Genomic DNA, 55,329 nt, shown 5'->3' with positions numbered 1-55,329 from the left:
GGCGCCAACTGCGCCCGCGCCGCATACAACGCCGCGGTATACCCAGCAGGACCCGAACCAATAATGATCACGTCATGGACGTCGGAGGAGCTCATAAGCGGCCACACTACTGCGACTCCGAATAGGGTCGCGGCCAATCCCGCTGGCCGGCAAGGCAAAGACGTGAAGCGGCGCACACAACGCACAGTTGTGCCTTCACAACATATGACCTCTACTGACGCCCCGTTCGGTGGTGCACCATGGAAATCGCGACTCGTGGATCCAACGACGAAGCTACGGGCGCCCCCAGACCCAACATCAGCGCGACGCCGCGGCCGACAGCCAGCCAGCCTTGCGGCCGCATAACGGCCCGATCCGCGTCGCTGCCAGGAATGAGAACGCATATGACCACCGCACGTCCCGTCAAGACCCGCAATGAGGGTCAGTGGGCGTTGGGGGATCGCGAACCCCTCAACGACACCGAGAAGTTCAAGAACGATGATGGGCCGCTGAACGTCCGCGACCGCATCATCAACGTCTACTCCAAACAGGGTTTCGACAGCATCGACAAGTCCGATCTGCGCGGGCGGTTCCGCTGGATGGGCCTCTACACCCAGCGCGAGCAGGGCTACGACGGCAGCTGGACCGGCGACGAGAACACCGACAAGATCGAAGCCAAGTACTTCATGATGCGGGTCCGTTCCGACGGCAAGGCGATGACCGCGCACACGATGCGCACGCTGGGCCAGATTTCGACCGAATTCGCCCGCGACACCGCCGACATCAGCGACCGGGAAAACTTGCAACTGCATTGGGTCCGCATCGAGGACGTCCCCGAGATCTGGCGCCGGCTCGACGCCGTCGGCCTGCAGACCACCGAGGCGTGCGGTGACTGCCCGCGCGGCATCCACGGTTCGCCGCTGGCCGGCGACTCGCTCGACGAGGTGCTCGACCCGTCGGCCGCGGTCGACGAAATCGTCCGCCGCTCACTGAACAACCCCGAGTACGCCAACCTGCCGCGCAAGTACAAGACCGCGGTCTCCGGATTGCAGGACGTCTCCCACGAGACGCACGACATCGCGTTCGTCGGCGTCGACCACCCCGAACACGGCCCCGGCCTGGACCTGTGGGTGGGCGGCGGCCTGTCGACCAACCCGATGCTGGCCCAGCGGCTCGGCGCGTGGGTTCCGCTGGCCGAGGTGCCCGACGTCTGGGAGGCCGTCACCCAGCTGTTCCGCGACTACGGCTACCGGCGTCTGCGCGCCAAGGCCCGGCTGAAGTTCCTGGTCAAGGACTGGGGCGTGGAAAAATTCCGTGAAGTTCTCGAAGAGGAATACCTCAACCGTCGGCTCATCGACGGCCCGGCGCCCACGCCGGTCAAGCACACCATCGACCATGTCGGCGTGCAGCGAATCAAGAACGGCCTCAACGCCATCGGCGTCGCCCCGATCGCCGGGCGCGTCTCGGGCAGCACCCTGTCGGCCGTGGCCGACCTGATGGAGAAGGCCGGCTCGGACCGGGCGCGGTGGACCCCGTTCCAAAAGCTGGTCATCCTCGACGTGGCCGACGACAAGGTCGACGAACTGGTCGCGGGCCTGGACGCGCTAGGGCTGCCGTCGCGGCCGTCGTCGTGGCGCAAGAACACCATGGCGTGCACCGGAATCGAGTACTGCAAGCTGTCGTTCGCCGAAACCCGGGTTCGCACCCAGACCTTGGTGCCCGAGCTCGAGCAGCGCCTGGCCGACGTCGAGTCCCGGCTGGACGCGCCGATCAGCGTGCATCTCAACGGCTGCCCGAACTCATGCGCCCGAATCCAGGTCGCCGACATCGGGTTCAAGGGCCAGTGGATCGACGACGGCGACGGCAATTCGGTCGAGGGCTTCCAGGTGCATCTGGGCGGCGGCCTGGGCGAGCAGAGCGGCTTCGGCCGAAAACTGCGCCAGCACAAGGTCACCAGCGACGAACTCGGCGACTACATCGACCGGGTAACCCGCAAGTACCTCGAAAAGCGCGACAGCGGTGAGGCTTTCGCATCCTGGGCGCTGCGCGCCGAGGAGGACGACCTGCGGTGAGCACCCTGGTCCTCACCGCGCACGGCAGCCGCGACCCCCGGTCGGGCGCCAACGCCGCAGCCGTGGCCGACCGCCTGAGGGGCATGCGGCCGGACCTCGACGTGCGGCTGGCCTTCCTCGAGCTCGACGCCCCGAACTTCGTCGACGTGCTGGCCGGGCTGCCGGACAGCCGCCGCGCCGTCGTCGCCCCGCTGCTGCTGGCCAGCGCGTATCACGCGCGCCTGGACATCCCCGAGCAGATCACCCGCGCCGGCGCCCACGGCATCCGGCAGGCCGACGTGCTCGGCGAGGACGACCGGCTGGTCACCGTCCTGCGCGAGCGGCTCGCCGAGGTCGGGGTTTCCCCGCTCGACGACGATCTCGGCGTGATGGTGGTCGCGATCGGCTCGTCGAACCTGGCAGCCAACGGGCGCACCGCGAAGGTGGCATCCCGCCTGGCCGTCGGCACCGGATGGGCCGGCGCCACAACGGCGTTCGCTACCCGGCCTGAGGCGTCGGTGGCCCGGGCCGCCGAGCAGTTGCGCCGCCGCGGCGCGCGCCGGCTGGTGATCGCGCCGTGGTTCTTGGCGCCGGGATTCATCACCGACGGCGTGTCAACCTTCGCCCGCGACAACGACATTCGGATGGCCGAACCGCTGGGTGCGCATCGGCTGGTGGCCGAGACGGTGCTCGACCGCTACGACGAGGTGCTGGCCGTCGACGCCGCGGCCTGACCCCCCGAACGTCCTACGCCGTTGTGCGGCTGATGATGTGACTCAACAGGTCGCGGATCGCCCCCGCCGGCGGGGTGCGCCCGCCGACCCAGATGGCCCGAAACTTGCGCCGTAGGTCCAATTTGGGGATGTGGGCCGCGTGCAGACGCCCGACCGCCAGGTCGTCGGCCACCGCCAGCCGGCTCATGGCCGCCGGCCCCGCGCCGGCGAGGACGGCGGCGCGCATCGCCGCCGACGACGTCAACTCCAGCACCGGTGCGGCTTGCTGCATGTCCTCCCCGAGCACCCGGCGCAGCGCCACCGCCAGCGAATCGCGGATGCCCGAATGGAGTTCACGGGACACCAACGGCGTCTGCGCGAGTTCGCGCGCCGTCACGACCCGCGAGCGTCGAGCCCACTTGTGGTCCGGCGGGACGACGATCACCAGCTCGTCCTCACCTACCACGCAGGTACCTAAACCCTTTGGCGTACCGGGGTTTTCGATGAACCCGAGATCGGCGGTGCCGTCGCGGACCGACGCGATGGCGTGGTCGCTGTTGGTGGCGGTCAAAATCACCTGCGGCGCGGTATCGCCGCGCCGCGCCGCATCGGCCTGCAGGGACAGCAGCCACTGCGGCATCAGTTGTTCGGAGATCGTTTGGCTGGCCGACACCCGGATGCGTTCGCGGCCTTCTTTGCGCAGCGAGCCCAGCCCGGCGTCGACCTCCTGGGCGACCTCGAGCAGGCGGGTCGCCCAATCCGCGACGATCAGGCCCGCGGGCGTCAGTTGGGAGCCGCGCGTTGTCCGGACGGCCAGGGTGACGCCGATCTGGGCCTCCATGGTGGCCAGCCGCCGGGATATCGCCTGCTGGGTCAGCCCCAGTTCGCGCGCGGCCCGGCCGAGGCTGCCCGTCTCGGCGATCGCCAAAAATGCCTCGAACGCGGCCAGTTCGGGCAGCCGGGGGCTCAGTGGCATGGTCGACAGCTCACAATCAAATCGTGTGACACAACTATAGCTTGTGACTCCACAACGCCAAACCTCTACTCACGCCCCGCCCGGACCGGAAGCATTGTGGCTATTGCCGCCCGAAACGGCCGGTGAGCCGCGCGGACGCCGCCGCGCTAAATTAGCCAGCCTGACCGAGTTGCTGCGCCCCGCAGCCGGCCGACCCCGCCAGCCAGACGGAAGGACAACATTCGTGGCCTACGTGATCGCCGAACCGTGCGTCGACATCAAAGACAAGGCATGCATCGAGGAATGCCCCGTCGATTGCATCTACGAGGGCGCCCGGATGCTCTACATCCACCCCGACGAATGCGTGGACTGCGGCGCCTGCGAGCCGGTGTGCCCGGTCGAATCGATCTTCTACGAAGACGACCTGCCCGACGAGCACAGCGGATACCTGCAGATCAACGCCGACTTCTTCGCCGAGCTCGGCTCACCCGGCGGGGCGGCGAAGGTGGGGCTGACCGAGAACGACCCCGCCCCGGTGAAGAGCCTCGAGAGCCGGGCAGAGGCGTCGTCGTAGCCGCTGATCCCCTCCGAGTGCCCCACACACGTTTCGTAAGGTGAGGCAATGCGGACAGCTCGAATCATCCACCTCATCCGGCAATTAGGGTCGCTGGCGGTCACCGCGGTGACCGCGGCGTCCACGCTCAACGCCTACCGGCCGCTGGCGCGCGGCGGATACCCGTCGCTGTATTCCTGGATGTTCGGGCTCGTCGTCAGCGAGTTGCCCCTGCAGACGCTGGTCAGCCAGCTCGGTGGGCTGGCTCTGACGGCGCGCCGCCTCACCCGGCCCGTGCGCATCGCGGCGTGGGTGGTCGCCTTGCTCTCGGCGGTCGGCCTCCTGAACCTGTCCCGCGCCGGCCATCGCGCCAACGTGCCGCTGACCGAGGCGTTGGACAGCGGGCTGGGAGACGATCGGCTCACCGAGTCGGCCAGCCTGTGGCGTCAGCCGGCCGGCAGCGGCACCGCGAAGACGCCCGGGCTACTGAGGATGCTGCGGATCTACCGCGATTACGCCCACGACTCCAACATCAGCTATGGCGAATTCGGCGGCGCCAACCACCTGGACATCTGGCGGCGCCCCGATCTCGATCCGGCCGGCAGGGCGCCGGTGCTGTTCCAGATCCCCGGCGGCGCCTGGACGACGGGAAACAAACGCGGACAAGCGCATCCGTTGATGAGCCACCTCGCCGAACTCGGCTGGATCTGCGTCGCGATCAACTACCGGCACAGCCCACGCAACACCTGGCCCGACCACATCGTCGACGTCAAGCGCGCCCTCGCCTGGGTCAAACAACACATCGCCGAGTACGGCGGCGATCCCGACTTCATCGCCATCACCGGCGGTTCGGCCGGCGGCCACCTGTCGTCGCTGGCCGCGCTCACGCCTAATGACCCGCAATTCCAGCCGGGCTTCGAGGACGTCGACACCCGCGTGCAGGCGGCCGTGCCGTTCTATGGCATCTACGACTTCACCCGATTCGACAAGACGCTGCATCCGATGATGCCGGGGCTGCTGATCAAGTCGATCATCAAACAAAAGCCCTCGACCCACCTGCAGACCTTCGAGGCCGCGTCACCGGTCAACCATGTCCACGCCGACGCTCCCCCCTTCTTCGTCCTGCACGGAAGCAACGACTCGCTGGCCTACGTCGAACAGGCCCGCACGTTCGTCGAAAAGCTGCGCCAAGCCAGCGCGCAGCCGGTGCTCTACGCCGAATTACCGTTCACCCAACACGCTTTCGACATCTTCGGCTCGGTCCGCGCCGCGCACACCGCGGTGGCCGTCGAGCAATTCCTGGCCGAGGTCTACGCGCGACAACGCCAGGTCGCCGTCGCGTAACGGCAACCGCCACAAGGACTTATCGCACGGTCACGGTGAGGGTGTAGACGCACCCCGGTTTGGCATCTTTTTCCACAATGCTCGTGTAGGTGGCGCCGACGGTGGTGGTCCCCGGTCGCATGGCCACGAACGTCCACGTCTCGGTGCCCGGCGCCCCCAGCGCGTCGGAGGCCGGCGGCACGAACTCGTGACTGAGCTGCCTGATGATCGCCGAATCGCCGATCTTGGTGTCAGGCGTCCACCGATAGGGCGTCGTGTAGTTCGAACCCAACTCCACGACCAACGTGTTGCCGACGTCCAAGGTGATGTTCTGGGTGATCTCGCTCTGCGTCAGCACTTCGGTCATGGGGACCCGGAGGGTTTTGGTCGACGGCGGATTCCTGGACGCAAAGTGGCAGCCCACCACCGACGACAACATGAGCACGGCGACTGTTGCCAGCAGCCTCAGCTTCACCAGATCCCCCTTCGATTCCGCTCCGGAGCCTAATAGGTCTGATCCAGACCGAAGATAGGCGCTGAGGGTCCAAGCCGCGCAAGCCGCCGGGGTCCGGCAGGATGGGCTGGTGTTTGGCCTCGAACTGATCGTCGCCCTGGTCTCCACCGTCATCGTGGGGACGTTCATCGGCCGGCGCTATCGCGTGGGCCCCCCGGTGCTGCTCATCTTGATGGGCGTGTTGCTGGGTCTGGTCCCCCATTTCGGTCACGTGCGGGTCAACGGCGAGATCGTGCTGCTGCTGTTTCTTCCGGCGATCCTGTACTGGGAGGGCCTGAACACCAGCTTCCGCGAAATCCGGGCCAACGCGCGCATCATCGTGTTCCTCAGCATCGTCCTGGTGATCGCCACCGCGGTGGCGGTGTCGTGGACCGCGCGGGCGCTGGGCATGAATCCGCACGCGGCGGGCGTCCTGGGCGCGGTGCTGTCGCCCACCGACGCGGCCGCGGTGGCCGGTCTCGCGAAGAAACTGCCACGACGGTCGCTGACCGTGCTGAAGGCCGAGAGTCTCATCAACGACGGCACCGCCCTGGTCCTGTTCGCCGTCAGCGTCCACGTCGCGATCGGTGGGGCGGCGATCAGCCCACCCGAGGTGACCGCCCGGTTCGTCGGCTCCTACCTCGGCGGGATCGCCGCCGGGCTGCTGGTCGGCGGGGCGGTGACGCTGCTGCGCAAGCGAATCGACGCGCCCCAGGAGGAGGGAGCGTTGAGCCTGGTGACGCCGTTCGCGGCGTTCTTGCTCGCGCAATCGATGGAGTGCAGCGGAGTGGTCGCGGTGATGGTGTCGGCCCTGGTGCTGGCCTACGCCGGGCCCCTGGTGATCCGGGCCCGGTCCCGGCTGCAGGCCTATGCCTTCTGGGACACCGCGACGTTCCTGCTCAACGGCTCGCTGTGGGTGTTCGTCGGCGTCCAGATGCCGGGTGCGCTGCGGGGCATCGCGGGCGTCGACGGGGGAATCCGCCACGCCCTGTTCGTCGCCCTGGTGATCACCGGCGTGGTGATCGCGTCGCGCATCTTCTGGGGCGAAATCACCACACTGCTGATCCGGCTCATCGACCGCCGGCAAGTCCAACGCGAACGCCGGGTCACCTGGCGGCAGCGCTTCGTCACCGCCTGGGCGGGATTCCGCGGGGCCGTATCGCTCGCCGCGGCGGTCGCCGTGCCCATGACGACGCTCAGCGGCGCGCCGTTCCCGGACCGCAACCTGCTGATCTTCATCGTGACCGTCGTCATCCTGGTGACCGTCCTGGTCCAGGGCAGCACGCTGCCCGCCGTGGTTCGCTGGGCCCACATGCCCGAAGACGCCACCCACGCCGAGGAACTGCAACTGGCTCGTTGCCGCGGGGCTCAGGCCGCGCTCGCCGCCCTGCCCGGGGTCGCCGACGAGGTCGGCATCAGCGACGACCTGCGCCGGCGGCTGCAATCCGAATACGAGGAAAAGGCCGCGCTGGTCCTGGCCACCGAGGACGGTTCGGCCGACCACCGCATCCTCAAGGGCCGGGAGAAGGTCCGGCAGGTGCGCCTGGGTGTGCTCGAGTGCAAGCGCCGGGAAATCACGTCTCTGCGCAACCAGAACCTGATCGACGACATCGTGTTGCGCGAGTTGCAGAACGAGATGGATCTCGAGGAAGTGCAACTCCTCGCCGCCGCAGCCGACGAGCGTGAGGACGGGGACGAATAGGGGTCCGTCGGTGGCCGACCGTACAGTCGGCCCATGCTGCAGACCGTCGCGATCCGCGGATATCGCTCGCTGCGCGAGGTGATCCTGCCGCTGGGCCGGCTGTCGGTGATCACCGGCGCCAACGGATCCGGCAAGTCGTCGCTGTACCGCGCGCTGCGGCTGCTGGCCGACTGCGGGCGCGGCGAGGTGATCGGGTCGCTCGCCCGCGAGGGCGGTCTGCAGTCGGTGTTGTGGGCCGGCCCCGAGCAGGTGGCCGGGGCTCGACGCACCGGCAAGGCCGAGGGCACCGTGCGCACCCGGCCGGTATCACTCGAAATGGGCTTCGCCGCAGACGATTTCGGCTACCTGGTGGATCTGGGTATCCCGCAGTCCGCCGGGAAGTCGGTGTTCGCCCGCGATCCGGAGATCAAGCGGGAAGTGTTGTTCGCCGGCCCGGTGCTGCGGCCCAGCACAACGCTGGTGCGCCGGTCTCGGGTATTCGCCGAGGCCAGCGCCGACTCCGGCGGCGGGTTCGACGAACTGTCCCGGTCGCTGCCGTCGTATCACAGCGTGCTGGCCGAATACGCTCACCCGCACGCGCTTCCCGAGCTCGCGGCCGTGCGAGAACGCCTGCGCGGGTGGCGGTTTTATGACGGCTTCCGGGTCGATGCGGGGGCGCCCGCGCGGCATCCGCAGGTCGGCACCCGCACGCCGGTGCTCTCCGACGACGGCAGTGACCTCGCCGCCGCCATCCAGACGATCCTGGAAGCGGGGCTCGACGATCTCGGCCGCGCCGTCGCCGAGGCCTTCGACGGCGCCACCATCTCGGTGGCCATCCACGACGGGTTGTTCGACCTTCAGCTGCGCCAGCGCGGCATGCTGCGCGCATTGCGCTCGGCCGAATTATCCGATGGCACACTGCGTTTCCTGCTGTGGGCCGCCGCGCTGCTGAGCCCGCAGCCGCCCTCACTGATGGTGCTCAACGAGCCGGAGACCTCGCTGCATCCGGACCTGGTGGCCCCGCTGGCCTCGCTGATCCGTGCCACCGCCGCCCAGACCCAGGTCGTGGTCGTGACGCATTCACGCGCGCTGCTGGAATTCCTAGACGCTGTTCCGCTGCGCGAAGCGCCTGACGGAGCCCTGGAGATCGAGCTCTACAAGGACTGGGGCGAAACGCGTATCAGCGGCCAGACTCTGTTGACGACGCCGCGGTGGGACTGGGGCGCGCGCTAGGGGCTCTGGCCGTCGCGGCGAGTGTGAATCCTGGGCGTTGCGAGTGAACCCTGGGCGCTCCGGCTCGGCGTGTCGCCGCCGTGGCTTCACTCTGAAAGCCCTCACTGCACACTCAACGCCCGTGACGGGTTCAGTGGCGCGGCGCGTCGGCCAACCCAAATCTTGCCTGTCGGGCAATATTGCCTACCGGGCACGTTTTGCGTAGGGTGGCACCCATGACCGGACTGCGGGAGCGCAAAAAAGCCGACACCCGGCGCGCGCTCAGTGATGCCGCGCTGCGTCTGGCGTTCGAGCGCGGGCTGGAAAACGTGACGCGCGAAGACGTCGCAAACCTGGCCGGCGTTTCACTGCGCACGTTCAACAACTACTTCAGCGGCAAATATGAGGCGCTGGCTTACCGCCAGGCCGAACGCGTGCGCCGCAGCGTCGCGCTACTGCGGGAGCGTCCCGCCGACGAGCCGCTGTGGATGGCGATCACCCATGCCGTGCTGGAGCCGCTGGAGGCCGACTTCGGCGACGTGTACGGCGACGAGAACCAAGCGCCCAGCCGCCAGGAACTCGTCGAGGTGCGCAAGTTGCTCATGCAACCGCAAGTGCGAAACTCGGTGCCGCAGGACCATTTCGACGAATTCCTCCACGTGATCGCCGACCGCACCGGCACCGACGCCGAGCGCGATCTCTACCCGCGACTGGTGATGGCCGTCGTGCGGGCCGTGGGCGATGCGGCGGCGGACGCCTACGCGCGGGCCGATCCGCCGGTGGCCATCACCGCGTTGATCCGCTCGGGCTTCGCCGGCGTCGAGGCGGGCCTACCCGAACCCACCAGAAAGAAGGCAGCTCGTGGCTGACGAACAAGCCGACGTCGTCATCGCCGGCGCGGGCCCCAACGGGCTGCTGCTGGCATGCGAGCTGGCACTGGCCGGCCTCAGGCCCGTCGTGCTCGACCCTCTGCCCGGCCCCAGCTCCGAGCCGAAGGCCAACGGCCTTGTCGGGCAGGTCGTTCGGATGCTGGACATGCGCGGCCTGTATCAGGCCTTCACCGGCGACGACGGGCCACCCCAGCCCAGCCCGGGCTGGATGTTCGCGGCCATGCCGCTGATCTTCTCCGACGTACCCGACAACCCGATGTACGCGATGCTCATGCCGCAGCCACGACTGGTGCGGCTGCTGGAGAAGCGGGCCCGCGACCTCGGGGTGGACCTGCGCTGGAGCCACGAACTCGTCGGCATCGCGGCGGCGCCGGAATCCGTTGCGCTGAGGGTCTCGTCACCCGAACGCGACTACACCATCACCGCCGGCTACGCCGTCGGCGCCGACGGCGGACGCAGCCTGGTTCGCAAGTCCCTGGGCATCGACTTCCCCGGCACCACCTCACCGATGGTCAGCCGCCTTGCGCACGTGCACATCCCCGACGAGTACCGGCGCCCGGACATCGCCGGCATCGAGATTCCGGGATTCGGCCCGCTTCGCTTCGGGCACAGCCGCTTTGACCGAGGCGGGATCATCTACGCCGAATTCGAGCCGGGTCGGGCGCTGCTGGGGACCATCGAATTCGGCCCACCGGTCGCCGAGGTGCCGATGACCCTGGAAGAGCTGCGCGAGAGCGCCCGCCGCGTGCTGGGCGCCGACATCCCGTTCGAGGAGCCGAAAGACGCCGGGCCCCATGCCCTTCGGCGGATCAACGGACAGAACACCCGACACGCCGAGCGCTACCGCAAGGGCCGGGTCCTGCTGCTCGGCGACGCCGCACACGTGCACAGCGCGATGGGCGGCCCGGGCCTGAACCTGGGCCTGCAGGACACCATCAACCTGGGCTGGAAGCTGGCCGCCGAGATCAACGGCACGGCGCCGGCCGGACTGCTCGACACCTACCAGTCCGAGCGCCACCCGGTCGGTCAGCGCGTCATGATGCACTCGCTATCCCAGATCGCGCTCATGGCACCGGGGCCCGAAGTCGCCGCGCTACGAACACTGTTGGGCGAGCTCTTCACCTTCCCGGACGCGCAACAGCACATGGCGGCGCTGCTCGCCGGATCCGACGTGCGCTACGACGTGGGCGACGACCACCGGCTGTCAGGCCACCTCGTGCCCGACCTGACCCTCGACGACGGCCGGCGGGTGGCCCAACTGCTCCACGACGCCCGCCCGGTCCTGCTCGATCTCGGCGGCGGCGTCGCCGACGCGGCGCGCGGCTGGGACGATCGTGTCGACGTCGTCACCGCGAGCGCCGCCGGGCGCCCCGCCGCGGCGCTGCTGATCCGGCCGGACGGCTATGTGGCATGGGCCGCCGACGAATTCGGGTCGACTCAAGAAGCGACCCTGCGCGCCGCATTGCAGCGCTGGTTCGGGCCGCCGACGAACGGATAGCGGCGCCCGACACGGCAGCGCATCGGGCCGCGACCGGCATGCTGGCGATCCTGGCTAGTCTCGATGGAGACGCTGAGGAGGAGCCGGTGCAAGCACGCGATCGGGTATTGATCACCGCCGCCGAGTTGGCCGGCATCATTGGGGCGGGCGATCCGGTGAGCATCCTGGACGTGCGGTGGAGGATCGACGAGCCCGACGGGCGCGCGGCCTACCTGAAGGGACACATCCCGGGCGCGGTGTATGTCTCGCTCGACGAGGACCTCAGCGACCACTCGATGTCCGGACGGGGTCGTCATCCCCTGCCGTCGGGACGCGGCATCGAGGCCGCCGCGCGGAAATGGGGAGTCCGGCAGGACGCACCGGTGGTGGCCTACGACGACTGGAATCGCGCGGGCTCGGCACGCGCATGGTGGGTGCTGACCGCGGCGGGACTGGACAACGTCCGCATTCTCGACGGTGGTTTGGGCGCGTGGCGATCGGCCGGCTACGGTCTCGAGTCCGGGCCCGTCGAACCGGCGACGGGGAATGTGGTTGTGCCGCACGGTGATTTGTATGCCGGACGCCGCCCGACGCTGACGGCCGAACGGGTGGCCGACGGCACCGTGTCGCTGCTCGATGCGCGAGCGCCGGAGCGCTACCGCGGCGACGTGGAGCCGCTCGATCCGGTTGGCGGCCACATCCCCGGCGCAAAGAATCTTCCCAGCGTCGCCGTCCTGGGGGGCGATGGCACCTTTCAGGCCGACGACGCGATCGCGCAACTGTTGTCCGATCGCGGGATCGAACGGCACGACGCGGTGGCCGGCTACTGCGGTTCCGGTGTGACCGCCACGGTGGTGATCGCCGCGCTCGCCGCGATGGGCCGCGACGCAGCGCTGTATCCGGGGTCATGGTCGGAGTGGAGTTCGGATCCGTCCCGTCCCGTGGAGCGCGGCGAGCCGCGACCGACTCACTGAATCACGTTGTGCACGGCAGCCTTTTGATGCCGTGGAAGAACGAGGAGCGCAGCCGGTCGGGCGGTCCGGTGACGGCCAGGCCGGGCACGTTCGGGTAGAGCTCTTCGAGCATGACGCGCAGTTCGAGCCGGGCCAATTGCGCACCGAGGCAGAAGTGCACTCCCCCGCCCCCGAAGGCGGCGTGGCCGGCGTCGGGGCGGGTGATGTCGAACTGGTCCGGCCCGTCGAAGACGTCCTCGTCGCGGTTGGCGGACAGGTAGTGCATCAGCACCCAGTCGCCGGACGGGATTCGTTGCCCGCGGATCTCGACGTCACGGGTCACGGTGCGCCGGAAGTGCATCACCGGGGTCGCCCAGCGCAACAGCTCCTCCACCGCGGGCCTGATCGCCGCGGGGTCCCGGGCGAGCAGGGCCTGTTGCTCGGGGTGCTCGGAGAGCGCCAAAATGCCGTGGCTCAACGTGTTACGGGTCGTTTCGTTACCGGCGATCGCCAGCAACAGAAAAAACTCGTTGAGCTGGTCGCGGTTGAGCTTTTCGCCGTCCACCTCGGCCGCGAGCAGCGCCGACAAGATATCGTCGGTGAGGCCGTGCTTGCGCCGATGTTCCACCAATTCCCCGCAGTAGGAAAACATTTCGGCCGCGGCCTGGCCCAGCGCCTCCGGCGTGGGGGCGTAGTCGGGATCTTCGATGCCCAGGCTTCCGATGGCGTTGCTCCAGCGGAACACGTCCATCCGGTCCTCGGCGGGCACCCCGAGGACGTCGGCGATCACCTGCAGCGACATCTCGGCGGAAATGTCTGTCACCGCGTCGAATTCGCCCTTGTCGGTGATGCCGGCCACGATGTCGCGCGCCACTTGCCGCATCCGCGGTTCCAGCCGCTGCACGTTGCGGACGGTGAAGCCCTGGTTGATCAGCTTGCGGAAGTGAACGTGGCGCGGCGGATCGATGCCGGGCAGCATCGCCGAGTCGGGCCCGGCCTCGGCCTCCACCAGGGTGTTGCCCTTGCTGCTGCTGAAGGTATCGGTGTCGCGGCTGACCAGGCGCACGTCGGCGTGCTTGGTCAACAGCCACGCCCTGGGTAGCCCGGGCAGCTGTACGGGGTGCACCGGTGAGTTGGCCCGCAGCCTCGTCATCGCGTCGTAGGGGGCGCCGCTGACAAAGGTGTCGGGATCCAGCACCGCCGCCGCGTCGCGGTCGGCCGCGGTGTCCAGGTTCTCCGGGACCAGGGATTTCACCAGCGTGGGCTTGGCAATGCTCAAGACGACACCGTTCCTTCCTGTCGCGAGGCCCTGATCCCGGCGATGATCACCTCGAGGCCCGCGCGAAAGTGGTTGGCGGCCTGGCGCTTGCCGGGTTGCGCCGGGCGTGCCTCCTGCAGGCTGACCGAGCCCAGCAGGTAGGTGTACAACACCGAATGGGCCGCCGCTGCAACCGGTTTGGTGAGGCCGGCCTCGGCGAGCAGCGACCGGCTGAGTGTGTCGAGCCGATGGGCGGATTCACCGCCGCCGTTGGCTTGCAGGACGCCCGCAATGCCGGGCACCGAAAGGATGACTTCGCGGGCCGCGCAGTAGAGATTTTTCAGCCGGGTGTCCCACGCCCCCGTCTCGACGACCGGAATGTCGGCCAGCACCGATTCGGCCAGCAGGTCCAGGGCGGCCCGCTTGCCCGGTACGTGGTAGTACACCGAGGGCACCGCGGCGCCGAGCCCAGCCGCCAACTCGCGCATCGTCACGCCCTGCACACCGACGCGGCGGGCCAACTCACGCAGGGCGGCCACCACCCGGACCCGGTCGAGTTCGCCATAGGGCCGGCGCACCGCGGCTGTCACCGCGACACCCCCCTACTCGCGGCGGCCGATCGACTCGGGCCAGATTCGAGCACTGTTAGAATCTACCCTGACATGAATCAGTCTGGGAAGACCACGTTATGACCGGCCGGCTCGACGGCAAGGTCGCGATCATCACCGGGGCCAGCACCGGCCTGGGGCCCGTGCTGGGCGCGTTATTCGTGCGTGAGGGCGCCCAGGTGCTGCTGGCGGCGCGGCGCGAAGAGCTGGTCCGCGCGGCCGCGCGGGCAGCCGGCCCCGGGGCCATCGCCATGCGCGCCGACGTGACCGACGAGAACGACGTCGCGGCCATGGTGGCGCGGGCGGTCGAAGAGTTCGGCCAGGTCGACATCCTGTGCAACAACGCCGCCGCTCCCGGCCAGGACCGGTGGATCTGGGAACAGACGCTGGACAACTGGAACGACACCATCGCCATCGACGTCACCGCCGCGATGCTGTGCACCCGCGAGGTGCTCAACCAGTCGATGTTGCAGCGCCGCCGCGGCGTCATCCTGAATTTCTCCTCCACAGTCAGTTATTCCGGCATGGTGCGCAAGACGCACTACGTCACCGCCAAGGCGTCACTGCGGGCGTTCACCAAGGCCGTCGCCCTCGAGGTCGGCCCGCACGGCATCCGGTGCAACTGCATCGTGCCCGGCGCCATCGACACCGACCTGTGGCGCAAGTGGGTGCAACGCACCGCCGACGAGCAAGGCGCCGACGTCGAAACTGTACGCGCAAGACAACTCAAAGGCGTTGCGCTGCAGGATATCTCCTCGCCGGAGGACATCGCGAACCTGGCGTTGTTCTTGGCGAGCGACGAAAGCCGCACCATCACCGGTCAATCGATTCCCGTCGACGCCGGGGGATACATGCAGGGATGAGTGCCAAACTGTCCGTGGCCACCCCGGTGGTGACGATGTTCCCCCGGAGCAGCGGCGACTGGGAGAAGCACGCCACCATCGAGGACCTGGCACAGATCGCCGAGGCCGCCGATCGGCTCGGGTATCACCACCTGACCTGCAGCGAGCACGTTGCGCTGCCCGCGGCCGAGCGGGGCCGCCGCGGCACCCGCTATTGGGATCCGCTGGCGACCTTCGGCTACCTGGCCGCGCGCACCCGACGAATTCGGTTGGCCACCAACGTGCTGGTGCTCGGCTACCACCATCCGCTCGAGATCGCCAAACGCTACGGCACCCTGGACCAGGTCAGCGGCGGCAGGCTGATCCTGGGGGTTGGCGTCGGCAGCCTCAAAGACGAGTTCGATCTGCTCGGCGAGCCCTTCGACGACCGCGGCCGGCGCGCCGACGACGCGCTGCGGGCACTGCGCGCCTCGCTGTCGGTGCCCGAACCCGCCTACCGGGGCGAGTTCTATTCCTTCGGCGGCATGGTCGTCGATCCCTGCGCGGTCCAAGACCACGTCCCCATCTGGATCGGTGGGCGAACGCTGCGATCGCTGCGGCGCGCCGCGACACTGGCCGACGGCTGGGCGCCCTTCAACGTGAGCCTGGACCAGGCGCGAGACTGGCTCAGCCGCTTCGAGTTTGGTCCCGGATTCGACGTCGTCCTGCCCCCTCCCGCACTGCTGGACCCGATCGGCGAGCCGGAGCGGACCCGGGACCTGCTCGGCGAGACCGCCGCGCACGGCGCGACCATCGTCAGCGCCGCGTTCCGCCACGCCTCGCTGCCGCATTACCTGGAAAATCTGCAGGCGCTTGCCGAACTCCATCCCCCGACCGGCGATTCCCCGTAATGCGCGTCAAGGCAGGCATTTTCAGCCTCACCGCCGCCGCACCGCCCGATGACGATGGTGAGTATCTTCGCTGGCACCTGCTGGATCACATGCCCGAGCAATACCAGCTGCCGGGCATCGTGCACGGGTTGCGCTGGGTCGCCGACGGCGATTACGCCGACCACCGCCTCGCCGCCCACGGTCCGCTGGGCGAAATCGGCAACGCGGTGCACTATTTGGTCGCCGACCCGGTCGAAGAGACCTTCGACGACTTCGTCACCCTCGGGCGCGCGTTGCGCGACAACGGCCGCTTTCCCGTCGTGCGGCCGTCGCTGCAAGTGGCCGGCCTGCGCCTGCTGCAGTGGCGGTCCTCGCCGCACGCGTTGATCTCGCCGGAGGTGGTGCCGTTTCGGCCGCACCGCGGCATCGTGCTGATCGTCGAGGAGCCCACCGACGGTCGCCCGGACGACTGGCTGCAATGGCTGCACGCCCAGCACTATCCGGCGCTGCTCGCGACACCGGGCACGGCCGGCGCGTGGACATTCGGGTCCAGCGCCGGGTGGAGCCACCTGCCGCGAGGGTGGCGAACCGACCACCAGTACATCAGCGTCGTCTACCTCGACGAGGATCCGCTGGCCACCATCGACGCGCTGGCTCCCCTCATCGAAGAGCGTTGGCGTTCAACGGCCGTGCGGCCCGTGTTCGCCGGGCCGCTGCGCAGCATGATCAGCTGGGAAGCGTGGCCGTAACGGGCAGGTTTATAGTCCTCATGACCGTCTAGCGGAGGACCGATATGACAAACCTTCAGCGGGGCATCGTTCGTGTGGCCGCCGCGCTCGGCGTAGTGGCGCTGGGGGCGAGTCTGCCGGCCTGTTCCGGCAAGGAAAGTCACCCGGCGGCCCCCACGAGTTCGACTCCTGCTTTGACGAGCACGACCGTGATGATCGATGGGAACAAGCACACGATGATCGCCGCAGTCGACTGCATCAGCTCGGCGGCCCAGCCGAATGCGTCGCCGCCGGAATCGGGAGACCTCACCACCCGTATCACCGTGCGCGATGATGCGGCGTCGGTGTCGGTGGCCGTGTCGGACGAACGCCCGCCCACCGTCGACGGCTTCGCGATTTCGCTCAAGCTCGACAACGGCCAGTATCAGCTGCCCTATCAGGGGACCAATTCGCCGACTCAGGTCCAGGCGACCAAGGATGGCAAGAGCTACACGATCACCGGAACGGGCCAGGCGACCACACCGGGTCAAAGCGGTGCGCGCGAGGTCAGATTCGGAATCCACGTGACATGCCCGTAGGCGTCGTGGTTGTCTGCCGCTCCCTCCTCTGAAAGGCTGACAGCTTGGACATCTTCGCGCAGTGGCAAGAGGGCGGCACGGAACTTCGTTGGCGGTCGTCCACCGCGGCCAACGATGCCCGAGAAGTCGCGGTGTTCAGTCGCCGTTGCGGCACTCCCGGCGCGCCCGCGCTGGTGCTGGTGCACGGCTTTCCGACGTCGAGCATCGACTACTTCGCCCTGACCGCCGAGCTGGGCGCGGAGTTCGACATCTACCTGCTGGACTTTCCCGGCTACGGGCTCTCCGACAAACCGCCCGAGCCCTATGTGTACTCGCTCTACGACGACGCGCGTCTGCTGGTCTACGCCATCACCGAGGTGTGGCAGCTCACCGACTACCGCATGCTCACCCACGACCGCGGCAGCAGCGTCGGCATGATCGCGCTGGGCATGCTGGCCGCCCTGGATCCGCCGGCCGTGCCCGCCGACCTGATCGTGACGAATGCCAATATCTACCTTCCGCTTTCGAATCTCACCGCGTTCCAGGCCGCGCTGCTTGATCCCGCGACCGCGCGGGCCACCGCCGCGGCGGTGACGCCGGAGATGCTGGCAGCCGGCATGGGCGCCAGCATCTTCATGCCGCGGCGGACATTGGACGATCCGGAGATCGCTGCGCTGGCCAAATGCTTCGCCCACAACGACGGAATCCGGGTACTGCCCGACACGATTCAATACCTCCACGAGCGCGCCGCCGACGAAACCAGTTGGCTGGAGGCGCTTTCCGAGAGCGACGTCAACACCACCGTGGTGTGGGGCCTGCACGACAACGTGGCACCGTTGCGGGTCCCCAACCACGTCTGGCAGACGTATCTGAAGAACAAGCCAGGCCGCAACCGCTACTGGGTGGTTCCGGGCGCCGACCACTATCTGCAGTGCGACGCCCCGGCGCAACTGGCCCAGATCGTGCGCCTCACCGCCCAGGGCGAGGACATCCCACTGCAGACGCTAGGAAACCAGCCCGACGGCGCGGTGTTGGTGGACCAGAGCGAGTCGAGCGCGTCCTAGCCACGCCGAGCGTGACGCAGTAGTCACATTCGACGCCGAGCGTGACGCTGTAGTCACGTTCGCGGCCGCAAACTCACCGAGTGACCACCGGCAGGCGTGCCCATCCGCGCACGCTCGCGGTGTGCGCGCGCTCGGCGTTGGCGTAGTCGACGTCCCAGTCCGGCCAACGCTTCAGCACCTCTTCGAAGGCCACCCGCCCTTCCATCCGGGCCAGTGCCGAGCCCAGGCAGAAGTGCAGGCCCTGCCCAAAGCTGAGGTGGCCGCCCGCCTGCCGGTGGATGTCGTAGCGGTCCGGATCGGCAAACCGACGCGGGTCGCGGTTGGCGGAACCGTTGAGCAGCAACATGAATGACCCCTCGGGGACCACGCGGCCATACTGCTCGGCGTCCTGCGCCACATAGCGTGCCTGGACCGGCGACGGGGGTTCGAAGCGCAGCGTCTCCTCGATCGCGCCGGGGATCAGGGACGGGTCGGCGACGAGTTCGCGGCGCTGTTCGGGGTGATCCGACAGCAGCTGTCCCATGAACCCGATGAGCCGGGCGGTCGTCTCGTTCCCGGCGCCGGCGATCATGGCGGTGTAGGCCAGGACCTCGGTGCGCGACAGCGGGCGCCGGGTCCCGTCGGGTTCGTCGATCTCGGCCCGCAACAGCTCGGTCATCAGGTCGTCGGATGGATGACTGGCCCGCCATTCGATGTACTCGGCGAACAGGGCAATGGAATTCGCGAAGATGTTCGCATCGACCGCGGCGGGGTCGCTGTCCTTGGACAATTCGATGTTGGCGACGCTGCGGTCCCGGATCTTCTCTTGATCGGCCTCCGGGATGCCCAACAGGTAGCCGATGGTCCGCATCGGCATCATGGCCCCGAGATCGGCGATGAAGTCGAAGCCGTCGGCGCCGACCAGCGGGTCAAGCTCGCGGACGCAGAAGCCGCGCACCAGATCCTCCACGGCCAGCATGCGCCGCGGGGTGAAAACGCGCGACAGCAACCGGCGATGCAGATCGTGCAACGGAGGATCCTCGAACAGCAAAATGCCGGGCGGCACTTCGATATTGGCGAACAGGATGTCGGCGGTGGTCCCCCGGCCGGACCGGTAGGTCTGCCAGTTGGGCAATTCGCGCGCCACGTCCTCGTAGCGGCTCAGCGCGTAGAAGTTGTACTTCTCGTTGTAATACAGTGGCGCTTCCTCGCGCATGCGCTTCCACACCGGGTAGGGGTTGTCGTCGATGGCGGAGTCGAAGGGGTCGTAGTACAAATCGATCGTGCTGGTGCCTGTCATTACCAATTCCTCTGGTGCGGTGACGGATTGAACGGCTCAGCCGTTCCTGTGCAGGAAGCCGTGCAGGATTGCCTGGATGAGTTCGTCGACGATGGTCTCCCTCGGCGGCGGCTCGGTGCCGAAGTAGGTCGACCGCAACGCCGCCATGCCGGCGATCATCGCCACCGTCGAGTGGGCGGGCAGGTCGGGATGGTCCGAGCGCAGACCCCGCAGGTGCATGCCTTCGGCGCTGATCTGACCGAGCGCCGTGATGGCCTGCCGGATCTCGGCGATGCCGGCGTCGGCCTTTTCTTCCTCGCTGAGCGCCTCGGATGCCATCAGGGTCAGCAGCAGACCTTGATGTTCGACGAACACGTCGTAGAGCTGCCCGACAAAGCGGCGCGCCAGCTCCTCCTCGTCGGTCTCCTCGGGCACGACCGACTGCCAGGTCCGGCGGAATTCCTCGACGAAATCGGTGAAGGGCAGCACGAGCGCCTCGCGAAACAGCGCGGCCTTGGAGCCGAAGTGACGAAACAACAGGTGCTCGGTAACGCCTGCGGCCTGGGCGATTTCACGCGTCGTCGTGCTGCGGTAGTCCTGCCGGGCGAAGCGTGCCCGCGCGGTGTCGAGCAGCAGCTTGCGCGGGGCGCCGCGGGGCCGGCGCACCGAGGCCGATGAAGCAGATGCCTGCGCCGCACTGCGCTTCGTGCCGCTCGGCCGCTGGGCCACGTTGCCTCCTCACCCGATGGTTGACTGCTCTTAGGATAGTGTGCACTATCTAACGAGTCGAGCTCGAATCGGGAAGGGGTGCGACCGTGGGCGCTGTCATCATGCTCGGCACGCTGTTCGGATTGATCGTTCTGATCTTCGGGCTGGTGCTGCGCTTCGACCCACAGGCACGCCGGAGCCAAGGAGCCGACCAGTGAGCTCGCAGATGACGCCGCTGATGCAGGCGGCCAGCGGCTTCGCGCTCGTCGGGGGCGTCACGTTCACCCTCCTCGGGATTTACCTGAGCGTGCGCCAGCGGCGCGTGCACCCACTCCTGCTGCTGTGCATCTCGGCGATGTCTTTCTCGTGGATCGAGGCGCCCTACGACTGGGCGATGTACGCACAGTTCCCACCAGCCATCCCCCGCATGCCGTCGTGGTGGCCGCTGAACATGACCTGGGGTGGCCTGCCCCTGTTCGTGCCCGTCGGTTACATCTCCTACTTCGTGTTGCCGGCCGTGACGGGTGCTGCGCTGGGCCGATGGGTGGCGGCTAAATTCCATTGGCGCAGGCCCCAAACGCTGTTGGTGGTCGGTCTCATCGTCGGCTTCTGCTGGGCGCTGTTCTTCAACGGGTTCCTGGGCGCCAAGCTCGGCGTGTTCTACTACGGCCGCGTGATTCCCGGGCTCGCGATCCGCGAGGGAACCCTGCACCAGTACCCGCTCTACGACTCCCTGGCGATGGGCATCCAGATGATGCTCTTCACCTACCTGCTGGGCCGGACCGACGCCCAAGGCCGCAACGTCATCGAGATGTGGGCCCAGCACAGGTCGAAGAATCGCGTCACCTCCTCGATCCTGTCCGTCGTCGCCGTGATCGTCATCGGAAACGTCCTCTACGGGGCGGTTTTCGCGCCTCACCTGGTGACGAAGCTGGGTGGCTGGGTGACCACCGAACCGCCGGCGGGTGAGCTGTTCCCGGGCGTCCCGAACCAACCGAAGTAGCCGAGCCCCGATGAGCTACGAAAGCAATGCCGAGCCGATCGAGATCGGCTACCTGATGGACTTTCGGTTGCCCGACGCCTTTCCCGCCACGTATTTCGAAGACCTGACCCGGCCTTTTGACTATCTGGTGGCGCGGCGACTCGACGCCGACGGCGTCAATTCCCACCTCGTCGACCGCTTCGGCGAGGAGTAAGGGCTTACGACAAAGCTTGCGGCAGCACGACCTCGCCGACGCGCTGCAGATAGGGCCACGCGATGTCCGGCGGCAGCCCGCCGCACAGCGGCGACAGGTTGAGCACCTTGCCCGCACGGACCCGCGAAATCGCCTCGGGGACAGAGATAATCACGTGCGACGTCCCCGTCTCACGCAGCTCGTCGACGGTGTTGACGTGGGAGAAGCCGGCCGTAGTCTCGTCGCCGGGGTTCCACGCGGCGTAGGTTCGCACGTCGTGCAGCAGGTGATCGCCGATCTCCTTCCACGCCCGATCGACGTCGTCGGCGACGAACACGACCGAGGGGGTGTTGCGGTCGGGAAACATCGTCGGGCCCGGCGTGTGGCCGTGCTCGCGGCATGCCTCTTCGTAAGCCTCCTGAATGCCCGGCGCGTTGGCGTTGCCCAGCATGCCCAGGCCGTACCGGCCGGCCCGGCGGGCCGCCGCGACCGTCCCCCCACCCCACATCAGCCCCGGGCCACCGGGGGTCAGCGGGCGAGGCGTGACCGTGATCCGCCGCCCGTCTTCGACGACGGTTTCACCGGCAAGCAGGCGCCGCAGCAGCGCGAGCTTCTCGTCGCAGACGCGACCGCGCTTCTTGATGGGCACGCCGAAGTGCTCGAACTCCTCGGGCCGGTAGCCCAGCGCCAAGATGTACGACGCCCGCCCGTTGCTGATGATGTCGAGGACCGCCATGTCCTCGGCGAGGCGCACGGTTTCGTAGAACGGAAAGATCAGGATCAGGCTCAACGCCAGACGCTGGGTTCGCGCGGCCACCGCCGAGGCCAGCAAAAACGGTGACGGCAAATACCCGTCCTCGGAGCCGTGGTGCTCACACAGCACGGCGGCGAGACCGCCGTGCTCCTCGGCCCAGGCGGACATTTCGGGCGCCGCGGCGTAGAGATCGGTTGGGGCCGCGGCCCATTCGGGATCGCGCATGTCGAAGCGCAGCGTGTACACGGCAAACTCCTAGGTGGCCTAATCTTGGTGATGCACGTTACACCTTCAGCCGAAGGCGTAAAGCGGCAGAGCCATGGGGGTGTCCAGCGAGCTCAGCAGGCCCGCGGACGGCGCGCCCCAACCGGGGGCGCGCATGTCGAACCTGAGGGTGAACACCAGGGCTCGTCCGCGGCCTGCTGGGGATGGGGGGAAGTGCCCGCCTCGCAGCGACAACGCGGCCCCGAATCGTGGCTCGGAACCGGGAAAAGCGCCGATTCGGCCCTCACCGCCGCAGACTAACCTAAAATTTGTTCGTTAAGATAGTGCGTGCTTTCTTAACCCTGGACCGCGCGGACCGGCCGCGCGCGTCGCGAACACATGAAAGCCGCGGTGGCCGTTGCACTTACGCCGCCGGCGTGCGTACCTGAGGAGGAACGATGACGGCTCATCGCGTGGTGGTGTGGGCGACAGGCGGGATCGGCTCGATCGCCATCCGCGCCATCTCACGGCGCCCGAATCTGGAGTTGGTCGGTGTCTGGGTGCACTCGGACGACAAGGTCGGCAAGGATGCGGGCGAACTGGCCGGCGGCGAGCCGATCGGAGTTGCCGCCACGAACGACGGGGACGCGCTGATCGCCCTCAAACCCGACTGCGTCATCTACGCGGCCAGCGGCCCGGAACGCGACGCGCTGGCGATGCCGGACTACGCCAGGCTGCTCGAAGCCGGGATCAACGTCGTGACGACCAGCACCACGCGACTGGTCAACCCGCACGCCTACGAACCCGCGGAGTGGCGCGACCAACTGGTCGCCGCGGCCAAGCGGGGACAGGTTTCGCTGTACGCGTCGGGCATCGAGCCGGGCTTCGCCGCCGACTACCTACCGCTGGTGCTGTCCACCCAGTCATCGGTCATCGAACAAATCCACTCGTTCGAGATCGGCCTCTACGACGACTACGGGGTTCCCGACATCATGAGCGACGCGCTGGGTTTCGGCCGGCCGCTCGACTACCAGCCCTGGATCAGCTATCCCGGCGCGATCGCCGGCGAATGGCAGGGGCAGATCCGGTTGATCGCCGACGCGCTGGGGGTCGAAGTCCAGGAAGTCCGCGAGAGTTTCGATCGCGCCGTCACCGAGCGGACGCTCGAGGTCGCGATGGGCACCGTCGACGCCGGAACCTGTGGTGCGCTGCGGATGCAGGCGATCGGCGTGGTCGACGGTCGCGAGGCCATCGTCATCGAGCACGTCACCCGGCTCGCCCACGACGTGGCCCCCGACTGGCCCCGCGGGATCGGCGATCTGTCCTATCGCGTCGTGATCACCGGCGACCCCGACCTCGACTGCACCCTGGCGGCGACGCTGCGGGATCCCCGCCGGGCCGGAATCGCGGGCATGACCTCGGGGGCGGGCGCCATGGTCGCCACCGCGATGCGCGTCGTCAATGCCGTGCCGTATGTCGTTGCCGCCCAGCCGGGCCTGCTGAGCTCGGTGGACCTGCCGTTGACGATTCCAAAGCACGCGTTCGCCACTTAATCTGCCCGAGTGACATTTAATCCCCTCGAAGAGCTCACGCTGGAGCAACTGCGGCTGCGCACCAGCATGAAATGGTGTGCCCATCCCGCCGATGTCCTACCGCTGTGGGTCGCCGAGATGGACGTCAACCTGCCGCCCACGGTGGCCGAGGCGCTGCGCAGGGCCATCGGCAACGGCGACACCGGATACCCCTGCGGCACGGCGCTGGCCGAGGCGGTCAGCGAATTCGCCGCCCGGCACTGGCAGTGGCATGACCTGGAGGTGGGCCGCACCGCTCTCGTCCCCGACGTCATGCTCGGCATCGTCGAGGTGTTGCGTCTGGTCACCGATCGCGGGGATGCCGTCGTCGTCAATCCCCCTGTCTACGCACCGTTTTACGCGTTCGTCGCGCACGCCGGCCGCCGGGTGATCGAGGCCCCGCTCGCCGACGGGCGCATCGATCTGAACGCCTTGGCGGAGGCCTTTTCCCGGGCCCGCGCGGGGTCCGACAAGGACGCCAAAGTGGCCTACCTGTTGTGCAATCCGCACAACCCGACGGGCGCGGTGCACACCCTCGAGGAGCTGCGCGGGGTGGCCGAGCTCGCGCGCCGGTTCGGCGTCCGAGTGGTGTCCGACGAGATCCATGCGCCCGTCATTCTGTCGGGATCGCGATTCACCCCCTTCCTGACGGTCCCGGGAGCGGAGAACGCCTTCGCCCTGACATCCGCGTCCAAAGCCTGGAGTCTGTCCGGGTTGAAAGCGGCCCTGGCCATCGCCGGGCCGGAGGCGGCCGCCGACCTGAACCGGATGCCGGAGGAGGTAGGCCACGGGCCCAGCCACCTCGGCGTCATCGCGCATGCCGAGGCATTCCGCAGCGGCGGCGGATGGCTCGACGCGACGCTGCGGGGCCTCGACGAGAAACGGACGCTGCTGGGCGAGTTGGTCGCCGAGCACCTTCCCGGCGTGAAATACCAATGGCCACAAGGCACTTACCTGGCGTGGCTGGACTGCCGGGAATTCGGTTTCGACGAAGAGGTCACCGATGGCCTCGCGGTGGTTGCCGACCTGTCCGGACCGGCCCGCTGGTTTCTCGAACATGCCCGGGTGGCGCTCAGCTCGGGGCACGTGTTCGGAACCGGCGGGGCCGGACACGTGCGATTGAACTTCGCCACCTCGCGCGCCATTCTCACCGAGGCCGTGTCGCGCATGGGACGGGCGCTCGCCGATGCTCGGTAGCGCCGCAGGCACGGCTTTACGCCGAGAGTTCGTCGGCCGCCCGCCCCAAGTTGCGGAACCCTTCAGCGGGCTCCTTCATGCCGAGCGAGAACGGCAGGGTGTTGAGCTCGAGCTTCATCGTCGCGCCGAGCCGGCGCAACAAGCTGCGCTCCGGCGCCGCGACGGGCACTTGCACCGTCGCGAGGTCGATGTAGTGCGTCGACGTTTCACCGATGCCGTCGAACACGTGGAGCATGGGAGTGCACAGCCCGCGCATCTGCTCATCGAGACATTCCGCGACGGGATCGGTCATCAGCACGTATTCGGCAACCGGCACCATGTTTTTCAGCATTCGGTGCACCAGGATCACGTCGAGGCCCGCCAACTCGACATGGCGTTTGACCTTCTGATCAGCCACCTCGCCTACGTGCACCACGAACTTGAGCGAGAGCTTCTCCAGCTGTCCGCAACTCGCACACTGGCAGGCAATGTCGTTTTTCATCCGCTCCCGCCGCTCCAAGAACGACGTGCGCATCCGTGACAGCCGCTCGCACACCACCATTTTGGCGTTGGTATCCGGCGCCCAGAAGAAGGCGGCGTCGCCCTCGAGTTTGGCCAGCTTCAGACCCTTGGCGGCGTTGATGACCGACTCCAGCAGGCCCGCGACCGTCAACTGGGCATGGGCAAGGTGCGTCCGGTTCCACTGCATGTAATGCGTGTAACCGCCGATGTCGGCTATGAGGAGAACCGCGCGCCGAATTGCCATGAATCAACCAGTTTAGTGGCCTCGGGGGCGTAGCTCAATGAATCTCCCACTAGACGAATGCGCGCCGGCGCGAGAGGCTAGCAGAGGTGCCGGTTCACCGGAGGAGCTGAATATGCATGTGCTGCGAACCCCGGACTCCCGATTCGAAAACCTGGAGGGCTACCCGTTCATAGCGCATTATCTTGACGTCACGGCGAGCGACACCCGGCCGCTGCGCATGCACTACCTCGACGAGGGGCCGATCGAAGGATCGTCGATCGTTCTGCTGCACGGCGAGCCCACGTGGAGCTATCTCTACCGCACCATGATCACGCCGCTGGCCGAGGCCGGGAACCGCGTGCTCGCGCCCGACCTGATCGGCTTCGGACGTTCGGACAAGCCCAGCCGGATCGAGGATTACACCTACCAGCGGCACGTGGAATGGGTGATCTCGTGGTTCGAGCACCTCAACCTCAGTGATGTCACGCTGTTCGTGCAGGACTGGGGATCGTTGATCGGGCTGCGCATCGCCGCCGAGCAGCCTGACCGCGTCGGGAGGCTGGTGGTGGCCAACGGTTTCCTCCCGACCGCGCAACGGCGCACCCCGCCCGCCTTCCACGCCTGGCGCGCCTTCGCGCGCTACTCCCCCGTGCTGCCCGCGGGCCGCATCGTCAGCGCCGGCACCGTCCGGCGGGTGTCGTCGAAGGTGCGGGCCGGGTACGACGCGCCCTTCCCCGACAAGACGTATCAGGCCGGGGCCCGGGCGTTCCCCCAGTTGGTCCCCACCTCACCGAGCGATCCGGCGGTTCCGGCCAACAGGCGGGCGTGGGATGCGCTCAGCCGCTGGGAAAAACCGTTTCTTGCCATCTTCGGTGCCCGCGATCCGATCCTCGGACAGGCAGACACCCCGCTGATCAAGCACATCCCCGGCGCCGCGGGCCAGCCGCACGCCCGCATCAACGCCAGCCATTTCATCCAAGAGGACCGCGGGCCCGAACTGGCCGAACGCGTACTGTCGTGGCAGCAGGCGCTGCTCTGAGCGAATCACCAAACCTGGCTTTAGCCAACATGTCTCGATCAAGCCGTTCCATTCGGCATCGCTGAGATCTGACAATGCTCGATCCGTTGTATGATTGGGCGGTTGAGCGTTGAACGGGGTGAGGTCTTCTAATCATGGGCAGGAAGGGGTGGGGTGGCGCGCCTCCGGCGGACGATGAGGAGGCGCGCAAGCGCATCGTCGATGCGGCCATCCGGAGCATGGAGCGCCGGGGTTCCCGGGGAACCAGCCTGTCCACCATCGCCGGCGACCTCGGCATCACCCGCCCCACGGTCTATCGCTACTTCGCCACTATCGACGGGCTCATCACCACGGCCAGCGACGTCGCCCTGGGCGGGTGGACCGCCCGGATCGCCGACCTCACGTCAGGCATCAAGGACCCGGTGGACCTGCTTGTCGAGGCGGTGGCCTACCTCGTCGAGCGGCTCCCCCAGGAACCGCTGTTGATGACGCTGCTGGAAACCGAACGAACGCGCTTGATGAGCCAGCAGATGGTGATGGGGGAATCAATCGCAAGATCGCGAGTGTTGTTGGAGCACACCGGGATCGACTGGGCCGCGTTGGGTTATCGCGGCAAAGACTTCGACGTTCTGGTCGAGTACCTGCTTCGCCTCATTCAGTCCATGGTTCTGGTTCCCTCGCAGCCGCCGCGCACCGCGCGCCAGCTACGGGCCACGCTCAGGCATTGGATCGGGCCGGTGGTGCTGACGCCGCCGCGCAAAGCGCACCGGAAACGGCGCTAAGTCAGCTGCCGCGGTGCTTCACCGCCGACGACGACGGCCGTGGCCGGCTGCTCCGGCAGCTCGTCGGCGTACCACGCCGAAGATCTGGGCCCCGGCAACGACGACCTGTGCCGGCGGTTAACCCCCTACGTGCATCGGCTTTTGGTCACGGCCCCCCACCACGATATGGGCGGGTAGTCGACGGAGAATATCCCCGCGTCGGCCCCGATGACAGCAACCGAGAAAACTGTACCGGTCGATGATTATCTTGTACGATGATGATCATGGCACCCACGGCGCTTCGAACGTAATGTTTTGCGGCGCAAATACTCAAGGAGCCGTCGTCGTGAAGATCGTCGCCGATGTCGGCCAAGCCGATGAGTGAACACCATTCCGGCATCACCGAACTCGACGAACGAATCCCGTTTCTGCTCGCGCAACTCGGCGCTTACGTCAGCACCGACTTCCAGCGCCGGCTTGCGCCGATAGGGGCCGACCCGCGGACGTACGCGGTTTTGCTGGCGTTGGCCAGTGCCGACGGCCAATCCCAGCGTCAGCTCTCCCAACGTCTTGGGATCCACCGCAACGCCATGGTGGTCGTCATCGACCATCTTGAACAGCGAGGACTGGCAAAGCGGTTACCACGCCCCGAGGACCGGCGCGCGGTCGCTGTCACCCTGACCGCCAAGGCCCGCCGCCTGCTGCCAGCGCTGCACGAGCAGGGCCGCGACCTCGAAAACGAAATCGCCGCGCCGCTGTCGTCGAAAGAACGCGACACGCTACGCCACCTTCTGCAGCGCGTCGCAGCGGGAGCGGGCCTTATTCCAGGAGTTCATCCGCAACTGGCGTGATCGCCAGGCGTTGACGCAGCGGCGGGCGCGGGCACAAAAGCCCTCCTCGGCTGCCCTCCAATCTCACACGAGTCGAAGCACGACCACCCGCGCCCGGCCCTGAGTCGGCGGCGCCCTGCCGCCGTCGGGCCACTGCGGCCGCCCCTCTACTCTGGCACGACTCATGATTGTCATATATCGTGACAATCATGAGTCGTGATCGTCTCTACCACCCACCCCACCCCCACGCTGTGGCGAATGGTGCGCCAAGAGGGCCTGTCCGCCAAAGACTCTGGCGCGGTGCCGATCCGCGGATCAGACGGATGAAGCGGCGCCCGCCGGGCGGCGCCGTCCCGATCGCCGAAACAGTCAGAATCGCATGAATTCCCTGAGGAGGGTCCTGTGCACACCGCATATTTGGTCGTGACGTTCATCGCGATCGCCTTCGATGGATTTTCGGGTATCGCGGCGCTGGTGCACTTCGCGCCGATTCTGCCCGGGATGGCGAGCGCGGGGGTACCGGTGTCGTGGTTGAGGTTTCCTATCGGCACCCTGAAGACAGTGGGAACCCTGGGACTCATTGTCGGCCTATGGATTCCCGCAATCGGCATCGCCGCTGCCGCCGGACTGGTCGTATTCTTCGTCTGCGCCGTGTACACCCACGTACTTGCCCACGACATCACCGGTCAGATGATGTTCGGCGGATTCCTCCTGGCGCTGAACTGCGCCGCCCTAGGTGTCGCGATCGCTGCACACCCGGCGGTTCTGTGAATACACATGGTCGGCGCGAGGCGGCGCGAATGATCAAGGCGGTGAACTGACGTGGGTCCTGCAGCAGGCCCGGACGCACGTAGACCGCTACTGCTGGCGCGTCTCAGCACCGCGTCGATCGTGGTGTTGGCACTGGCGCAGGCGACATTGGCGGGCGACTTTCTCGGCGGTCAGTACGACGCGCTGATGCTGCACGCGCTTGGCGCGAGAGCGATCACCATCACCTCTGCGGCACAGGTCCTTATCCTCGCCTGGGTCTGGCGCGTCGGCGGCCCGCGGGGTGCCTTCTTCGGTGCCGTCGTGCAGACGTTGTTGCTCGTCGCCGAGTTCGCGGCAGGCGAATTGCATTTGGCTGCCCTTCACATTCCACTGGGCGTGCTGCTGGTCGTCGGCATCGTCCAACTGGCGACCATGATCTGGCGCATCCCGCTTCCGGCTCGCCGCGCCGTCGACAGCGAGATGGCGCCGTGAAGCGGCGCACCCTGCTGCGCGCCGGCTTGCTCACCGCAGGTGTCGGTATCGCGGGAGCGGGATGGCCCGCGGCGCAGATGGCGCTGGGCTCGGCCGAACCGGGCAGGCTGCTGCGCAGCCAGGTAGCGCTGCCACCGCACTACCAGGCGCGGCTGCCGATACCAGCTCAGCTCGCCCCCACCGCCAGCGACGCCACGAGCGACTACTACACCATCACTCAGCGCCCCGCCGGCCTGGCGATACTGCCCGGCCTCACTACGCCCGCATGGACGTACGGGGGAACGTTTCCCGGGCCCACAATCGTCTCCCGGTCAGGTCGGCGAACCGTGGTCCGCCACCACAACGCCTTACCCGTTCCTATTGCTGTGCACCTGCACGGCGGCCACACCCCGCCCGACAGTGACGGCTACCCGCTCGACCTCATCGAGCCACAACAGCCCACTACCGGCACGGGCGAGATGGCCTCGGGCATGTCACGCAACTCCGTTGTCGGGCAACGTGAATACGTCTACCCTATGCAGCAACGCGCCGCGACGCTGTGGTATCACGACCACCGAATGAGCTACACCGGCCAGGCTGTCTGGCGAGGGCTTGCGGGGTTCCACATCATCCACGACGAGGAAGAGCGCGGCGTCCCCTTGCCGCAAGGTCATCGCGACATTCCGCTGATGATCACCGATCGCTCGTTTGCCGCCGACGGTTCGTTTCACTACCCGCTCACCGAGGGCGGTGAAGTCGCCGCCCCCTACATGAACGGTGTGCTGGGCGACGTCGTACTGGTCAACGGCGCCCCGTGGCCGGTGCTGGAAACCGATCCCGCGCGGTACCGATTCCGAATACTGAACGCCTCCAACGCCCGCCGCTACCGACTGCGGCTTGATCCGCCGCCCCCCGACGGGCCGGCATTCACCCAAATCGGCAGTGACGGTGGTCTTCTGAGCGGTCCGCTCAGCCACGATGCGATCGATATCGCCCCGGCCGAACGCTTCGACATCATCGTCGACTTCTCCCGCTATCGTCGTGGAACCCGGGTACAGCTCATCAACACACTTGGCGCACAGTCCACTACGCGAGTTATGCGCTTCGACGTCCTCGGCACCGACCGGTCAGACGAATCAACCATTCCCGATCGGCTCAGCGACGGCGTCGCCCCCCTGGACCGCGGTCGTGCCGCGACCACCCGCACCTTTCTTTTCGGCCAAGGCCGGGCCGGGATGTGGACGATCAACAACAAGCCCTACGAACCGGGCGTTCCCGTCGCGGCCCCGCGCATCGATGACGTCGAAATATGGCGCTTCATCACCGATCTCCGGCATCCAGTCCACGTTCATCTCAACCACTTCCAAGTCTTGTCGCGCAACAACAGGCCGCCCGGTCGCTTCGATCACGGTTGGAAAGACACCATTGATGTTGCACCGACTGAAGCGGTGGAAGTGATCGTGCGGTTCACCGACTATCGCGGAATCTACCTGGTCCATTGTCACAACCTCGAACACGAGGACATGGCGATGATGGCCGATTTCGTCACGGTATAACTGCTTACCCACGCAACATCATCCGCGAAATCGAACCTTGGCGGCGCTCCTGGAGGTCGGTCACTGATCGGTTTCCCGAGTTGGATTATACAGCGTTACCAATGGTGTAATATCTGATTGTCGCCGCCACATGAGGATGAGTCAAGGCCTCATGCGGCGGCACACACAGATCATCCGGCACCCCTTTGGCGCCAAGAGATGTCGCTGAGTCAGCGGGTAACCGCGAGCACGGCTTCCGCGAGCTCGGGACGGCACACGACGAGGTCCGGCAACTTGGGGTCCGGCTGGTTGTAGGCCAGGGCGGATCCGTCGATGCGGGAGGTGTGCAGCCCCGCGGCGCGTGCCACCGCCACCGGGGCCGCGGAGTCCCATTCGAACTGTCCGCCGGCGTGCACGTAGACATCGGACAAGCCTTGGACGATCGAGGCCACCTTGGCGCCGGCCGAACCCATTTCCACCAGGACGCCGTCCAGCGCGTCCCGGACGTTCAACGCGATGGCGGGTGGGCGGGTGCGCGAGACCACGATGCGCGGCTTGCCCGGCACGGCCGGCGGCGAGGCGATATCGGGGGTGGCGAACGTGATGCCCTGCGCCGGCAGGGCCACGGCGCCGGCAACCAGCTCGCCGGCCTCCCACAGTGCGACGTGCACCGCCCAGTCGTCGCGCCCGAGCTCGGAGAATTCCCGCGTCCCGTCCAGCGGATCGACGATCCAGACGCGCTGCGAGCGCAAGCGCACCGGGTCGTCGGCGCCCTCCTCGGACAGCACCGCGTCGCCGGGGCGCTCCGCGATGAGCGCGGCCATCAGAAAGTCGTGGGATCGCTTGTCCCCCGCCGCCTTCCGTTCGCTCGCGTCCGCGTCGGCGAACTCTTGCCGGACCCCGAGCAGCAGCTGACCGGCCTCGGTGGCCAAGCGAGCGGCCAGATCATGGTCATTCATCGGCGTCTCCACGGAATCCTCAATAAGTTGGCAGTGATGACCAACTTTACCCCGAGAAGCTTGCGCGGGGCGCGCCACCCCCGACGGGAATTTCGCCCGTAATCTGGTGGGTGTGAGCGGCAACGCCAACGTCGGATTACCGAGGCGGTTGCGGCACATCTCGCGGGGGCGCTTGATCGTGATCGGCATCGTGGTGGTCGTGCTGGTCGGTGCACTGTCCTTCGTGGGTGTGCGGCTGATCGCCGACAATCACAACGCGACCGGTCCCACCACTACCCAACCGCCGCCTGCGCCGGAGAACTTCGCCATCCCGGGCTGCTATAACCCGTCCGTCCCACCGGTCGCGCGTCCCAAGAGACTCAACGTTCTGGGCTGCGCCAGTGTGGCCGTTGCGCTGCAGGACATGTCGTGGAACTCCTGGGGACCGCAGGGCGCCGACGGCACCGGCACGGCCGTGTTCAAGCTCTGCGACCCGAATTGCGCAACCGGATCTCAGCTGACCGAGCCGGTAGCGGTGCACGCGTGGAATCCGCAACCGCCGCGACGCGAGGCCATCTGCCGGGCCGGCCTGGAGATCTACGCGGACATGATCCTGGCGTTCCCCAAGGACGTCCCGCCGCCGACCGTGCAGAAGATGAACACCCAGTACAACGGGGCGCCGGCGGTGCACTTCGCCAATTACGCCAGCGGCGACACGCGCGGCACCCAATTCATCGGCTATACGTTCTGCAACTGATCCGGCTAGACCTGATGGCGGGGACCCGCTTCGCCCAGCTTCTCGCGATCGCCGCTAGACCTCGATGACGACGGCGCCGCCCTGGCCGCCGCCGGCGCACATCGCCGCGACACCGATCCCACCGCCGCGGCGGGCCAACTCGTAGGCCAGCGTGGTCACCATCCGCGCGCCGGAAGCCGCGATGGGGTGGCCGAGGCTGCAGCCGCTGCCGGAGAAGTTCACCTTCTCCTCGTCGAGGCCATATTCCCGGCACGCCGCGATCGGCACGGAGGCGAACGCCTCGTTGATCTCCCACAGGGCGACATCGCTGGGCGACAACCCGGCGCGCTGCAGCACCTTTCCGATGACCTTGACGGCTCCCAGGCCGCAGTCGCGTGCCGGTACGCCCGCGGCGGCCCACGCCCTGACGGTGCCCATCACGTTGAGCTTTTCGGCGTCGGCGTACTCGCGATCGACCAGCGCGACCGCGGCGGCGGCGTCGTTGGTGCCGCTGCTGTTGCCCGCCGTGATCGAGAAGCCCTCGATCTCGGGGTGCAACACCTTGAGGCCGGCCAGCTTTTCTATGGTGGTGTCGCGGCGGGGGTGCTCGTCGACGGCGAACTCGGTCACCGAACCATCCACCTGGGAGATCTTCAGCGGCAGGATCTCGTCGACGAACTTGCCCGCATCCTGCGCCGCGACGGCGCGCTGGTGCGACCGGGCCGCCCAGGCGTCCATCTCCTCGCGCGTGATACCGACCGTCTGGGCGGTGTTCCAGCCGACCGTGATCGACATGTCCTTGGCGGGGGCGTCGGGCGTCTCGACATGCGTCGGCGGCATCCACCGCTCCTCGAACTTCAGCTCGGGCCCGGGGATCCGCCAATTGGTCAGCGGCGTCATCGACAGCGACTGCACACCGCCGGCGATCAGCACCCGCTCCATGCCGGAGCCGATCTGCGCCGCGGCATTGCCGATCGCGGTGAGGCTGCCCGCGCAGTGCCGGTTGACCGACTGGCCGGGAACGTGCTCGAGGCCCGTCGCGGTGGCCGCGTATCGCGCGAGATCACCACCGCCGTAATGAGATTCGGCGAAGATGATGTCGTCGATGGCGGCCGGGTCGACTCCGGACCTGCGCACCACCTCGGGAAGCACCGCGGTGATCAGCGTCTCGGGCGGTGTGTTGACAAGCGTTCCCTTGAAGGAACGGCCGATCGCCGTTCGAACGGCTCCGACGATTACGGGTGTACCCATGTTCTCAACCTCAAAGGGTCTGGCGGCGGTCAGTCGCGGCGAATCGTTTCAACTACTGTATAGACAATAGTATTGGTCTAAGTTCGGTGGGGGCCGGTCTGTGACCGCGCTAACAATTAAGCGGTTAGTACATGCGGTCAGCAGCAGGAGGCCTACCCCGATGAAAACCAGAGGCGCTTTGGTCTGGGACCTCAACGAACCGTGGGTGATCGACGAGATCGAGATCGGCGATCCCCGCCGTGGCGAAGTGACGGTTCAGCTGGAGACGGCCGGTTTGTGTCACTCCGACCACCACCTGCTGACCGGTGACTTCCCCATCCCCAGCTTCCCGGTGCTCGGCGGGCACGAGGGCGCCGGCATCATCACCGAGATCGGGGACGGCGTCGAGCACCTGGCCGTCGGCGACCACGTGGTGATGTCGTTCATCCCGTCCTGCGGCAAGTGCACGCCGTGCCAGGTCGGTTTGCGCAACTTGTGCGATTTGGGCATGGGGTTGCTGTCGGGTCAATCGGTCTCCGACGGATCGTTTCGGGTCACCGCGGGGGGCCGGGACGTCATCCCGATGTCACTGCTGGGGACGTTCGCACCGTATGTGGTGGTGCACCAGACCTCGGTGGTCAAGATCGACCCTGCGATCCCGTTCGATGTGGCCTGCCTGGTGGGCTGCGGGGTGACCACCGGCTACGGCTCGGCGGTACGCAGCGCGGCGGTCGCGCCGGGTGAGGACGTCGCGGTCATCGGCATCGGCGGCGTCGGTGTCGCCGCGCTGCAGGGCGCCGGCATCGCCGGGGCCCGCCGGATATTCGCGGTCGATCCGTTCGAATGGAAGCGCGAGCAGGCGCTCAAGTTCGGCGCCACAGCGGCTTTCGCGGACGTGGGCAGCGCTGCGGCAGGCATCGCCGAGGCGACGCGAGGCATGATGTGCCACAAGGTGATCGTCACCGTGGGCCACGTGGAAGGCAAAGACGTCGAGTCGTGGATGGGGCTGACGGCCAAGGGCGGGGTCTGCTGCCTCACCGGCATGGCCAGCGTGATGGCCAACGAGGTCACCCTCAACCTCGCGGGACTCTCGCTGCTGCAGAAGAGCTTGCAGGGCAGCATTTTTGGTGGCGGCAATCCCCAGCACGATATTCCGGCGATTCTCGAGCTGTACAAGTTGGGGCAGCTCAACCTCGACGACATGGTCACGCGCGAGTACAGCCTCGAGCAGATCAACGACGGCTACCGCGACATGCTCGAGGGGCGAAACGTCCGCGGCATCATCCGCTTCACCGACGCCGACCGCGTATGAGCAAAGGCCGCAATGGGCACAATGTCTTCATGACAACCAGACCCCTCGCCGGCCGTGACGCCTCCCCGCAACTCGCCTACCGCGTGGCGGCGATGCTGCTCGGCATCGGCACGCTGCACTTCGTAGCGCCAAAACCGTTCGACTCGATCATTCCCGTCGAACTGCCCGGGAGCCCGCGGCTCTACACCTACGGATCGGGAGTGGCCGAGTTGGCGATCGGGGCGCTGCTGGTGCCGCAACGCACCCGGCGAACCGCCGCGCTGGCCGCCGTCGCGCTGTTCGTCGGGGTCTTCCCGGGCAACGTCAACATGTGCCGGTTGTGGTGGGGCAAGCCGTGGCCGATGCGGATCGTCGCCCTGGCCCGGCTGCCGCTGCAGATTCCCATGATCACCACGGCGCTCAAGATCCGGCGCGACAGCTGACGCGCGCGTCGCGGCTCGGCCCGGCTCGGCCCGGCTCGGCCCGGCTCGGCTCGGCTCGGCCCGGCTCGGATGATCGCAAATGCCCGCCTCTGAGCGACAACTGCCGGCGGTGGGTCGGCGCCGGGGGGGTCGCGTCCGGGATTGTCGCTGAGAGGTGGGCAATTCGTATGTCCTCCGACGGAGAGACGCGTGTTGCGTCTGTGACCGATGTGTCGTAAGCCGCTGTCGCGCAACCGCTCACCGCGTCGCTTCCGGCGGTGACCGTCGCCGAGCCCGTCGTCGGATCGCTGCTCGGTGTCACCGTGCTGGGTGAGACGCTGCAGACCAACGACGCCGGCCTGGTGGCCTTGGGCATCGATCGCCGTGATGGCGGCGGCGACGGTGGCGCTCGCCCACAGCCAGGCCGCGTACGGCCCGACGGTTGACGAAAAGCCCAGTCTATCAACGGAAAGGGCCTGATTAGGTCAGGCGTGAGCCAACCCGGTGCGCGGTGCCGTCGGGGTCGACATAGGCGAATTCACGCAGACCGTATGGAGTGTCCTGCGGCGCGATCAACCGTCCCTCGAGATTCTCCAGCGCGGCCCACTCCGCATGGAGGGCATCGGCGTCGCTGACGTAGAAGTACACGCTGGCGGCGGTGCGCAACGGGTCGTGCTCGGCCCACTCGGTGAGATGAAGCGACACCGGCCCGCGGTCGACGAAGCCGTAGCGATCCGGGCCGTCGTATGCGCGTGCATCGAACCCGAGCAGACGATAACGGTCCAGGGCGATTTCGAGATCTAGCACGGGCACGATCGGTGCGACCGAAACGAAGTTCACTGCGGACACACCGCGAAGATATCGCTTCGCTCCGAACCGGCTCGCGACGGTCCGCTGCTGTCGTATGCTCCCGCAAATGACCTCTGAGGAGTCGGCTTAAGCAGGAAGGGCACCCACCATGCGCCAGCTAACTGCCGCCGTCGTCATTGCGGCTGCCGGAATACTCGTCGCCGGTTGTGGTGACAGCAGCGGAAGCGACACCGCCTCGTCGCCGTCGACCACCACGAACGCCGCCTCGCCGAAGGGGCCCCTCGAGAAGTCCGCGCTGCCCGATCTGATGCTCAGCCCCGACGACATCGACAGCATGCTGGGTGTCAGGGGAACGACGAGCGATCCACCGTTCACCAACCTCGGCGAAGACGCGGTGCACCGCACCGATTACACCTTTCCGCCGGAATGCAAATACACGCTTCACGCCGGGCTGGCCTCCGAATATGCCGACAGCGGGAGCACCGCGGTGTACGGCTACCACGACCTGGCACCGACTCCTACCGGCGCCAATCAACTGGAAAGCCCGGACATCTACCAGTTTGTGGTGTTGTTTCCCTCCCCCGAACAGGCGAGCGCCTTCCTCACCACCTCAACCCAGCGCTGGCCCGCCTGCGCCAACCGCCAGGGCACCGTCCCCCCCGACGGCACCCACCCCGAACTTCAGTGGAAGGTGGGACCGGTGTCCACCGCCAACGCGGTGCTGAGCGCACAGGTGACCCTGACCATCAACGGAAACGGCACGAACGTGACGGTGCCGTGTCAGCGGGCCCTGACCGCCCGCAGAAACGTCGTCATCGATGTCGACGCATGCCGCAGGGACGTCGGGGACCTCGGCGTAAAGGTCACCAATCAGATCGCCGGAAAGGTCGACAAGCAATAGCCTCCGCTCCCCCAATAGCCCTGTGCCGCAGACCTATTGGCGGCGCTGTATCCGGCGAGCCACCTCGCCGTACCGTTCGAAGCGGTCCTGGTCGGCGATGGAGTTGTACATCACCAAACGCGTTGCCGTCCCGGCGTATTTGTCGGTCAACGCGTCGGCTAACCCGTCCCAGCTTGACTCGGTGGCGAAGACGGCGATGTGGTCGTCGCTGACCTGGGCTGCCATGCCGGCGAAGTCTCCCGCCTTCTGCTTCTCCCGAATCCGAGCGGTGGTGCCCTCGAAACCGGCCTCGTCCCAGATGAACGCGTAGTTGGGCGTGCTGCCGTAGAAGGCCATGCTGGCGCGCACGACTTCGCGCTGCTTGTCGCGTTCCTCGTCGCTGTCGCCGACGATCGTCATAACAGGCACGACGATCGCGAGGTCCGACGCCGAACGACCGGCCTTCGCCGCCCCTTCGGCGACCGTCGGCAGGACGTGACGGGCCAGGTAGCCCGGTTCGCCGATCGGATGGACGTGCACCCCGTCGGCCACTTCGCCCGCCATCCGCAGCATCCACGGATTCACCGCCGCGATATCGACTTTCGGGTCGGGAGCGTCGATGGGCCCGGGGCTCCACTGCGGGGTGATGAAGTCGAGATCGTAGAAGTCACCGTGGTGGTCGAGCGTCCCCGAGCGAAACGCCGCGAAACATGCCTTCACGGCCAGCAGGTAATCGCGCAGCCGGGGCCCGGGCCGCTCGAAGGCCGTGCCGTAGCGCCGCACCACATGGGTGCGCACCTGGGTTCCCAGCCCCAACCGGAACTTCCCGTTGGTTGCTTCCTGCAGTTCCCATGCCGCGGCGGCGGTGACGAAGGGGCTGCGCGGGAAGGCCACCGCGACGCCCGTGGACAGTTCGAGATCGGGAGCGGCCTGCGACGCGACGGCCGCGTTCAGGTAGGCGGTGCGTCCCGTCTCGGTGAACAACAGACCGGAGAACCCGGCGGATTGGGTTCGTCGGGCGAGTTCGCCGATGTGGCCGAGCGGCTGGGGAGTCGTCATCGCGTCGACATGCATGGTGGGAGCGTACGTCGAGCGTTAAAGCATGATGCGGGCCCCGCGCGCCGATCGCCGTGTCAGCGCTTCATCGGGCGGCGGCTCACCGGGGCGGTAAAGCCTTCGGTGTCATCGAAGAAGGCCCACTGCCCGTCGTCGTTGACCTCCATGCGCCAGCCCAACTCGGTGTTGCCGCCGACTGAGTGGACGAACCAAGCGTGGGCGGCCTCCGCGTTGGCGAAGTTCTTCGTCGCAACGACCCGCCCATGGGGGTCGAGGACGCGGAACTCAGCCATGGGACCTAATTATCCCTGCCGGCGGCTTTTCAATCCCCAGAAATCGCCGATACGCCGGCGAAAGCCGGTCTACACCGTGCGGGCCAACCGGCCGGCCAGCAGCTCGGCAAACCGTGCCGGATCGTCGAGCGCGCCGCCTTCGGCGAGAAGCGCTGTGCCGTAGAGCAACTCGGCGGTCTCGGCGATTGACGGGTCGTCGCTGCGGTCCTGGTGCGCCTGGCGCAAGCCGGTGACGAGCGGGTGGCTCGGATTGAGTTCGAGGATCCGCTTCCCCACCGGGACGTCCTGCCCCGAGGCGCGGTAGAGGCGTGCGAGCGCGGGCGTGATCCCGAAGGCGTCGGTGATCAGGCAGGCGGGCGAGTCGGTCAGGCGGGTGGACAGCCGAACCTCCTTGACGTGGTCGGCCAAGGTGTCCTTCAGCCAGGTGAGCAGGTCGGCGAATTCCTTCTGCTGCTCTTCGCGCTCGGCCTCGCTCTCGTCGCCCTCGGCGCTGAGGTCCACCTCGCCCTTGGCGATCGACTGCAGCGGCTTGCCGTCGAATTCGGTCACCGTTCCCACCCAGACCTCGTCGACCGGGTCGGTGAGCAGCAGCACCTCATACCCCTTGGCTTTGAACGCCTCGAGGTGCGGCGACTTCAGGATCTGCTGACGTGTCTCCCCCGTGGCGTAGAAGATCTGCGTCTGACCGTCCTTCATGCGCTCCACGTACTGGGCGAGCGTGGTGGCTTCCTCCTCGCTGTGCGTCGAGGCGAACGCGGAGATCTGCAGCAACGTGTCCTGGTTGTCGAAGTCCGACAACAGGCCCTCCTTCACGACCCGGCCGAATTGGGTCCAGAAGGTCCGATAATCGTCCGGCCGCTCGGACTGCAGATCCTTGATCGTGGACAGGACCTTCTTGGTCAGCCGGCGACGGATGGCCTTGATCTGCCGATCCTGTTGCAGGATCTCGCGCGAGACGTTGAGCGACATGTCCTGTGCGTCAACCACGCCCTTGACGAAGCGCAGGTATTCGGGCATGAGCTCGTCGCAGTCGCCCATGATGAACACGCGCTTGACGTACAGCTGGATGCCGGTCTGGCCGTCGCGGTTGAACAGATCGAACGGCGCGTGCGACGGAATGAACAGCAGCGCCTGGTATTCGAAGGTGCCCTCGGCCTTCATCGCGATGACCTCGAGCGGGTCGTCCCAGGCGTGCGCGATGTGCTTGTAGAACTCCTTGTACTCCTCCTCGGAGACCTCGTCTTTGGGCCTGGCCCACAGGGCCTTCATCGAGTTGAGGGTCTCGGTGTCGATGACGACCTCTTCGCGGGTCTCCTCGGAGCCTTCCTCGACAGGGACCTGGATCCGGCGCTCGACCTCCATTCGGATGGGCCAGGCGATGAAGTCGGAGTACTTCTTGACCAGGCCCCGGAGCTTGAACTCCGAGGTGTAGTCGTGCAGCTCGTCCTCGGCGTCTTCGGGCTTGAGGTGCAGGATGACCGACGTCCCCTGCGGCGCATCGTCGACCGATTCGATCGTGTACGTGCCCTCGCCGCTGGATTCCCATTTGGTGGCGTCGCTCTCGCCGGCCTTGCGGGTCAGCAGCTCGACCTTGTCGGCCACCATGAAGCTCGAATAGAAACCGATCCCGAACTGGCCGATGAGTTCCTCCGAGGCGGCCTCGTTCTTGGCGTTCTTAGCCTCGCGGAGTTGCTGGCGCAGCTCGGCGGTGCCCGACTTGGCCAGTGTGCCGATCAGGTCGACCACCTCGGCGCGGGTCATGCCGATACCGTTGTCGCGGACGGTCAGGGTGCGCGCCTGGTGGTCGACGTCGATCTCGATGTGCAGGTCGGAGGTATCGACGTCGAGGTCCTTGTTGCGGAACGCTTCGAGCCGCAGCTTGTCCAGCGCGTCGGAGGCGTTGGAGATCAGCTCCCGCAGGAACGAGTCCTTGTTGGAGTAGACGGAGTGAACCATCAGATCCAGCAGTTGCCGAGCCTCTGCTTGAAACTCCAACTGCTCGACTTGCGCGTTCATGGCATTCCCTTCGACAACATGACGTTTCAAATTTACCGAGCCGCCGGCCGGTGGTGTTCGGTGGACCCATCCTCTTCGCGGCCGACCGGCTCTACGCTGAACGCATGTCTGTTGCTCAGCGCGAACGCGCCGCCCTCGTCGAAACCATGCGCGGCGTCGGACCGGACGCGCCCACCCTGTGCGAAGGCTGGACGACGCGGGACCTGGCCGCCCACCTGATGATCCGGGAGTACCGCCCCGATGCCGCCCCGGGCATCCTGATCCCGTTCTTCGCCTCGCACACCGCCAAGGTGCAAAACCAGGTGAGCGAGCGAAACGAGTGGGACGAGCTCGTCGGCAAGGTCGCCGCCGGCCCACCCGTGTACTCACCGCTCAAGCTGCTCGACCCGGTGGCCAATGTCGCCGAGATGTTCATCCACCACGAGGATGTGCGCCGCGCGCAAGCGGGCTGGCAGCCGCGCGCACTGGAACCCGCGCTGAGCACGATGCTGCGCCGCACTCTGCCGCTGATGGCCCGGCTGACCCTGGCGAAGGTGCCCGGCCGGGTGGCGTTGCGCACCCCGGAGGGCAAGACGCTGCTCACCGCCGGCCAGGGCCCTGCGGTCACGGTCACCGGTGCGCCCGAGGAGCTGTTGCTGTTCTCCGTCGGGCGCGCCGCACAGGTCGACTTCGACGGCGACGCCGCGGCGGTGCAGGCGGTTCGCGACGCGCCCAAGGGGCTATAACCCGTTGTCATCGAGGAATGGCGCCGCGGGCGTAACGCCACGGCGAAAACTTCACCCGCATCTCGCCGTGGCGTTACGTCCGCGCGAGCAGAGATCCCCCGGTTGAGCCTGCTTCAGCCAAAGGCATCGCGCAGGTCCCTTTTGATCACCTTGCCGAATTGATTGCGCGGGAGCGTATCGACGACCACGAGATGTTCGGGGTGCTTGTAGCGGCTCAGCCCCCGCGATTGGCAGTGTTGCACAAGGGATTCCAGCGACACACCATCGGCTGTGGCGGGTACCACGACGGCGCAGACGCGTTCGCCGGTGCGCGGGTCGGGGATCCCGATGACCGCGACGTCGGCGACGGCGGGATGGGTGGCGAGCGCGTTTTCGATCTCGAGGGCGGAGATGTTCTCCGCGTTGCGGATGATCGCGTCTTTGGTGCGGCCCGTGACGCGGACATTGCCGTCCGCGTCGATCAGACCGAGATCGCCTGTGCGCAGCCAGCCGTCGTCGTCGAACGCGTCGGCGTCCAGCGTCGGATCGGCGTAGCCGAGGAAACATTGGGGCCCCTTGAGGCGCAGCTCCCCTTCCTGTCCGGCGGCCAGTTCGACCTCGCGGCGGTCGACCACGCGGACCTTGACCCCGGGCACCGGCGGGCCGACGGTATGGTCGAGCACCTCCGGCGCGGCGGTCAGTGAAGGCGAAGTGGCACACGGGAACTCGGTCATCCCCCACGCGTTGGCGATCCCGGCGACACCGAGGTTTTCGCGGACCTGACGTCCCAATTCGGCGGTGATGGGTGCGCCTCCGGCCAGGCAGCCCCGCACCGACGAGAACAAGCGCCGATCACCGTGGGCGCGTTGGGCTTCGAGGAATGCCACGAAGAACGGGGTCGCGGTGCCCAGGAACGTCGGCTGGTGGGCGGCGATGGCCAGCGGCGTCGTCGCCGGATCGAAGGTCTCGAACAGGGCCAGCCGCATGCCGGTCAGCAACGCGGTGGCCAGCATCGCCGCCCCGCCGATATGCGCGATCGGGAAGGCGATGGGGTCCACGTCGGTGCTCGTGGCGCCCACCATGCCCACCACTCCCGCCGAGCCGGCGATGACCGAGCTGTCCGTGTGGCGGATCCCTTTGGGGGCCGCGGTGGTCCCGGAGGAGTAGTAGACCCAGCGGGCGTCGTCAGCCGATCTTGGGGGCGCGGGCAGGGAACCGGGTTCGGCGCGGGGCAGCCGCAGCTCCCCGGCCGGCGGCGTTGCCAGGTCGAGGGTGATGACCTCGAAACCCTTGTCCCGCGCCAACTCACGGGCAAGCCCACCGTGATCGAAGCCGCGCCAAACCTCTGGCACCACAAAGTATTCAGTGTTCAACTGACCGGTGATGAAGCCGAGCTCACTTTCCCGCAGCAGCGGGATGATCGGGTTTTGCACCGCGCCGAGCCGGGCCAGCGAGGCCATCACCACCATGGTTTCCAGCGTGGTGGGCAGCTGCCAGGACACCACGGTTCCCGCGCGGACTCCGCGTTCGGCGAGGGCGGCGGCGGTGGCGCACGCGGCGTCGTGGAGCTGGCGCGCGGTCAGGCTGCGACCATGCTCGTCGGCCAGCAGCGGCATGGTCGATCCCCGCTGCGCCGCTTCGGCAATCAACGCCCAAAACGTGGCCACGTCACCCCCTGCCAACGTCAGCCCGCCGACGGGTCCGCGGAGCGCGGTCGAAATCCCGACTGCGCGACGGCGACCGACACACCGGTGCCGATCGGGCCCTTCTCGTCGACCAGGACCGCCGAGCCGCTCGCCACCCCGTCGTGGCTGTGATGGGTGAGGGAGGCAAGCCCGATGTGCGTGCCCTCGGGCAACCGGGTCAGCGTGAGGGTGTAGTCGACATTGATGAACTCGAGAGAGTTGGTGCCCCAGTTGGCGATCGAGGCCGTGATGTCGCCGGCCATCGCCGCGCGGGTGAAGGCGGTCAGCGGTTCGTCGTCGATCAACGAGCGATCCTCGTGCAACCAGGTGTATTTCGGACCGCCGGTCTGGGACCAGTCCGGGTCCGGGTTCTGCAGCTCCGAGCCCCAGCCGTAGGTGCGCATGAAAAGCGTCGGGGCAGCCTCGCCCAGCGGCACCGGCGGCATCTGCACTGGCAGTGACCAGACGTGTCCCTCGGGCTGCGGGCCGCGCCGCACAAACAGTGCGCTGGCCTGTGCCACGGGGGCGCCCTCCTGGGTGATGACGGCCTCGACCAGCCGCAATCGCCGTCGGTCCTGACGCACCTCGGTGTGCACCTCGAGTGGTTTCAACGCCGTCGGCCGGGGCAGGTCGACCGTCAACCGCGCCGGTTGCAGGTGCGCGTCGGGTGCGGCCCGCTCGACCGCCCACGCCAAGAGCCCGCCGACAACGTGGCCGCTGAGCGATGGACCCCATCCGCCGCGCGCGACTTTGGTTGGCACGAAGTGCTTTTCGTCGCGCACAAAGTACGGAACCGCTTCCGCCCATGGAGCTTCATCCGGCACGATATTGGGTTCGGCCACTGCATGACCCTTCGCGTGAGGGGATCGCAAGCCTCTGCTGAGACCCGCAACCGTGAATGTTACAGTTGCGCTTCCAGTCGCCGCATACCCGCCGCGCGGGTCAGCCGATGGCGGTGCCCACCAGGTGACCGATCACGTAGGTGACGGTCAACGCGAGGCTGCCCCCGATGGCGTTGCGGAGCACGGCGCGAAGCTTTGGGGCCCCGCCCAAACCGGCCGAGACCGCCCCGGTGATCACCAGCGCCACGAGCACCGTCGCCACCGTGACGGGGATTCTCCACGTCGTCGGCGGGGCCATGATGGCGATCAACGGCAACAGGGCACCGATCGCAAACGACAGCGCCGACGACGATGCCGCCTGCCACGGATTCGTGAGCTCCTCGGGATTGATGCCGAGTTCGACCTCGGCGTGGGCCAGCAACGGGTTCTGATCCGTGAGTTCCTCCGCCACGGTGCGTGCGGTCGCCGGTGTCAGGCCCTTCGCTTCATAGAGTGTGGCGAGCTCGTCCAGTTCGGCAGCGGGATCGTCGCGCAATTCGCGACGCTCCTGGCGCAGCAGCGCCTTCTCGGTGTCGCGCTGGGTGCTGACCGATACGTATTCGCCCAGTGCCATCGATACCGCTCCGGCGACCAGTCCGGCGCTCCCGGCGGTCAAGATCGGGGCTCGCAGGGTCGTCGCCGCCGCGACTCCCACGACGATGCCTGCGGTGGAGACGATCCCGTCGTTGGCGCCCAGCACGCCCGCGCGCAGCCAATTCAACTTCGACGACACCGAACCGACATGGGGTTCGGCCGGATGTGACGTACTCGACACGGCGGCAACGATATAGAGGAAAACCCGGGCCGACTAGCCAACCTAGCCTTGCCAAACCAGACTTCACGGGCTGCGGCCCAAGCTTTGCATGGGCCAGACACAGCCAGTCCATAGGAAAGCTATCTAGCGTCTGGGTTGTGTCAGGGGGAGGTTCCGAACACATCCCTAGTAGAAGTCCCTAGTGGATAGGTGAAGCATCATGAAGTTGAAGCAGCTTGTCGGAGGGGTGACCATCGCCGGCGCGCTAGGCGCTGCGGCCTTGGGAATGGGCGCCGGGTTTGCCAATGCCGCACCGGGCGGGCCGCCGCCCGGTCCGGGTGGTCATGGCGCACCGCAACCCGGGGGCTTCCACGCTCCCACCGGTCCGAATGATCCCGGCGGGCCTGGTGGTCCTGGGGGGCCCGGTGGGCCGGGTGGGCCCGGTGGTGGCCCGGGTGGACCCGGCGGTCCCGGTCCCGATCACCCCGGGGGCCCCGGTGGTCCCGGCGGGCCTGGTCCCGATCACCCCGGCGGCCCGGGTGGTCCCGGCGGCCCCGGTGGACCGGGTGGACCGGGTGGACCGGGCGGGCCCTGGCACGGAGATGACCAGCGAGGCTACTTCCACGGGGCCCCGTGGGGCGAGGGTCCTGGCCCGTGGGGACCGGGTGCGCCGCCACGGCCGGCGTGGGATCGACCGCTCCCTCCGCCTGGCGCGCAGTGGGGTTATGGCCCGATCAACTACTGGGGCTACCAGGAAACGCCGTATTGGAACCCCCGTTTCAACCAGTGGGGATTTGACTTCTTCGGGGTCTGGATCCCACTGTAAAAATCGCTGAACGCGATGCCCGCCTCGCCGATTGGCGAGGCGGGCATCGTCGCTTATTCGATTGCTGATGAGCGCTTTTCGCGCTCGACACTAGTTCAGCTTCTGGTGCCGACGGTTAAAAGGTCGGACACCAGGCGCGTCCAGACTGGCCGCGGAATCCGGTACTGCTCGCTGATCACGAAGCCAGCGTCTTCGAACAGCGTGCGCATTTCGGGGGCCGACGCGTTGTGTTGCGGTTTCCACCTGGAGTCCGCAGCTGACTGCAGCCGCGGTTGCCGCGTGCTCAGGGCCGACACGGCCACCAGTCCGCCGGGAGCGAGCACGCGATGGAATTCGCGCAACGCCGCGGGCTGATCGAAGAAGTGAAACGCCGAAGTTGTCACGACGGCGTCGAGCGCACCGTCGTCAAAGGGAAGCTGCTCGGCCGGACCGCGCAACCACTGCACCCGATCCGATCTCGCCCGAGCTTGGTTGAGCATGCCGTCGGACATGTCGACGCCATAGATCGCCTCGGGATTGAGTTCACGCTGGATACGATCGCTGAGAATCCCTGTGCCGCAGGCGATATCAGCGATCTTTCGCGCTCCGTGATTGCGCAGCTGTTCGATCACCTCGTTGTGCGGCGGCCGGTACACCCACTGTTGCAGGAACGGCAGGTCGTATGCCGGCGCGAGAAAGCTCCACATGCGAGTGACGGCGTCGTTGAGCCCGCGCCGCTGCGGTGTGGTCACTTGCCCAGCACCGAACTGTAGTAGATGGTGTCGGCCACCGACACTGAGTCATTGGTCTGGGGGATCGCCTCGAGGCCGGAGTCGGCCAATAGCTGACTCATCCGGACTCCGACCGACTGCCAGCCCAGATTGTCCAGGTATACGGCGACATCGCTGCGCTCGCCCTGGTAGCCGAGATCGCCGAATTCCAGGTCGAAGCCATGCTCACGCCATTTCGCGGTGGCCCTGCGCATCGTTTCCTGAGCCTTCTCGGTGTCTACCTCGGACATGTCCGGAATAGCTTCGCACGCCAGCCGGCTACCGTCACCGCTGAGTGCGGTGACGTTGTCCAGCAGGCGATCTTGCGCCTCCGGCGGCAGATAACCGAAGAGTCCCTCCGCGATCCATGCCGTGGGCCTGCTCGTGTCGAAGCCCGCGTCCACCAAGGCTTTTGGCCAGTCGTTCCGCAGATCGACGGCGACCGTGCGCAATTCGGCCCGCGGGGCGGCACCGAGCTCCGCGAGGGTGGCCGCCTTGAATTCGATCACCTGCGGCTGGTCGATCTCGTACACGGTCATTTCGGCCGGCCAGGCCAACCGGTAGGCGCGGGCATCCAGACCGGACGCCAAGATGACGGCCTGCCGGATCCCGGCCTGCGTCGCGGCCTGGAAGAAGGTGTCGAAGAAGCGGGTCCGGGCGGCCATCGCGGCGGGCATGTGTTCGAGCTTCCAGCCGGATTCGTGGTCGTCGACGTCGGCGGCAGCCAAGTCGCCGGTGACCCAGCGCGTGAAAAAGTCCACGCCGACGGCGCGGACCAGCGGTTCGGCGAATCGGTCGTCGATCAGCGGGTTGTCGGCGTTGGTTGCGATCGCCCGGGCAGCAGCCACCATCGTGGCGGTCGCGCCCACACTGGTCGCGAGATCCCAGGTGTCGTTGTCTGTGCGTGCCATACGGCTGTTGTCCCCCTCGGAGTACCGGTTACTTAGCCGGTATAACGACCGGGGGGCGGGCAAAGTTCCCACGCGCGGAACTCCGGCTATGTCGCAGGTCCGGGCCTTGCGTTGGCGCAGCTACGTGAGGCTTTTAACGCCCGGGGTGGCCAGGGGCGCCCGGTCCCCCGGGGCCTCCGGGTCCACCCGGACCACCGGGCCCTCCTGGTCCGCCGGGCCCACCCGGTCCCCCTGGCCCATTTGCGGCCGGCAGCAAGAACACGCACTCATTCAACTCGACGCTCCATCCCCAGCCCGGGGCGCATTCACCGTCGGCGCGGGCGATGGCCCGCGTTCCCAACGTCGTCACCGGCAATACGACCAACATGAGGGCGAACACGCCGATCACGTAGCGCCGCAGATAACGTCTCATCGCCGACCTCACTTTGTCTTTCGGGCAGGGCGGGGCGGGGCGGTGACGGCTCGTTCGCATCGGGCCAGACCCGCGCACATCATTGTGCGGCAATCGACGCGTTGACGTGCCGAATTGGCCAGCTTGAATGTTGTTGGCAGCTCGTGTCTTCAGTCGGTCATCAATTCGAAGACCGGGATGAGGCGATCGGTGCGTTGCCAGTATGCACCGAACCCGGGGGCGCGCTCGACCACGACCGCATACACCGAATCCCTTTCGTCGCGCGGCAATTCGCGCGCCGTGCGCGCCCCCGTAGAGGTCAGCAGCAGCATCGGGAAGCCCTCGAACTGCCCGCCGACCTTGCCGCCCTTGCGCCGGAACTCGTCGATGTTGTGCTCGTTGAAATTCACGCTCCGAGCTCAGCGTGTCGTCAGTCATTACGCCATCGTGACAGGCGCAGCGCGCATCGGCCAGCGAGGACAGTTCTTATGTTGGCCCGCAGGAAGATTCGACGTCGACCGGGGGTGTCACTGTTGGCCGGCCGCCGGCGCGGGCACGATGGCGGTCAGCTCGGTCAGACCGCTGACCTTGAGGACGGGCATCAGGATCGGGTGCGCGACCAACTCGATGTGGTCGGCGTGGGTGGCCAAGGCGTTGATGGCGGCGCTGTCCAGGTACTCCACGGCGCTGAGATCGACAAGCAGTGCGCCGTCGCTGCCGGTGGCGGCGGTGGACAGGGCGAGGGTGAAGGCTTCGATGTTGCTCAGGTCGATCTCCCCCGCCGCGACCAGCACGAGTTTCCCGTCGCTGCCGCGCGCGGTGTCGAGCGCGAGCGGCGTGTTCATCAGGTGATCCTCGCGGAAAGGTGAACTGTGGTTCCGTCGGTGGCCGGCCGGATGTCGACGTCGTGCATCAGGCTTCGCATGAGCGGGATGCCCCGGCCGCGGCGAGGATGGGAGGCCGGTTGCGGAGCCTTCCACGATCCGGTGTCCGTGATCGTCAACTGCACCTCGTCGCCCACCGCGATAGCGCCCAGCCGAATGAGGCCTTCCGGTCTGTGGCGGTGGCCGTGCTCGATGGCGTTGGCGATGGCCTCCCCGGCGGCAACCAGCACGTTCAGGGCCTGGTCGGGGCCCACCCGAACGCGGGTCAACCAATTACGCAGGGCGTTGCGGGTAGGCGCGAGTTGGTTGACGTCGGCGGGAAAATTCAGCTCCAACGGGGCCGGATGGCGGTACAGCAGCAGCACGACGTCGTCCTGGTACCCGCCGCGCGGCGCGACACGGGTCATGACCTGGTTCGCCAAATCCTCCAGTCCCAACGTTCGGGCGTCCTGCGCGATGCCGGCGACGCGGGAGATGCCCCGATCCAGCGGGCTGCGGCGACGCTCGACCAGACCGTCGGTGTAGAGCATCAGGGTCGCACGCGCCGGTATGGTCACCCGGGCTTCCGGGCGTGACCAGTCGCCCCGTATTCCCAACGCGATGGTGTGACCGTCGTCGAGTATCTGGGTGCTGCCGTCGCCATGCACCAGGATGGCCGGCGGGTGCCCGGCGCTGGAGTAGACCAGTTCGCCGGTGTCGGGGGTGAGCACCGCGCAGACGGCGGTGGTGCACTGCGCCCCGGGAAGTCGTGCGGCGAAGCGATCCAACCCCGCGAGAGCCGCAGCGGGGCTTGGGTTTTCGAACAGGAGCGCACGACAGGCACTGCGCACCTGGCCCATCACGGCGGCGGCGGCGAGGCCGTGGCCCACACAGTCGCCGACGACCAACGCGATGCGCCCGTCCTCGAGGTCGACGACGTCGTACCAGTCGCCGCCCACCTGCAGGGGCCGGGTGGCGGCCTGATAACGCACCGCGAACCCGTTGGGCAGATCAGCCGGGCCGAGGATCGCGTGCTGGAGGGCCAAGGCGGTTTCGCGCTGCTGGTCGACTTGGTGCACCCGCTGCAGACCCTGGCCGAGCCGGCCGGCCAGCACGGTGAGCAAGGTCTGGTCCTCCAGCGTGAACGGGCGTTGCTCGGCCAAGTCAATCCAGACGACCAGCACGCCCTCGGGATGCTGCAGCGCGATGCCGGCCGTTCCCGGCTGCGGCGCGGCGGTGGTCAGGAAGTCACCGTCGCGCAATGAGCTGAGCGCCTGTTGGGTGTGGGGCGGCACGTCGGCCCACTGCGTGGGCTCGCCGACCGATACCACTTGCGGTGCGCCGAAGGTCGTCTCCGTCGACGAGGTGTAGGTCGGGAAGGTGACGGCCAGAACACGGCGCGCCCGCCACAGCCGGCGCAGTTCTTCTGCGGCGGCGTGTACCGCGTCCTCGACGGTGTCGGCTTGGGCCAGTTCCTGGTTGAGCGCGTGTTCGCGGCCCACCGCCAGCGCCAATGCGATCGCGGCGTGCCGGGCGAAGTCACTGACGAGGTCGAGATAGTCGTCGCCGAACGGGGGCTGGCGCGGGTCGCGCGCGACGGCGATGACACCTAACACCGCGCCGTCCGCGATCAGCGGGATGACGATCGCCGGGCGTTCACCGACATCGGTGAACCCCTCGATCGGGTACTGGAAGGAATCGGTGATCAGCGGTAGGCCGCGGCGCGCGACACCGCCCGTGGTCGAGCCGTCCATCGGGACCTGCCGTCCGATCACCTCCGAGGAGTACCGGCCCGCCGTTGCGGCGACTACCAGGGTGTCGACGTCGTCGACGGGCAATTCGAGCTCACGTGGCACCAGCAAGATCGCCTGCTCGGCGCCTGCCAACTCCAGCGCCCGGTTGACGATGAGCTGCAGTGGCCCCGTCTGTGGGTCGCCAGACAGCAGCGCGGTCGTGATCTCGCGACTGGCCTTCGTCCATTTCGCCGATTCACGCTCCCGCTCGAAGAGTCGCGCGTTGTCGATGGCGGCGGCCGCCGCCGTGGCCATCGCTCGTACGGCACCCTCCTGGGAGTCGGTGAACACTACCCCGGGCCGGTCGTCGGCCAGGTATAGGTTGCCGAAGTTGGCCGCTCGCACCGTGATTGGTATTCCGAGGAATGCACGCATCGGCGGGTCGAGTGCGGACAGCCCGGCGGTCTGTGGGTGGGCACTCAGGTCATCGACGCGCAGACCATCGCCGATGGCAAGGTCGTCGAGCCGACGAGCCGTGTCGGCGTCGATTCCCGCGTGCACGAAAGAAACGAGGCCGCCGTCAGATGCGCGGATGCCCAGGGCGGCGTAGCGGGCACCGGTCAGGTCCATCGCCGCTCGCAGGACTCGGTGCACTGTCACGTCCAGGTCCAGATCGGAGCCGATCTCGACGATGACGGACACCAGTTGTTCCATCTGGTCGCGCGCCGCCTCGAGCTCATCGAGTTGGTCGTGCATCTGGCTGACCAGTTCGCGCCGGCCCTGCCAGGTGAAGGCGGAGTCACTCCGGTCGCTGTCCATAGGTCCCAACGGTAATCGCAGCAGTTGAGCGATCGATGTTCGGACTGCACAGCGGCTTTACTCGATCTTGACCAGGTATTGAATTGGCCCGCCGACGATAGCCGACGTGAGTACCCTTTTATCGGTGGAACTGGGGGTTTTAGGACCTCTTCAGGTCCGGCGAGACGGGGCGCCCGTCGCTATCCCGGGCGCCAAGCCTCGCGCCCTCCTCACGATGCTCGGACTGCACGACGGCGCCGTTGTGTCGGCCGACATGCTCGTCGAGCTGCTGTGGGGCTACGACCCGCCGCGCACGGCCGCCAAAGCCCTGCAGACCCACGTCTCCTCGCTGCGTCGCGCCCTGGGCGACGGGTTTATTTTGACCCAGGGGGCGGGTTGGGTGCTCGCCGACAGCGAGGTTGACGCCTCGCGTTACAAATCAGCAGCCCGACTGGGACGCGCCGCCGCCGCCGCGGGCGACACCAGCCAAGCGGTGGCCCGCTTCGAGGAGGCGCTTGCCCTCTGGCGCGGAATCCCCGATCTTCCCGACGGCAGACGCGGAACGTCGGAAAAGACGCGATGGATCGAGGGTCACGCCGCGCTGGTGGAGGATCGAGCGGACGCTCTGCTCGCCACAGGTCGCGCCGCGGAAGTCATCGGCGATCTCGAGGCTGCGGTAGCCGACGCTCCCTTAAGGGAAAGGCGATGGGGCCAGCTGATGCTCGCCCTCTACCGCGCCGGCCGCCAAGGTGAAGCGCTCGGCGCATACCAACGCGTGCGGGCGCTGCTTGCCGACGAGCTGGGTGTCGATCCGGGGCCGGAACTCCGCCGGCTCGAGGCCGCGATCGTCACGCAAGACTCGTTACTGGATATCGCTGTCGCACGACATGTTCCGTCGGTGACGCGCGCGGTGACATTTCTTCTCACCGATATCGAGGGGTCGACGTCCGCCTGGGAGGTGGACGCCGACGCGATGGCGGTGGCGCTCGCCCGCCACGACGAGCTGATCGAACAGGTCGTTACGTCTCGTGGCGGTCGGCTGATCAAGACGCGCGGTGAGGGCGATGCAACCTTCTCGGTCTTCGAACGGCCGTCCGCGGCGGCCTCGGCCGCAGTTGAGCTGCAGGACGCGATCGCTCATGAGCCGTGGGCGCTGCGGGAGCCCATGCGCATCCGGGTGGCGCTGCATACCGGCGAGGTCGAGCTTCGCGACGGCGATTACTTCGGGCGGGCCGTCAACCGGGTCGCGCGGCTGCGGTCGCTCGCCGAGGGAGGCCAGATCCTGTGCTCCGGGGCGACCGCCGAACTCGTCATCGACTCGCTGGCCGATGACGTGGTGCTCACCGACCTCGGGATGCGTCAGTTGCGGAATCTCGCGCGGCCTGAGCACGTATTCGAGCTGCGACTGGAAACCGGCGAACAGCGCGCCGAGCCGCCGACGACCGAGACGCCGATGCAGCGCCCCGGACTTCCGGCGGTGCTCGTCGGGCCCGGGCCGTTCGTCGGGCGTGGCCGCGAACTCAACGGGCTGCTGTCTGCGTGGCAGAGCGCGCTTACGGGCGGCGTGCGTACGGTGCTGATCGCCGGCGAACCGGGCGTCGGCAAGACCCGCCTTGCCGGTGAATGGTCGCAGCGGGCATATGACCAGGGAGCGGTCGTGCTGTACGGCCGGTGCGACGAGGATCTCGGTGCGCCCTATCAGCCGTTCGCGGAGGCGCTACGTTCGCTCGTGCCATGCATGGGCGCCAACCGGCTGCGGGGACTGCGTGGTGTCGAAGCGTTGCTGTCGCTGGTGCCCGGGCTGACCGATGTCGTACCCGACCTCGCTCCTCCGACGCACGCGGACCCCGACACCGAGCGGTATGCGCTTTTCGATGCGGTCGTCGCCCTGCTGGAAATCGCTTCCGCGAGCACGCCGGTGCTCTTGATCCTCGACGACCTGCATTGGGCAGCCAAGCCGACGCTGCTACTTTTGCGGCATCTGCTGCGCTTCGGCGATCACGCCCGCGTGCAGATCGTCGGCACCTACCGAAGCACCGATCTCGACCGCTCCCATCCCCTGGCGGCGATGCTCGCCGACCTTCACCGCGACGGCACGGCCAACCGGCTCAGCCTCGGCGGCCTCGACGAGGACGACGTAACCACCTACGTCGCCGAAGCCGGCTACGACGACGAGGAACTCGCACGTGCGCTGGCGTCGGTCACCGGTGGTAACCCGTTCTTCCTCATCGAGGCCCTGCGCCACGTCGGTGAGAGCGGCGGCGTGTGGGATCAGAGCACCCTGCCGCAGGGTGTACGAGAAGCGGTGAGCCGCAGGCTTTCCCGACTACCGGTCGAGACCAACAAAGCCCTCGCCACCGCCGCAGTTGTCGGCAGCCGGTTCGCCGTCGAACTGGTGGAGCGGGTGACGGGCGACGACCTCGTCGACGCGTTCGACGAAGCGCGCCGCGCCGGCATCGTCATCGAAGAGCCCGGTGGCAATTACCGGTTCAACCACGCGATCGTCCGGCAATCGCTGCTGGCGGAGCTGGCGTCGGTGCGGCGCATGCGATTACACCAGAGCATCGCCACAACGCTCGAGACGATGCCCGGCTCCGACGACGAGTTGTTAGCTGAGCTGGCCCACCATTATTTCGAATGTGCTTGGGCGGGAAACGCGGCCAAGGCCGTCTTCTACTGCCGGCATGCCGCAGACCAGGCGATGGCACGACTCGCCTACGAAGGTGCGGCCGACCTGTACCACCGTGCACTGCACGCACTGGAGGAGCTCGACGAGGAACTACCCGACCGCGATGACCAGACCGCCGAGCTATTGGTTGCGCGTTGCGAGGCTTTGTTGGCTGCAGGTGATGTGGCCTCGGCGGCGGGTGCGGTCGCACAACTGCAAGCAGCCACAGTCGATTCGGCCCGGTTGGCGGCATGGGCGACATGCTTCGAAGGCCAACTGTCGATGCTGATCCACCCCGAACGGTTGGACGAGGTCGAAGCCGCATTGGGCGCGGCCGCCGCCAAACTCGCCGAACTCGACGACGACGCCGGAGAAGCCAAGGCGCACACCGTGCGAGCGGGATGCCTTGCCCGGCTTGGGCGAATCGCCGACTGCGAGATAGCCCTCGACGACGCGCTCACCGCGGCGCGGCGCGCGCGTGAACACCGCCGGGTGAACGCTGTTTTGGCGGGCGCCCCCCTCGCAGCACTGTGGGGCCCCAACCCGGTTCCGCGCGCAGGCGGGCGGTGCCTCGACGTGGTGCGGCTGCTTCGGATCACCACCGACTCCCCCGCGGTGGAAGCCATCTCCACGCGATGCCAGGCCGTGTTGGAGGCCTTTCGTGGCCGCGCCGCGGCGGCCCGTCGCATGATCGACTCCGCTCGGCGCACGGTTACCGAGCTCGGCCTACGCCATGCGCTGCTGGAAGTTGAGCAATTTGCGGGCATTGTCGAATTGGTCGTCGACGATCCGGCTGCAGCCGAACCGCATCTACACAAGGCCTACCACGGCTTTCGCCGCATGGGCCTGGACGCCGACACCGCCGAGACCGCCGCGTTGTTGGGCCGCGCATATCTTGCCCTCGACCGCGAATCCGAGGCAGACGAATTATGTTCGGAGAGCGAACGTCTCGCCGGCCACGCGCTGAAGGCCTCGATCGCCTGGCGGACGCTTCGGGCGCACTTGCTGGCGCGCCGCGGTGATCACGATGCGGCTCGGCAGGTTGCCGAAGCAGCTGTCACCTTGGCGGAACGCACCGATGCCCTGGTTGATCACGGCGACGCCTGCCTGACGCTGGCAACGGTTTTGGCGGGCGCCGGCGACGCCGTGGCGGCACGCTCCGCGGCCGAGCAAGCGGTCGAGCTGTACGAACGCAAAGGCGCTGTGACGCTTGCGGAAATGGCGCGCGACATTCTTGGCGAGCAAATGAAGCCGAGCGCACCCGCTCGACCAGAAGCGCCGAGTGTCGAGTTGGGCAACGCGTGCGTGCGGGCGGGCGAACGCGTGACGTCCGCGATAAATCATGAGGCTTGGGACGAGTTCGAGAAGCTTTTCGCGCCAGATGGATTCATCGAGAGCCGTCGCAAGGTTGTCGGGTTTGGGCAGATCGACGTCCCATCGGGCGAGTTTCCACAGCTGAACAGGCGCGTTTTGGAGAAAGTCCCTATGCGGGTCAACCAAACGGCTATCGCCGTGCGGGGCGAGCGTCTGGC

General features: G+C 67.4%; 54 protein-coding genes and 1 pseudogene (1 of these 55 cut by a window edge). 32 read left to right on the top strand and 23 right to left on the bottom strand.

Annotated features, from left to right (window positions below; translation table 11 throughout):
- The coding region (locus tag A5775_RS25280; protein WP_156660558.1) for an FAD-dependent oxidoreductase at window positions 1–95 on the bottom strand (95 nt) is incomplete at its 3' end.
- Window positions 96–383: 288 nt separating this feature from the next.
- On the opposite strand from A5775_RS25280, the gene A5775_RS03665 reads away from it, so the two are divergent.
- The gene (locus tag A5775_RS03665; protein WP_067247641.1) at window positions 384–2,051 is read left to right on the top strand and encodes a nitrite/sulfite reductase; all 1,668 of its coding nucleotides are present in this window, start codon (window positions 384–386) and stop codon (window positions 2,049–2,051) included.
- Window positions 2,048–2,764, top strand: a complete 717-nt coding sequence (locus tag A5775_RS03660; protein ID WP_067247639.1) for a sirohydrochlorin chelatase — start codon at window positions 2,048–2,050, stop codon at window positions 2,762–2,764. Before A5775_RS03665 ends, A5775_RS03660 begins: the two co-directional genes overlap by 4 nt.
- A gap of 13 nt (window positions 2,765–2,777) precedes the next feature.
- On the opposite strand, the gene A5775_RS03655 is transcribed toward A5775_RS03660, so the two are convergent.
- Window positions 2,778–3,719, bottom strand: a complete 942-nt coding sequence (locus tag A5775_RS03655; protein WP_067247636.1) for a LysR family transcriptional regulator — start codon at window positions 3,717–3,719, stop codon at window positions 2,778–2,780.
- Between the two features lie 223 nt (window positions 3,720–3,942).
- Between A5775_RS03655 and fdxA the strand changes: the two genes are divergently transcribed.
- Window positions 3,943–4,272 (top strand): ferredoxin, encoded by a 330-nt coding sequence (gene fdxA / locus A5775_RS03650; RefSeq protein WP_067247633.1) that lies wholly within the window; start codon window positions 3,943–3,945, stop codon window positions 4,270–4,272.
- A 48-nt stretch (window positions 4,273–4,320) separates the two neighbouring features.
- Window positions 4,321–5,595 (top strand): alpha/beta hydrolase, encoded by a 1,275-nt coding sequence (locus tag A5775_RS03645; RefSeq protein WP_067247630.1) that lies wholly within the window; start codon window positions 4,321–4,323, stop codon window positions 5,593–5,595.
- A gap of 19 nt (window positions 5,596–5,614) precedes the next feature.
- Here A5775_RS03645 and A5775_RS03640 read toward each other — a convergent pair whose 3' ends face one another.
- A complete protein-coding gene (locus A5775_RS03640) occupies window positions 5,615–6,049 on the bottom strand; it encodes a protease inhibitor I42 family protein (protein WP_067247627.1) in 435 nt (144 codons plus the stop codon).
- 109 nt (window positions 6,050–6,158) lie between these two features.
- Here A5775_RS03640 and A5775_RS03635 point away from each other — a divergent pair, with 109 nt between their 5' ends.
- The 5 genes from A5775_RS03635 to A5775_RS03615 all read left to right on the top strand — a co-directional run bounded on the left by A5775_RS03635 (window position 6,159) and on the right by A5775_RS03615 (window position 12,301).
- Entirely contained in the window at window positions 6,159–7,769 is a 1,611-nt protein-coding gene (locus tag A5775_RS03635) for a Na+/H+ antiporter (RefSeq protein ID WP_067247624.1), read from the top strand.
- Window positions 7,770–7,802: 33 nt separating this feature from the next.
- Window positions 7,803–8,981: an AAA family ATPase gene (locus tag A5775_RS03630; RefSeq protein ID WP_067247621.1), complete on the top strand. Its 1,179-nt coding sequence runs from the start codon at window positions 7,803–7,805 to the stop codon at window positions 8,979–8,981.
- Between the two features lie 215 nt (window positions 8,982–9,196).
- The gene (locus tag A5775_RS03625; protein ID WP_067247618.1) at window positions 9,197–9,829 is read left to right on the top strand and encodes a TetR/AcrR family transcriptional regulator; all 633 of its coding nucleotides are present in this window, start codon (window positions 9,197–9,199) and stop codon (window positions 9,827–9,829) included.
- Window positions 9,822–11,348, top strand: a complete 1,527-nt coding sequence (locus A5775_RS03620; RefSeq protein ID WP_067247615.1) for an FAD-dependent monooxygenase — start codon at window positions 9,822–9,824, stop codon at window positions 11,346–11,348. The genes A5775_RS03625 and A5775_RS03620 overlap by 8 nt, the downstream gene beginning before the upstream one ends.
- Window positions 11,349–11,434: 86 nt before the next feature.
- A complete protein-coding gene (locus A5775_RS03615) occupies window positions 11,435–12,301 on the top strand; it encodes a sulfurtransferase (RefSeq protein WP_067247683.1) in 867 nt (288 codons plus the stop codon).
- A gap of 1 nt (window position 12,302) precedes the next feature.
- On the opposite strand, the gene A5775_RS03610 is transcribed toward A5775_RS03615, so the two are convergent.
- A complete protein-coding gene (locus tag A5775_RS03610) occupies window positions 12,303–13,559 on the bottom strand; it encodes a cytochrome P450 (RefSeq protein ID WP_067247611.1) in 1,257 nt (418 codons plus the stop codon).
- Window positions 13,556–14,128, bottom strand: coding sequence for a TetR/AcrR family transcriptional regulator C-terminal domain-containing protein (locus A5775_RS03605; RefSeq protein WP_067247607.1), 573 nt, complete (start codon window positions 14,126–14,128; stop codon window positions 13,556–13,558). Before A5775_RS03605 ends, A5775_RS03610 begins: the two co-directional genes overlap by 4 nt.
- Window positions 14,129–14,226: 98 nt before the next feature.
- Between A5775_RS03605 and A5775_RS03600 the strand changes: the two genes are divergently transcribed.
- The 5 genes from A5775_RS03600 to A5775_RS03580 are packed head-to-tail and all read left to right on the top strand — an operon-like array spanning window position 14,227 to window position 18,206.
- Window positions 14,227–15,009, top strand: a complete 783-nt coding sequence (locus A5775_RS03600; protein WP_067247603.1) for an SDR family NAD(P)-dependent oxidoreductase — start codon at window positions 14,227–14,229, stop codon at window positions 15,007–15,009.
- Window positions 15,006–15,878 (top strand): LLM class F420-dependent oxidoreductase, encoded by an 873-nt coding sequence (locus A5775_RS03595; RefSeq protein ID WP_067247600.1) that lies wholly within the window; start codon window positions 15,006–15,008, stop codon window positions 15,876–15,878. Before A5775_RS03600 ends, A5775_RS03595 begins: the two co-directional genes overlap by 4 nt.
- The gene (locus A5775_RS03590; RefSeq protein ID WP_067247596.1) at window positions 15,878–16,606 is read left to right on the top strand and encodes a hypothetical protein; all 729 of its coding nucleotides are present in this window, start codon (window positions 15,878–15,880) and stop codon (window positions 16,604–16,606) included. Before A5775_RS03595 ends, A5775_RS03590 begins: the two co-directional genes overlap by 1 nt.
- 44 nt (window positions 16,607–16,650) lie before the next feature.
- Window positions 16,651–17,163 carry a lipoprotein LpqH gene (locus A5775_RS03585; RefSeq protein WP_067247593.1) on the top strand — a complete coding sequence of 171 codons (513 nt, stop codon included), beginning with the start codon at window positions 16,651–16,653 and terminating at the stop codon, window positions 17,161–17,163.
- Between the two features lie 44 nt (window positions 17,164–17,207).
- Complete coding sequence (locus A5775_RS03580; protein ID WP_067247590.1) at window positions 17,208–18,206, top strand: alpha/beta fold hydrolase; 999 nt, start codon at window positions 17,208–17,210, stop codon at window positions 18,204–18,206.
- A 73-nt stretch (window positions 18,207–18,279) separates the two neighbouring features.
- Here A5775_RS03580 and A5775_RS03575 read toward each other — a convergent pair whose 3' ends face one another.
- Both A5775_RS03575 and A5775_RS03570 read right to left on the bottom strand, forming a co-directional pair.
- A complete protein-coding gene (locus tag A5775_RS03575; protein WP_067247587.1) occupies window positions 18,280–19,485 on the bottom strand; it encodes a cytochrome P450 in 1,206 nt (401 codons plus the stop codon).
- Between the two features lie 36 nt (window positions 19,486–19,521).
- Window positions 19,522–20,193, bottom strand: a complete 672-nt coding sequence (locus A5775_RS03570) for a TetR/AcrR family transcriptional regulator (protein WP_067247584.1) — start codon at window positions 20,191–20,193, stop codon at window positions 19,522–19,524.
- Between the two features lie 193 nt (window positions 20,194–20,386).
- Between A5775_RS03570 and A5775_RS03565 the strand changes: the two genes are divergently transcribed.
- Together A5775_RS03565 and A5775_RS25820 are read left to right on the top strand one after the other, a co-directional pair.
- Window positions 20,387–21,175 (top strand): spirocyclase AveC family protein, encoded by a 789-nt coding sequence (locus tag A5775_RS03565; protein ID WP_067247581.1) that lies wholly within the window; start codon window positions 20,387–20,389, stop codon window positions 21,173–21,175.
- Window positions 21,176–21,185: 10 nt separating this feature from the next.
- Window positions 21,186–21,368: a hypothetical protein gene (locus A5775_RS25820; RefSeq protein ID WP_067247578.1), complete on the top strand. Its 183-nt coding sequence runs from the start codon at window positions 21,186–21,188 to the stop codon at window positions 21,366–21,368.
- A 4-nt stretch (window positions 21,369–21,372) separates the two neighbouring features.
- On the opposite strand, the gene A5775_RS03555 is transcribed toward A5775_RS25820, so the two are convergent.
- Window positions 21,373–22,347: an LLM class flavin-dependent oxidoreductase gene (locus tag A5775_RS03555; protein WP_067247575.1), complete on the bottom strand. Its 975-nt coding sequence runs from the start codon at window positions 22,345–22,347 to the stop codon at window positions 21,373–21,375.
- A 416-nt stretch (window positions 22,348–22,763) separates the two neighbouring features.
- Here A5775_RS03555 and A5775_RS03550 point away from each other — a divergent pair, with 416 nt between their 5' ends.
- Window positions 22,764–23,858 (top strand): dihydrodipicolinate reductase, encoded by a 1,095-nt coding sequence (locus A5775_RS03550; RefSeq protein ID WP_067247570.1) that lies wholly within the window; start codon window positions 22,764–22,766, stop codon window positions 23,856–23,858.
- A 9-nt stretch (window positions 23,859–23,867) separates the two neighbouring features.
- Complete coding sequence (locus A5775_RS03545; protein WP_067247566.1) at window positions 23,868–25,073, top strand: MalY/PatB family protein; 1,206 nt, start codon at window positions 23,868–23,870, stop codon at window positions 25,071–25,073.
- A 16-nt stretch (window positions 25,074–25,089) separates the two neighbouring features.
- Here A5775_RS03545 and A5775_RS03540 read toward each other — a convergent pair whose 3' ends face one another.
- On the bottom strand, window positions 25,090–25,818 hold the full coding sequence (locus tag A5775_RS03540; protein ID WP_067247562.1) for a DUF2652 domain-containing protein: 729 nt from the start codon (window positions 25,816–25,818) through the stop codon (window positions 25,090–25,092).
- A 112-nt stretch (window positions 25,819–25,930) separates the two neighbouring features.
- On the opposite strand from A5775_RS03540, the gene A5775_RS03535 reads away from it, so the two are divergent.
- From A5775_RS03535 to A5775_RS03510, 6 genes are all read left to right on the top strand, one after another.
- On the top strand, window positions 25,931–26,836 hold the full coding sequence (locus A5775_RS03535; protein WP_067247558.1) for a haloalkane dehalogenase: 906 nt from the start codon (window positions 25,931–25,933) through the stop codon (window positions 26,834–26,836).
- A 134-nt stretch (window positions 26,837–26,970) separates the two neighbouring features.
- Window positions 26,971–27,597, top strand: a complete 627-nt coding sequence (locus tag A5775_RS03530; RefSeq protein WP_067247554.1) for a TetR/AcrR family transcriptional regulator — start codon at window positions 26,971–26,973, stop codon at window positions 27,595–27,597.
- A gap of 341 nt (window positions 27,598–27,938) precedes the next feature.
- Window positions 27,939–28,427, top strand: a complete 489-nt coding sequence (locus tag A5775_RS03525; RefSeq protein ID WP_067247551.1) for a MarR family winged helix-turn-helix transcriptional regulator — start codon at window positions 27,939–27,941, stop codon at window positions 28,425–28,427.
- Between the two features lie 381 nt (window positions 28,428–28,808).
- Window positions 28,809–29,177 carry a DoxX family protein gene (locus tag A5775_RS03520; protein WP_067247548.1) on the top strand — a complete coding sequence of 123 codons (369 nt, stop codon included), beginning with the start codon at window positions 28,809–28,811 and terminating at the stop codon, window positions 29,175–29,177.
- Window positions 29,178–29,294: 117 nt separating this feature from the next.
- Window positions 29,295–29,648: a hypothetical protein gene (locus A5775_RS03515; RefSeq protein WP_067247680.1), complete on the top strand. Its 354-nt coding sequence runs from the start codon at window positions 29,295–29,297 to the stop codon at window positions 29,646–29,648.
- A complete protein-coding gene (locus A5775_RS03510; RefSeq protein ID WP_067247545.1) occupies window positions 29,645–31,183 on the top strand; it encodes a multicopper oxidase family protein in 1,539 nt (512 codons plus the stop codon). Before A5775_RS03515 ends, A5775_RS03510 begins: the two co-directional genes overlap by 4 nt.
- A gap of 209 nt (window positions 31,184–31,392) precedes the next feature.
- Here the strand turns inward: A5775_RS03510 and A5775_RS03505 are convergent, their stop codons facing one another.
- Window positions 31,393–32,121: a 3'(2'),5'-bisphosphate nucleotidase CysQ gene (locus tag A5775_RS03505; protein WP_067247541.1), complete on the bottom strand. Its 729-nt coding sequence runs from the start codon at window positions 32,119–32,121 to the stop codon at window positions 31,393–31,395.
- A gap of 178 nt (window positions 32,122–32,299) precedes the next feature.
- Between A5775_RS03505 and A5775_RS03500 the strand changes: the two genes are divergently transcribed.
- Window positions 32,300–32,857 (top strand): hypothetical protein, encoded by a 558-nt coding sequence (locus A5775_RS03500; protein ID WP_197512334.1) that lies wholly within the window; start codon window positions 32,300–32,302, stop codon window positions 32,855–32,857.
- 54 nt (window positions 32,858–32,911) lie between these two features.
- Here the strand turns inward: A5775_RS03500 and A5775_RS03495 are convergent, their stop codons facing one another.
- Complete coding sequence (locus tag A5775_RS03495) at window positions 32,912–34,087, bottom strand: thiolase family protein (RefSeq protein ID WP_067247537.1); 1,176 nt, start codon at window positions 34,085–34,087, stop codon at window positions 32,912–32,914.
- A 160-nt stretch (window positions 34,088–34,247) separates the two neighbouring features.
- Here A5775_RS03495 and A5775_RS03490 point away from each other — a divergent pair, with 160 nt between their 5' ends.
- From A5775_RS03490 to A5775_RS24580, 3 genes and pseudogenes are all read left to right on the top strand, one after another.
- Entirely contained in the window at window positions 34,248–35,378 is a 1,131-nt protein-coding gene (locus A5775_RS03490) for an NDMA-dependent alcohol dehydrogenase (protein WP_067247533.1), read from the top strand.
- A 29-nt stretch (window positions 35,379–35,407) separates the two neighbouring features.
- Window positions 35,408–35,800, top strand: coding sequence for a hypothetical protein (locus A5775_RS03485; protein WP_067247672.1), 393 nt, complete (start codon window positions 35,408–35,410; stop codon window positions 35,798–35,800).
- Between the two features lie 227 nt (window positions 35,801–36,027).
- Window positions 36,028–36,259, top strand: a pseudogene (locus A5775_RS24580) (DMT family transporter); the annotation flags it as partial.
- On the opposite strand, the gene A5775_RS03480 reads toward A5775_RS24580, so the two are convergent.
- Window positions 36,260–36,619, bottom strand: coding sequence for a VOC family protein (locus A5775_RS03480; protein WP_082952865.1), 360 nt, complete (start codon window positions 36,617–36,619; stop codon window positions 36,260–36,262).
- 118 nt (window positions 36,620–36,737) lie between these two features.
- On the opposite strand from A5775_RS03480, the gene A5775_RS03475 reads away from it, so the two are divergent.
- Window positions 36,738–37,490, top strand: a complete 753-nt coding sequence (locus A5775_RS03475; RefSeq protein ID WP_067247526.1) for a sensor domain-containing protein — start codon at window positions 36,738–36,740, stop codon at window positions 37,488–37,490.
- A 33-nt stretch (window positions 37,491–37,523) separates the two neighbouring features.
- Here A5775_RS03475 and A5775_RS03470 read toward each other — a convergent pair whose 3' ends face one another.
- The 3 genes from A5775_RS03470 to htpG all read right to left on the bottom strand — a co-directional run bounded on the left by A5775_RS03470 (window position 37,524) and on the right by htpG (window position 40,834).
- Window positions 37,524–38,543, bottom strand: a complete 1,020-nt coding sequence (locus tag A5775_RS03470) for a TIGR03617 family F420-dependent LLM class oxidoreductase (protein WP_067247523.1) — start codon at window positions 38,541–38,543, stop codon at window positions 37,524–37,526.
- A 59-nt stretch (window positions 38,544–38,602) separates the two neighbouring features.
- The gene (locus A5775_RS03465) at window positions 38,603–38,818 is read right to left on the bottom strand and encodes a hypothetical protein (protein WP_067247520.1); all 216 of its coding nucleotides are present in this window, start codon (window positions 38,816–38,818) and stop codon (window positions 38,603–38,605) included.
- 69 nt (window positions 38,819–38,887) lie between these two features.
- A complete protein-coding gene (gene htpG / locus A5775_RS03460) occupies window positions 38,888–40,834 on the bottom strand; it encodes a molecular chaperone HtpG (protein WP_067247517.1) in 1,947 nt (648 codons plus the stop codon).
- 104 nt (window positions 40,835–40,938) lie between these two features.
- Here htpG and A5775_RS03455 point away from each other — a divergent pair, with 104 nt between their 5' ends.
- Window positions 40,939–41,559: a TIGR03085 family metal-binding protein gene (locus A5775_RS03455; protein ID WP_067247668.1), complete on the top strand. Its 621-nt coding sequence runs from the start codon at window positions 40,939–40,941 to the stop codon at window positions 41,557–41,559.
- A 113-nt stretch (window positions 41,560–41,672) separates the two neighbouring features.
- Here the strand turns inward: A5775_RS03455 and A5775_RS03450 are convergent, their stop codons facing one another.
- The 3 genes from A5775_RS03450 to A5775_RS03440 form a co-directional block, all read right to left on the bottom strand.
- A complete protein-coding gene (locus tag A5775_RS03450) occupies window positions 41,673–43,205 on the bottom strand; it encodes a class I adenylate-forming enzyme family protein (RefSeq protein ID WP_255362099.1) in 1,533 nt (510 codons plus the stop codon).
- Between the two features lie 17 nt (window positions 43,206–43,222).
- Window positions 43,223–44,065 (bottom strand): thioesterase family protein, encoded by an 843-nt coding sequence (locus A5775_RS03445; RefSeq protein ID WP_067247510.1) that lies wholly within the window; start codon window positions 44,063–44,065, stop codon window positions 43,223–43,225.
- 100 nt (window positions 44,066–44,165) lie between these two features.
- Window positions 44,166–44,879 (bottom strand): VIT family protein, encoded by a 714-nt coding sequence (locus A5775_RS03440; RefSeq protein WP_067247506.1) that lies wholly within the window; start codon window positions 44,877–44,879, stop codon window positions 44,166–44,168.
- Window positions 44,880–45,078: 199 nt separating this feature from the next.
- Here A5775_RS03440 and A5775_RS25815 point away from each other — a divergent pair, with 199 nt between their 5' ends.
- Window positions 45,079–45,684 carry a chitin-binding protein gene (locus tag A5775_RS25815; RefSeq protein WP_082952864.1) on the top strand — a complete coding sequence of 202 codons (606 nt, stop codon included), beginning with the start codon at window positions 45,079–45,081 and terminating at the stop codon, window positions 45,682–45,684.
- A 95-nt stretch (window positions 45,685–45,779) separates the two neighbouring features.
- Here the strand turns inward: A5775_RS25815 and A5775_RS03435 are convergent, their stop codons facing one another.
- The 5 genes from A5775_RS03435 to A5775_RS03415 all read right to left on the bottom strand — a co-directional run bounded on the left by A5775_RS03435 (window position 45,780) and on the right by A5775_RS03415 (window position 51,150).
- Window positions 45,780–46,415 carry a class I SAM-dependent methyltransferase gene (locus A5775_RS03435; protein WP_067247504.1) on the bottom strand — a complete coding sequence of 212 codons (636 nt, stop codon included), beginning with the start codon at window positions 46,413–46,415 and terminating at the stop codon, window positions 45,780–45,782.
- On the bottom strand, window positions 46,412–47,344 hold the full coding sequence (locus A5775_RS03430) for a class I SAM-dependent methyltransferase (RefSeq protein ID WP_067247502.1): 933 nt from the start codon (window positions 47,342–47,344) through the stop codon (window positions 46,412–46,414). Before A5775_RS03430 ends, A5775_RS03435 begins: the two co-directional genes overlap by 4 nt.
- Window positions 47,345–47,905: 561 nt before the next feature.
- Window positions 47,906–48,145: a nitroreductase/quinone reductase family protein gene (locus tag A5775_RS03425; protein ID WP_067247499.1), complete on the bottom strand. Its 240-nt coding sequence runs from the start codon at window positions 48,143–48,145 to the stop codon at window positions 47,906–47,908.
- A 117-nt stretch (window positions 48,146–48,262) separates the two neighbouring features.
- Window positions 48,263–48,580 carry an STAS domain-containing protein gene (locus tag A5775_RS03420; protein WP_067247493.1) on the bottom strand — a complete coding sequence of 106 codons (318 nt, stop codon included), beginning with the start codon at window positions 48,578–48,580 and terminating at the stop codon, window positions 48,263–48,265.
- Window positions 48,580–51,150, bottom strand: coding sequence for a SpoIIE family protein phosphatase (locus tag A5775_RS03415; RefSeq protein ID WP_067247490.1), 2,571 nt, complete (start codon window positions 51,148–51,150; stop codon window positions 48,580–48,582). The genes A5775_RS03420 and A5775_RS03415 overlap by 1 nt, the downstream gene beginning before the upstream one ends.
- A gap of 124 nt (window positions 51,151–51,274) precedes the next feature.
- Between A5775_RS03415 and A5775_RS03410 the strand changes: the two genes are divergently transcribed.
- Window positions 51,275–55,329 carry the 5' portion of a BTAD domain-containing putative transcriptional regulator gene (locus A5775_RS03410; RefSeq protein ID WP_082952862.1) on the top strand. It continues 5,860 nt past the right edge of the window, so 4,055 of the gene's 9,915 nt are visible here — the first part of the coding sequence; its start codon is at window positions 51,275–51,277; its stop codon lies beyond the right edge, outside the window.

The organism is Mycobacterium sp. 852002-10029_SCH5224772 (assembly GCF_001667315.1).
In the GTDB taxonomy this organism is placed as follows: domain Bacteria; phylum Actinomycetota; class Actinomycetes; order Mycobacteriales; family Mycobacteriaceae; genus Mycobacterium.
This window is presented reverse-complemented; position numbering and strand designations above follow the sequence as displayed.

What these genes read in the sequence shown, in the direction of transcription:
- A5775_RS03665 (WP_067247641.1), top strand. Translation starts at nt 384, where the DNA reads ATGACCACCGCACGTCCCGTCAAGACCCGCAATGAGGGTCAGTGGGCG.
- A5775_RS03655 (WP_067247636.1), bottom strand. Translation starts at nt 3,719, where the DNA reads ATGCCACTGAGCCCCCGGCTGCCCGAACTGGCCGCGTTCGAGGCATTT.
- A5775_RS03645 (WP_067247630.1), top strand. Translation starts at nt 4,321, where the DNA reads ATGCGGACAGCTCGAATCATCCACCTCATCCGGCAATTAGGGTCGCTG.
- A5775_RS03630 (WP_067247621.1), top strand. Translation starts at nt 7,803, where the DNA reads ATGCTGCAGACCGTCGCGATCCGCGGATATCGCTCGCTGCGCGAGGTG.
- A5775_RS03625 (WP_067247618.1), top strand. Translation starts at nt 9,197, where the DNA reads ATGACCGGACTGCGGGAGCGCAAAAAAGCCGACACCCGGCGCGCGCTC.
- A5775_RS03600 (WP_067247603.1), top strand. Translation starts at nt 14,227, where the DNA reads ATGACCGGCCGGCTCGACGGCAAGGTCGCGATCATCACCGGGGCCAGC.
- A5775_RS03595 (WP_067247600.1), top strand. Translation starts at nt 15,006, where the DNA reads ATGAGTGCCAAACTGTCCGTGGCCACCCCGGTGGTGACGATGTTCCCC.
- A5775_RS03590 (WP_067247596.1), top strand. Translation starts at nt 15,878, where the DNA reads ATGCGCGTCAAGGCAGGCATTTTCAGCCTCACCGCCGCCGCACCGCCC.
- A5775_RS03585 (WP_067247593.1), top strand. Translation starts at nt 16,651, where the DNA reads ATGACAAACCTTCAGCGGGGCATCGTTCGTGTGGCCGCCGCGCTCGGC.
- A5775_RS03575 (WP_067247587.1), bottom strand. Translation starts at nt 19,485, where the DNA reads ATGACAGGCACCAGCACGATCGATTTGTACTACGACCCCTTCGACTCC.
- A5775_RS25820 (WP_067247578.1), top strand. Translation starts at nt 21,186, where the DNA reads ATGAGCTACGAAAGCAATGCCGAGCCGATCGAGATCGGCTACCTGATG.
- A5775_RS03550 (WP_067247570.1), top strand. Translation starts at nt 22,764, where the DNA reads ATGACGGCTCATCGCGTGGTGGTGTGGGCGACAGGCGGGATCGGCTCG.
- A5775_RS03540 (WP_067247562.1), bottom strand. Translation starts at nt 25,818, where the DNA reads ATGGCAATTCGGCGCGCGGTTCTCCTCATAGCCGACATCGGCGGTTAC.
- A5775_RS03535 (WP_067247558.1), top strand. Translation starts at nt 25,931, where the DNA reads ATGCATGTGCTGCGAACCCCGGACTCCCGATTCGAAAACCTGGAGGGC.
- A5775_RS03530 (WP_067247554.1), top strand. Translation starts at nt 26,971, where the DNA reads ATGGGCAGGAAGGGGTGGGGTGGCGCGCCTCCGGCGGACGATGAGGAG.
- A5775_RS03525 (WP_067247551.1), top strand. Translation starts at nt 27,939, where the DNA reads ATGTCGGCCAAGCCGATGAGTGAACACCATTCCGGCATCACCGAACTC.
- A5775_RS03505 (WP_067247541.1), bottom strand. Translation starts at nt 32,121, where the DNA reads ATGAATGACCATGATCTGGCCGCTCGCTTGGCCACCGAGGCCGGTCAG.
- A5775_RS03495 (WP_067247537.1), bottom strand. Translation starts at nt 34,087, where the DNA reads ATGGGTACACCCGTAATCGTCGGAGCCGTTCGAACGGCGATCGGCCGT.
- A5775_RS03490 (WP_067247533.1), top strand. Translation starts at nt 34,248, where the DNA reads ATGAAAACCAGAGGCGCTTTGGTCTGGGACCTCAACGAACCGTGGGTG.
- A5775_RS03485 (WP_067247672.1), top strand. Translation starts at nt 35,408, where the DNA reads ATGACAACCAGACCCCTCGCCGGCCGTGACGCCTCCCCGCAACTCGCC.
- A5775_RS03475 (WP_067247526.1), top strand. Translation starts at nt 36,738, where the DNA reads ATGCGCCAGCTAACTGCCGCCGTCGTCATTGCGGCTGCCGGAATACTC.
- A5775_RS03470 (WP_067247523.1), bottom strand. Translation starts at nt 38,543, where the DNA reads ATGCATGTCGACGCGATGACGACTCCCCAGCCGCTCGGCCACATCGGC.
- A5775_RS03465 (WP_067247520.1), bottom strand. Translation starts at nt 38,818, where the DNA reads ATGGCTGAGTTCCGCGTCCTCGACCCCCATGGGCGGGTCGTTGCGACG.
- htpG (WP_067247517.1), bottom strand. Translation starts at nt 40,834, where the DNA reads ATGAACGCGCAAGTCGAGCAGTTGGAGTTTCAAGCAGAGGCTCGGCAA.
- A5775_RS03455 (WP_067247668.1), top strand. Translation starts at nt 40,939, where the DNA reads ATGTCTGTTGCTCAGCGCGAACGCGCCGCCCTCGTCGAAACCATGCGC.
- A5775_RS25815 (WP_082952864.1), top strand. Translation starts at nt 45,079, where the DNA reads ATGAAGTTGAAGCAGCTTGTCGGAGGGGTGACCATCGCCGGCGCGCTA.
- A5775_RS03430 (WP_067247502.1), bottom strand. Translation starts at nt 47,344, where the DNA reads ATGGCACGCACAGACAACGACACCTGGGATCTCGCGACCAGTGTGGGC.
- A5775_RS03420 (WP_067247493.1), bottom strand. Translation starts at nt 48,580, where the DNA reads ATGAACACGCCGCTCGCGCTCGACACCGCGCGCGGCAGCGACGGGAAA.
- A5775_RS03415 (WP_067247490.1), bottom strand. Translation starts at nt 51,150, where the DNA reads ATGGACAGCGACCGGAGTGACTCCGCCTTCACCTGGCAGGGCCGGCGC.